Origin of the sequence: Microbacterium sp. NPDC056569 (assembly GCF_042793475.1) — a bacterium.
GTDB lineage: Bacteria > Actinomycetota > Actinomycetes > Actinomycetales > Microbacteriaceae > Microbacterium.
Genome location: NZ_JBHTUV010000003.1, coordinates 1 through 56,593 on the forward strand (window position 1 = coordinate 1; position 56,593 = coordinate 56,593).

53 protein-coding genes (1 of these 53 cut by a window edge) are annotated in these 56,593 nt (G+C 71.4%); 29 read left to right on the top strand and 24 right to left on the bottom strand.

The genetic code is table 11. The annotated features are described in order from the left end of the window. Nucleotides 1–140: 140 nt before the first annotated feature. Nucleotides 141–3,773, bottom strand: coding sequence for an HtaA domain-containing protein (locus tag ACFQ7C_RS04310; RefSeq protein ID WP_378898288.1), 3,633 nt, complete (start codon nt 3,771–3,773; stop codon nt 141–143). Nucleotides 3,774–3,918: 145 nt separating this feature from the next. Here ACFQ7C_RS04310 and ACFQ7C_RS04315 point away from each other — a divergent pair, with 145 nt between their 5' ends. The 3 genes from ACFQ7C_RS04315 to ACFQ7C_RS04325 are packed head-to-tail and all read left to right on the top strand — an operon-like array spanning nt 3,919 to nt 6,985. Next, nucleotides 3,919–5,070, top strand: coding sequence for a hemin ABC transporter substrate-binding protein (locus ACFQ7C_RS04315; protein WP_378898289.1), 1,152 nt, complete (start codon nt 3,919–3,921; stop codon nt 5,068–5,070). Then, complete coding sequence (locus ACFQ7C_RS04320; protein WP_378898290.1) at nt 5,067–6,167, top strand: FecCD family ABC transporter permease; 1,101 nt, start codon at nt 5,067–5,069, stop codon at nt 6,165–6,167. Before ACFQ7C_RS04315 ends, ACFQ7C_RS04320 begins: the two co-directional genes overlap by 4 nt. Beyond that, the gene (locus ACFQ7C_RS04325; protein WP_378898291.1) at nt 6,164–6,985 is read left to right on the top strand and encodes a heme ABC transporter ATP-binding protein; all 822 of its coding nucleotides are present in this window, start codon (nt 6,164–6,166) and stop codon (nt 6,983–6,985) included. The genes ACFQ7C_RS04320 and ACFQ7C_RS04325 overlap by 4 nt, the downstream gene beginning before the upstream one ends. A gap of 91 nt (nt 6,986–7,076) precedes the next feature. Here the strand turns inward: ACFQ7C_RS04325 and ACFQ7C_RS04330 are convergent, their stop codons facing one another. Then, nucleotides 7,077–7,445: a sterol carrier family protein gene (locus ACFQ7C_RS04330; RefSeq protein ID WP_378898292.1), complete on the bottom strand. Its 369-nt coding sequence runs from the start codon at nt 7,443–7,445 to the stop codon at nt 7,077–7,079. Between the two features lie 298 nt (nt 7,446–7,743). On the opposite strand from ACFQ7C_RS04330, the gene purD reads away from it, so the two are divergent. The 5 genes from purD to ACFQ7C_RS04355 all read left to right on the top strand — a co-directional run bounded on the left by purD (nt 7,744) and on the right by ACFQ7C_RS04355 (nt 12,042). Then, a complete protein-coding gene (gene purD / locus ACFQ7C_RS04335; RefSeq protein WP_378898293.1) occupies nt 7,744–9,018 on the top strand; it encodes a phosphoribosylamine--glycine ligase in 1,275 nt (424 codons plus the stop codon). Between the two features lie 3 nt (nt 9,019–9,021). Beyond that, nucleotides 9,022–9,411 (top strand): hypothetical protein, encoded by a 390-nt coding sequence (locus ACFQ7C_RS04340; RefSeq protein WP_378898294.1) that lies wholly within the window; start codon nt 9,022–9,024, stop codon nt 9,409–9,411. Nucleotides 9,412–9,495: 84 nt separating this feature from the next. Beyond that, nucleotides 9,496–10,197, top strand: a complete 702-nt coding sequence (locus tag ACFQ7C_RS04345; RefSeq protein WP_378898295.1) for a DUF2306 domain-containing protein — start codon at nt 9,496–9,498, stop codon at nt 10,195–10,197. 4 nt (nt 10,198–10,201) lie between these two features. Then, nucleotides 10,202–11,392, top strand: a complete 1,191-nt coding sequence (locus ACFQ7C_RS04350; protein WP_378898296.1) for a sensor histidine kinase — start codon at nt 10,202–10,204, stop codon at nt 11,390–11,392. Next, the gene (locus ACFQ7C_RS04355) at nt 11,389–12,042 is read left to right on the top strand and encodes a response regulator (RefSeq protein WP_378898297.1); all 654 of its coding nucleotides are present in this window, start codon (nt 11,389–11,391) and stop codon (nt 12,040–12,042) included. The genes ACFQ7C_RS04350 and ACFQ7C_RS04355 overlap by 4 nt, the downstream gene beginning before the upstream one ends. Before the next feature lie 6 nt (nt 12,043–12,048). Here the strand turns inward: ACFQ7C_RS04355 and ACFQ7C_RS04360 are convergent, their stop codons facing one another. From ACFQ7C_RS04360 to ACFQ7C_RS04370, 3 genes are all read right to left on the bottom strand, one after another. Then, nucleotides 12,049–12,792, bottom strand: coding sequence for a GAF and ANTAR domain-containing protein (locus ACFQ7C_RS04360; protein ID WP_378898298.1), 744 nt, complete (start codon nt 12,790–12,792; stop codon nt 12,049–12,051). A gap of 44 nt (nt 12,793–12,836) precedes the next feature. After that, nucleotides 12,837–13,937, bottom strand: a complete 1,101-nt coding sequence (locus ACFQ7C_RS04365; protein ID WP_378898299.1) for a fatty acid desaturase family protein — start codon at nt 13,935–13,937, stop codon at nt 12,837–12,839. 243 nt (nt 13,938–14,180) lie between these two features. Continuing rightward, nucleotides 14,181–14,339, bottom strand: a complete 159-nt coding sequence (locus tag ACFQ7C_RS04370; protein WP_169583593.1) for a hypothetical protein — start codon at nt 14,337–14,339, stop codon at nt 14,181–14,183. A 238-nt stretch (nt 14,340–14,577) separates the two neighbouring features. Between ACFQ7C_RS04370 and ACFQ7C_RS04375 the strand changes: the two genes are divergently transcribed. Both ACFQ7C_RS04375 and ACFQ7C_RS04380 read left to right on the top strand, forming a co-directional pair. Then, complete coding sequence (locus tag ACFQ7C_RS04375) at nt 14,578–14,931, top strand: hypothetical protein (RefSeq protein WP_378898300.1); 354 nt, start codon at nt 14,578–14,580, stop codon at nt 14,929–14,931. Nucleotides 14,932–14,995: 64 nt separating this feature from the next. Then, nucleotides 14,996–15,967, top strand: a complete 972-nt coding sequence (locus tag ACFQ7C_RS04380; protein ID WP_378898301.1) for a phosphoribosylaminoimidazolesuccinocarboxamide synthase — start codon at nt 14,996–14,998, stop codon at nt 15,965–15,967. Between the two features lie 25 nt (nt 15,968–15,992). Here ACFQ7C_RS04380 and ACFQ7C_RS04385 read toward each other — a convergent pair whose 3' ends face one another. After that, nucleotides 15,993–17,570 (bottom strand): hypothetical protein, encoded by a 1,578-nt coding sequence (locus ACFQ7C_RS04385; RefSeq protein ID WP_378898302.1) that lies wholly within the window; start codon nt 17,568–17,570, stop codon nt 15,993–15,995. Then, nucleotides 17,552–18,331, bottom strand: coding sequence for an ABC transporter ATP-binding protein (locus ACFQ7C_RS04390; protein ID WP_378898303.1), 780 nt, complete (start codon nt 18,329–18,331; stop codon nt 17,552–17,554). Before ACFQ7C_RS04390 ends, ACFQ7C_RS04385 begins: the two co-directional genes overlap by 19 nt. 167 nt (nt 18,332–18,498) lie before the next feature. Between ACFQ7C_RS04390 and ACFQ7C_RS04395 the strand changes: the two genes are divergently transcribed. Further along, nucleotides 18,499–19,845: a uracil-xanthine permease family protein gene (locus ACFQ7C_RS04395; RefSeq protein ID WP_378898304.1), complete on the top strand. Its 1,347-nt coding sequence runs from the start codon at nt 18,499–18,501 to the stop codon at nt 19,843–19,845. 163 nt (nt 19,846–20,008) lie between these two features. Next, entirely contained in the window at nt 20,009–20,848 is an 840-nt protein-coding gene (locus ACFQ7C_RS04400) for a VOC family protein (protein WP_378898592.1), read from the top strand. A 176-nt stretch (nt 20,849–21,024) separates the two neighbouring features. Here ACFQ7C_RS04400 and ACFQ7C_RS04405 read toward each other — a convergent pair whose 3' ends face one another. The 5 genes from ACFQ7C_RS04405 to ACFQ7C_RS04425 form a co-directional block, all read right to left on the bottom strand. Continuing rightward, entirely contained in the window at nt 21,025–22,065 is a 1,041-nt protein-coding gene (locus ACFQ7C_RS04405; protein ID WP_378898305.1) for a LacI family DNA-binding transcriptional regulator, read from the bottom strand. Nucleotides 22,066–22,120: 55 nt separating this feature from the next. Then, nucleotides 22,121–23,599, bottom strand: coding sequence for a glycoside hydrolase family 1 protein (locus tag ACFQ7C_RS04410; protein WP_378898306.1), 1,479 nt, complete (start codon nt 23,597–23,599; stop codon nt 22,121–22,123). A 65-nt stretch (nt 23,600–23,664) separates the two neighbouring features. After that, the gene (locus ACFQ7C_RS04415; protein ID WP_378898307.1) at nt 23,665–24,573 is read right to left on the bottom strand and encodes a carbohydrate ABC transporter permease; all 909 of its coding nucleotides are present in this window, start codon (nt 24,571–24,573) and stop codon (nt 23,665–23,667) included. Beyond that, entirely contained in the window at nt 24,570–25,601 is a 1,032-nt protein-coding gene (locus ACFQ7C_RS04420; RefSeq protein ID WP_378898308.1) for a carbohydrate ABC transporter permease, read from the bottom strand. Before ACFQ7C_RS04420 ends, ACFQ7C_RS04415 begins: the two co-directional genes overlap by 4 nt. A gap of 133 nt (nt 25,602–25,734) precedes the next feature. Continuing rightward, nucleotides 25,735–26,976: an ABC transporter substrate-binding protein gene (locus ACFQ7C_RS04425; RefSeq protein WP_378898309.1), complete on the bottom strand. Its 1,242-nt coding sequence runs from the start codon at nt 26,974–26,976 to the stop codon at nt 25,735–25,737. A gap of 345 nt (nt 26,977–27,321) precedes the next feature. On the opposite strand from ACFQ7C_RS04425, the gene purS reads away from it, so the two are divergent. After that, nucleotides 27,322–27,570, top strand: a complete 249-nt coding sequence (purS, locus tag ACFQ7C_RS04430; RefSeq protein WP_378898310.1) for a phosphoribosylformylglycinamidine synthase subunit PurS — start codon at nt 27,322–27,324, stop codon at nt 27,568–27,570. After that, nucleotides 27,567–28,274, top strand: coding sequence for a phosphoribosylformylglycinamidine synthase subunit PurQ (gene purQ, locus ACFQ7C_RS04435; RefSeq protein WP_378898311.1), 708 nt, complete (start codon nt 27,567–27,569; stop codon nt 28,272–28,274). The genes purS and purQ overlap by 4 nt, the downstream gene beginning before the upstream one ends. A gap of 43 nt (nt 28,275–28,317) precedes the next feature. On the opposite strand, the gene ACFQ7C_RS04440 is transcribed toward purQ, so the two are convergent. Further along, nucleotides 28,318–28,749, bottom strand: a complete 432-nt coding sequence (locus ACFQ7C_RS04440) for a DUF1761 domain-containing protein (RefSeq protein ID WP_378898312.1) — start codon at nt 28,747–28,749, stop codon at nt 28,318–28,320. A gap of 105 nt (nt 28,750–28,854) precedes the next feature. Between ACFQ7C_RS04440 and ACFQ7C_RS04445 the strand changes: the two genes are divergently transcribed. Continuing rightward, nucleotides 28,855–29,787 (top strand): 2-hydroxyacid dehydrogenase, encoded by a 933-nt coding sequence (locus ACFQ7C_RS04445; protein WP_378898313.1) that lies wholly within the window; start codon nt 28,855–28,857, stop codon nt 29,785–29,787. A gap of 70 nt (nt 29,788–29,857) precedes the next feature. Here ACFQ7C_RS04445 and ACFQ7C_RS04450 read toward each other — a convergent pair whose 3' ends face one another. Together ACFQ7C_RS04450 and ACFQ7C_RS04455 are read right to left on the bottom strand one after the other, a co-directional pair. After that, nucleotides 29,858–30,538, bottom strand: coding sequence for a response regulator (locus ACFQ7C_RS04450; protein WP_378898314.1), 681 nt, complete (start codon nt 30,536–30,538; stop codon nt 29,858–29,860). Next, nucleotides 30,535–31,731 (bottom strand): sensor histidine kinase, encoded by a 1,197-nt coding sequence (locus ACFQ7C_RS04455; RefSeq protein ID WP_378898315.1) that lies wholly within the window; start codon nt 31,729–31,731, stop codon nt 30,535–30,537. Before ACFQ7C_RS04455 ends, ACFQ7C_RS04450 begins: the two co-directional genes overlap by 4 nt. A 224-nt stretch (nt 31,732–31,955) precedes the next feature. Between ACFQ7C_RS04455 and ACFQ7C_RS04460 the strand changes: the two genes are divergently transcribed. Further along, nucleotides 31,956–32,576, top strand: coding sequence for a hypothetical protein (locus ACFQ7C_RS04460; RefSeq protein ID WP_378898316.1), 621 nt, complete (start codon nt 31,956–31,958; stop codon nt 32,574–32,576). Nucleotides 32,577–32,708: 132 nt separating this feature from the next. Beyond that, nucleotides 32,709–33,308, top strand: a complete 600-nt coding sequence (locus ACFQ7C_RS04465; protein ID WP_378898317.1) for a pyridoxamine 5'-phosphate oxidase family protein — start codon at nt 32,709–32,711, stop codon at nt 33,306–33,308. Nucleotides 33,309–33,318: 10 nt separating this feature from the next. Here ACFQ7C_RS04465 and ACFQ7C_RS04470 read toward each other — a convergent pair whose 3' ends face one another. Continuing rightward, nucleotides 33,319–33,837, bottom strand: a complete 519-nt coding sequence (locus ACFQ7C_RS04470; RefSeq protein WP_378898318.1) for an adenine phosphoribosyltransferase — start codon at nt 33,835–33,837, stop codon at nt 33,319–33,321. A gap of 74 nt (nt 33,838–33,911) precedes the next feature. On the opposite strand from ACFQ7C_RS04470, the gene ACFQ7C_RS04475 reads away from it, so the two are divergent. The 3 genes from ACFQ7C_RS04475 to ACFQ7C_RS04485 all read left to right on the top strand — a co-directional run bounded on the left by ACFQ7C_RS04475 (nt 33,912) and on the right by ACFQ7C_RS04485 (nt 38,074). After that, nucleotides 33,912–35,594, top strand: a complete 1,683-nt coding sequence (locus ACFQ7C_RS04475) for an alpha-amylase family glycosyl hydrolase (RefSeq protein WP_378898319.1) — start codon at nt 33,912–33,914, stop codon at nt 35,592–35,594. A gap of 65 nt (nt 35,595–35,659) precedes the next feature. Next, complete coding sequence (locus ACFQ7C_RS04480; protein WP_378898320.1) at nt 35,660–36,679, top strand: LacI family DNA-binding transcriptional regulator; 1,020 nt, start codon at nt 35,660–35,662, stop codon at nt 36,677–36,679. 168 nt (nt 36,680–36,847) lie between these two features. After that, nucleotides 36,848–38,074 carry an amidohydrolase gene (locus ACFQ7C_RS04485; RefSeq protein ID WP_378898321.1) on the top strand — a complete coding sequence of 409 codons (1,227 nt, stop codon included), beginning with the start codon at nt 36,848–36,850 and terminating at the stop codon, nt 38,072–38,074. A gap of 72 nt (nt 38,075–38,146) precedes the next feature. On the opposite strand, the gene ACFQ7C_RS04490 is transcribed toward ACFQ7C_RS04485, so the two are convergent. The 3 genes from ACFQ7C_RS04490 to ACFQ7C_RS04500 form a co-directional block, all read right to left on the bottom strand. After that, nucleotides 38,147–38,617, bottom strand: a complete 471-nt coding sequence (locus tag ACFQ7C_RS04490) for an SRPBCC family protein (protein WP_378898322.1) — start codon at nt 38,615–38,617, stop codon at nt 38,147–38,149. Nucleotides 38,618–38,622: 5 nt separating this feature from the next. After that, nucleotides 38,623–39,357, bottom strand: coding sequence for a hemerythrin domain-containing protein (locus ACFQ7C_RS04495; protein ID WP_378898323.1), 735 nt, complete (start codon nt 39,355–39,357; stop codon nt 38,623–38,625). Between the two features lie 122 nt (nt 39,358–39,479). Beyond that, nucleotides 39,480–40,580, bottom strand: coding sequence for a VanZ family protein (locus ACFQ7C_RS04500; RefSeq protein ID WP_378898324.1), 1,101 nt, complete (start codon nt 40,578–40,580; stop codon nt 39,480–39,482). Nucleotides 40,581–40,675: 95 nt separating this feature from the next. Between ACFQ7C_RS04500 and ACFQ7C_RS04505 the strand changes: the two genes are divergently transcribed. The 3 genes from ACFQ7C_RS04505 (at nt 40,676) to sufU (ending at nt 44,682) form a co-directional block, all read left to right on the top strand. Then, nucleotides 40,676–42,868: an APC family permease gene (locus ACFQ7C_RS04505; protein ID WP_378898325.1), complete on the top strand. Its 2,193-nt coding sequence runs from the start codon at nt 40,676–40,678 to the stop codon at nt 42,866–42,868. A gap of 63 nt (nt 42,869–42,931) precedes the next feature. Continuing rightward, complete coding sequence (locus ACFQ7C_RS04510) at nt 42,932–44,233, top strand: cysteine desulfurase (protein ID WP_378898326.1); 1,302 nt, start codon at nt 42,932–42,934, stop codon at nt 44,231–44,233. Further along, a complete protein-coding gene (sufU, locus tag ACFQ7C_RS04515) occupies nt 44,230–44,682 on the top strand; it encodes a Fe-S cluster assembly sulfur transfer protein SufU (RefSeq protein WP_378898327.1) in 453 nt (150 codons plus the stop codon). Before ACFQ7C_RS04510 ends, sufU begins: the two co-directional genes overlap by 4 nt. A gap of 43 nt (nt 44,683–44,725) precedes the next feature. On the opposite strand, the gene ACFQ7C_RS04520 is transcribed toward sufU, so the two are convergent. Next, the gene (locus ACFQ7C_RS04520; protein ID WP_378898328.1) at nt 44,726–45,595 is read right to left on the bottom strand and encodes a DUF4097 domain-containing protein; all 870 of its coding nucleotides are present in this window, start codon (nt 45,593–45,595) and stop codon (nt 44,726–44,728) included. After that, nucleotides 45,595–46,089, bottom strand: coding sequence for a toxin-antitoxin system HicB family antitoxin (locus ACFQ7C_RS04525; protein WP_378898329.1), 495 nt, complete (start codon nt 46,087–46,089; stop codon nt 45,595–45,597). The genes ACFQ7C_RS04520 and ACFQ7C_RS04525 overlap by 1 nt, the downstream gene beginning before the upstream one ends. A gap of 314 nt (nt 46,090–46,403) precedes the next feature. Here ACFQ7C_RS04525 and ACFQ7C_RS04530 point away from each other — a divergent pair, with 314 nt between their 5' ends. From ACFQ7C_RS04530 to ACFQ7C_RS04555, 6 genes are all read left to right on the top strand, one after another. Then, nucleotides 46,404–46,493 carry a potassium-transporting ATPase subunit F gene (locus tag ACFQ7C_RS04530; protein ID WP_378898330.1) on the top strand — a complete coding sequence of 30 codons (90 nt, stop codon included), beginning with the start codon at nt 46,404–46,406 and terminating at the stop codon, nt 46,491–46,493. Then, the gene (gene kdpA, locus ACFQ7C_RS04535; protein ID WP_378898331.1) at nt 46,493–48,175 is read left to right on the top strand and encodes a potassium-transporting ATPase subunit KdpA; all 1,683 of its coding nucleotides are present in this window, start codon (nt 46,493–46,495) and stop codon (nt 48,173–48,175) included. Before ACFQ7C_RS04530 ends, kdpA begins: the two co-directional genes overlap by 1 nt. A 3-nt stretch (nt 48,176–48,178) precedes the next feature. After that, nucleotides 48,179–50,383, top strand: coding sequence for a potassium-transporting ATPase subunit KdpB (kdpB, locus tag ACFQ7C_RS04540; RefSeq protein WP_378898332.1), 2,205 nt, complete (start codon nt 48,179–48,181; stop codon nt 50,381–50,383). An 18-nt stretch (nt 50,384–50,401) separates the two neighbouring features. Beyond that, nucleotides 50,402–51,013, top strand: coding sequence for a potassium-transporting ATPase subunit KdpC (gene kdpC / locus ACFQ7C_RS04545; protein WP_378898333.1), 612 nt, complete (start codon nt 50,402–50,404; stop codon nt 51,011–51,013). A gap of 420 nt (nt 51,014–51,433) precedes the next feature. Next, entirely contained in the window at nt 51,434–53,959 is a 2,526-nt protein-coding gene (locus tag ACFQ7C_RS04550; RefSeq protein ID WP_378898334.1) for a DUF4118 domain-containing protein, read from the top strand. After that, on the top strand, nt 53,956–54,639 hold the full coding sequence (locus tag ACFQ7C_RS04555) for a response regulator (protein ID WP_378898335.1): 684 nt from the start codon (nt 53,956–53,958) through the stop codon (nt 54,637–54,639). Before ACFQ7C_RS04550 ends, ACFQ7C_RS04555 begins: the two co-directional genes overlap by 4 nt. A 156-nt stretch (nt 54,640–54,795) precedes the next feature. Here the strand turns inward: ACFQ7C_RS04555 and ACFQ7C_RS04560 are convergent, their stop codons facing one another. The 3 genes from ACFQ7C_RS04560 to ACFQ7C_RS04570 all read right to left on the bottom strand — a co-directional run. Beyond that, nucleotides 54,796–55,698: a TerC family protein gene (locus ACFQ7C_RS04560; RefSeq protein ID WP_378898336.1), complete on the bottom strand. Its 903-nt coding sequence runs from the start codon at nt 55,696–55,698 to the stop codon at nt 54,796–54,798. A 69-nt stretch (nt 55,699–55,767) separates the two neighbouring features. Beyond that, on the bottom strand, nt 55,768–56,262 hold the full coding sequence (locus ACFQ7C_RS04565; RefSeq protein ID WP_378898337.1) for an SRPBCC domain-containing protein: 495 nt from the start codon (nt 56,260–56,262) through the stop codon (nt 55,768–55,770). A 30-nt stretch (nt 56,263–56,292) separates the two neighbouring features. Next, nucleotides 56,293–56,593, bottom strand: partial view of an SRPBCC domain-containing protein gene (locus tag ACFQ7C_RS04570; RefSeq protein WP_378898338.1) — the 3' portion only. It continues 680 nt past the right edge of the window; the window shows 301 of its 981 coding nt (coding positions 681–981); the start codon falls outside the window, past its right edge; its stop codon occupies nt 56,293–56,295.

Consider the following 56,593-nt stretch of genomic DNA (forward strand, 5'->3'; position numbering starts at 1 on the left):
ACGCCCCCCCACCCCGGGGCCGGGGGTCCCATCGGCCCCCACCCACCCGGGGGGGGGGGGGGGGCGCGGCGGGCGCGGGTGGGGGGGGCCCCCCCGCGCGCCCCCCGCGCGGGGGCCCCCGCCGGGGTGACAGCCGCTGGTCAGGCGGTCGTCTGGTCTCCGCCGCCGGCCGTCGCACGGCGGCGGGAGACCACGATCCAGACCACGGCGCCGATCCCGAGCGCCAGGGCGATCCCCCCGACCGCCCAGGGCCACAGGGGCGCCGTCGTCTGGTCGGCGGAGAGCGCCCCGGCCGAGGCCTCGGCCGACTCGGCGGCCGGCACCTCCTCGTCCTCGACGGGCGCCGCGGCGACCGCGCAGTCCGCGGTCACGGGGAGCACCGCCGACACCGGGTCGAGCTCGTCGCCCGCCGCGTAGGTGCCGAAGGCGGCGGCGCCGGCCTCGGTCAGGGTCGCGGGCAGCGCGTCGAGCACGAGCCCGTCGTCGGTCACCTCGAGGTCGGGCAGGGCGAACTCCGTGAACCGGATGCCCGCGGCCGTCACCGGCTCACCGTCCTGCGTCGTGCCGCTGACGTCGAACACCAGGTAGCCGGTGTCGCCCTCGAGCTCCACCCGGGCGTTCGACAGCGTCGTGTCGAGTGCGCCCTGGTGACCGGTGAAGCGGATGCTGCCGCCATAGGTGACGAGACCGGTGCGGGTCGCAGCATCCACTGCTCCCGTCCCCGTGCTCCAGACGAACTCGGGGTACTCGTACGCGACGCCGGTCAGCTCCCACCCGCCGCCCGCGATGCCCTCGATGTACGTGCGGAAGCTCTCCTTGAAGCCCCAGGCGAGGCTCGCGGCGTCGACGACGCAGCCGGTCGCGATCGCCGCGCGGGCGAGCGTGAAACGGATGCCGCGGTCCACGGACCCCTGGAACGTCAGCGTGTGCTCGCCGTCGGCGAGGGTCGCCGGCAGCGCACCGGTCCAGGTGGCGTTGCCCGAGGCATCCGCCGCCACCTCGCCGAGGAGCGTCGGCGTCGAGTACACGACGACCTGGATGCCCTCTTCGTTCGGGGTGAAGCCCGACGCGGTGACCGTCACCGGCTCGCCCTTCTGCAGCGCGGCGAGGGTGTCGTCGTCGAGGTCGATTCCCGTCGACGCCGGGGGCGCGGCCGGGATCGACGCTTTGCGCGTGGCCGAAGCTGGGGCCGCACTGGCGACCGTGCCCGTCGCGCCGGCCGGCGCCGCAGCCGCGACCCCGATGGTGAAGGTCACGGGGTCGAGCTGCGTCGAGTAGCCCTGGAACACCTGACCGACGCCCGATGCCGTGAGCGTCGCCGGCACCCGCGAGTACGTGACCGTGCCGTTCGCGGTGGCGCGGACCGCGGCCGACAGGTCGAGGTTCGCGAACGCGACCTGCGCGCCGCCGCTCGTGACGTACAGCGTCGCCGCGTCCGCCGAGGTGACACGCACCTGCGGGTTCGCGATCGTGACGTCGAGGACGCCGCCGTGACCGGTGAAGCGGACCGCCCCGCGGTACGAGATGGTCCCCGTGTGGGTCGCTGCGTCGTACGTGCTGCCGGTCGCCTGGCCGAACCGGAACAGGCCGCCGGAGCGCGTGGCTCCGGCCGTCACGGCGATGCTGCCCTTCGCCGTGTTCCCGGTGATGTAGCTCGCGAAGCTCGACGAGATCGCCCACGAGAGTGAACCGCCCTGCGTCGCCGCCGGCGGGGTCACCGGTGTGCCGGGGTCGATCGGAGGCTCCGGGCCGGTCGGCGGCGTCACGTCGGGGAAGAGTCTCGCCCAGTGGTCGGTGGTGAACGGCACGTCGCCGCGGGCGTAGATCGTGTCGGCACCCGGGTTGGAGTGCTGCTTCCACACGATCGCCTCGTACTGCTTCGTGCGGTCGAGCTTGGCTGCGGGGGCGACGAGGTCGACCGTGAACGCGCCGCCCGAGATCGGGCGCACGTACTGCACAGCCGCGAAGCCGTCGCCGGCCGTGACCGCAGACTCGGTGCCCTTCTCGATGATGGCGGCGTAGGCGCCGGTGGCATATCCGAGGTTCGACGCGACGACCTCGACGGTGGCGCCGGCGGTGGCCGAGGCATCCGTCACCGTCACGTCGACGGCCGGAATGGGCGTCGGGTCCGCGAAGGCGAGGGGGACGGCGAGCTCATTGACCGCCTGCACGACGCCGCCGGCACCGACGGTGAACACAGCGAGGGTCGCCCGTTCGAGACGCTTCGCCTCGAGGGTCGCCTCGTCGATCTCGACGGTCCAGGTGAAGTCGGCCGTGCCGTCGCCGTTGTCGGTCCACTGCAGGTACGGTGCCTGGGTCTGCACGCCCTGCACCCACACCGAGTACGCATTCGACCGGTCGCCCGAGACCGCGCCGGCAGAGGGGCGCCACGTCTCCTTGAGCCAGCCGATCTGCGCGTACACACCGGCGGGCTGTCCCGCCGTCGGTCCGTAGATCGCCTTGCCCGCGGTGCTGTAGCCGGTGCCGGTGATCGTGATGGTCTCGCCCTCGGGGTCGAGGCCCGTGGTCGTCGAGACCGCCAGCGCCGGCGACGGAGCGGGCTCGGCGAACGTGATCGGCGTGTACGTCTCGAACGCGGTGTACTTCGCGCCCGCTCCTGAGTAGGTGTAGACGCCGTAGTTTCCGGCGAGCAGCTCGGACGCCTCGCTGCGCGAAACGGTCAGCGTCGTCTCGAAGGTGCCGTCGGCGGCGATCGCGATCCCCCCGCGCGCCGCGCCGCCGATGGACGCGACGTCAGCCGCGTGCACACCCCACTTCGTGTCGGTACCCGGTCGCGCCGAGCTCGGCGCACCGGAAGACGGCGTCCAGACATCGAGGAACTTGCCGAAGACGATGTACGAGCCGCCGAACTTCCCGGCGAGCGGCTGCCGGGTGCCATCCGTTGCCGGGGGGTTCGGCACGAAGCCCCAACCCGTCACCGTGACAGTCTCGCCGTCCGGGTTCAGCCCCGTCGTCTTCGAGACCGTCACCGTGGGCGTCGGGGTCTCCGGCTCGGGATCGACGGGCGGCGCGGTGATCTCGTACGCCACGACGGCGGAGGTCGAACCCGTGAACGCCGTCGGATCGGCGGGCGTGAACACGGCCTTCAGCTGCGCGGTGCCGGCGGTCGCGATGCTCGCGGCGACGGTCGCGCCGACGGCGGCGGAGCCGAGCGGCGTCTCGCCGTGGAAGTACGAGACGGTTCCGGATGCTGCGGGCTCGACGCTCGCGCCGAGCGTGAAGTCCGCGCCGGCCAGGCTCGACGCGGCCGGGTCGACCGTCAGGGTCGTGGTCGTCGCGACCGCGGGGAGCGGCTCCCATGTGATGGCCGTCGTCGCGTTCTGGCTGGGATCGGTCATCCCCTGGCCGTGCGCCTTCGAGGCATAGATCGCGTACTGCGCGCCGTCGGCGAGGGCGGGAACGGTGACCTGCACGCTGAATGCGCCGTCGGTGGTCATCGGCGCGGTGCGACCGGCACCGGTCGAGCCGTCCGCGTTGCCCGGCGACACCCACACGACATCGCTCATCGCGCCACCGTAGAAGCCGCTGAGTCCGGCCGGGCCGACGCCGACGTACACGCCCGGAGCGACACCCGAGAAGCCGGAGCCGGTCACGGTGATCGTGCCGCCCGCTCGAGGGGCCTGCGTGGCCGAGACGGCGGGTCCGGCGGCGAACGCCGGGACGGCGGTGAGGGCTCCTGCCACGACGAGCAGGAAGGCGAGGAGCGCGGCGATGCTCGCGCGACTGCGATCCAGGAACGGCTGCGTATTCACGGGTGTCTCCGGCGCCGCGCACGCCGAGGCGCACCGGCGCTTCAGTGCGATTCGGGTTTGTTTGCTTAGGTTTGGCTAACCTAATATCGACTCGAACGTAGGGCACTCTCACAGCCGACGTCAAGCCTAAGGTAAGGCTCACCTAATGTTTTGCACTCTGCTCCCTCGCCGCGCTTCCGCGCGCTGTGCCGGCGGGATCGCGCTGCTCGTGGCGGCCGTCGCCCTTGCCGGCTGTGCCGCGCCGGCCGCCGATGCCGTCGACGTGGACTGCCCCGCAGCATCCGTTCCCCTGGCTTCGCTGGATCTCGCCGAGAACCCGCGCACCGCGACCGGACCCTCCACGGCGTGCCTGGCGTCGCACGCGATCGAGCCGATCGCGGCCGATGACGCGCCCGACCTGCCGGTGACCGTGACGGATGCCGAGGGCCGCGCGGTCGAGATCACCGATGTCAGCCGCATCCTGCCGGTCGACATCTCGGGCACGATCGCGGCGACCGTGTTCGGTCTGGGCCTCGGCGACGCGGTCGTCGGCCGCGACTCGTCGACCTCGTTCGACGGCACCGACGACCTGCCGGTCGTGACGAAGTCGGGGCACACGCTCAACGCCGAGGCGATCCTCGAGCTCGCGCCGACCGTGATGCTGACCGACACCTCGATCGGCCCCAAGGAGGTGCGCCAGCAGCTGCGCGACGCCGGCATCGCCGTCGTCGTGGTCTCCAGCGAGCGGCGCGCCGACACGGTCGCCGACCTGGTGTCGGAGATCGCCGGAGCGCTGGGCGTGCCCGGCCGCGGCGACGCGCTCGCAGAACGGCTCGACGCCGACGTCGTGGCGGCGAGCGCCGAGGTGTCGGAGATCGCGCCGGCGGCAGCATCCGATCGTCCTCGCATGCTGTTCCTCTACGTGCGAGGCAGCGCGAACGTCTACTACATCTTCGGCCGCGACTCGGGGGCGGACTCGCTCATCGAAGCGGTCGGCGGCGTCGACGTCGCGAGCGAGATCGGCTGGGAGGGCATGAAGCCCTTGACCGCCGAGGCCCTCGTCGCCGCGCAGCCCGACGTCGTCGTCATGATGACCGACGGGCTGGCGTCGGTGGGCGGAGTCGGCGGGCTGCTCGAGCGCATCCCGGCGCTGCAGCAGACGCCGGCGGGCGCACACCGCCGGGTGGTCGACATGGCGGATGCCGAGATCCTGAGCTTCGGGCCGCGCACGGCGGAGGTCATCCGCGCGCTGGCGCGTGCGGTGTACGCGCCGGCATCGACGGCGGGGGCGACCCCGGCCGCGGAGCCTGCGTCGTGACAGGCACGCTCGAGGCGGAGGCCGCCGCCGCGGAGGTCGTCACCGAGGTGCCGGCGACGCACCGCCGTCGCCGGTTCGTGCTCGTGGCGGCGGGGCTGTCGGCGGCGATCGGGGTCGTCGTCATCGTGTCGCTCGGACTCGGGCAGTACTGGCTCACCCCCGCGCAGGTGATCGGGGTGCTGCTGCAGTCGGTCGGGATCGACACGTCGTGGGCGCCGGAGGCGCCGACCGCGTCGGGCGTGATCCTCGACATCCGGCTCCCCCGCATCGTGCTGGGCCTGCTCGTCGGGGCGGCCCTCGCCGTGTCGGGCGTGCTCATGCAGGCGATCTTCGGCAACCCGCTCGCCGATGCCGCGGTGGTGGGCGTCTCGTCGGGCGCGGCGTTCGGCGCCGCCGCGAGCCTGACGTTCTCCCTCGCGGTGTTCGGCATGTGGACGACCCCGGCCTTCGCCTTCGTCGGCGGCCTCATCGCGGTGTTCTCGGTGTACCTGATCAGCCGCTCGGGCGGGCGCACCGAGGTCGTGACGCTGCTGCTCACCGGCATCGCGATCAACGCCATCGCGGGGGCGGGCCTGGCGTTCCTCACGTTCCTCGGCACGACCTCGACGCGCGAGCAGATCGTGTTCTGGCAGCTCGGCAGCCTCAACGGCGCGCTGTGGCGGAACATCGCGCTCGTCGCCCCGCTCGTCGCGATCGGCGTGGCCGCAGCGGCGTACGTCGCGCACCGCCTCGACCTCTTCGCCCTCGGCGAGCGCACCGCGCGACACCTCGGCGTGCGGGTCGAGCTGCTGAGGGTCGTGGTGATCGTGATGGTCGCGCTGCTCGTGTGCGCGGCCGTCGCGTTCGCCGGCATCATCGGCTTCGTCGGACTCGTCGTGCCGCATCTCATGCGCATGGCCATCGGACCCGCGCACCTGCCGCTCATGGTCACGAGCGCGCTCGGCGGCGCACTCCTGATCGCGGTCGCCGACCTCATCGCGCGCACGGCGGTGCCGCTCGCCGACCTGCCGATCGGCATGATCACGTCGCTCGTCGGCGGCCCCTTCTTCCTGTGGCTGCTGCTGCGCGCGCGCCGCAAGGCAGGGGGCTGGGGATGATCGTCACGGATGCTGCGCCCCCTGTCGCCGCCGTCGCCTCGGGGGCCGTGCGGCTCCGCGCCCGCGGCGTGACCGTGACGCCGCACGGGGCGGCGGGCCCGGTGCTGCGCGATGCGGCGATCGACGTCCGGGCGGGCGAGCTCCACGCCCTCGTCGGCCCGAACGGCGCGGGCAAGTCGACGCTCTTCGGCGTGCTCGCGGGCGACATCGCCCCGGACGCCGGCGACGTGAGCCTCGACGGGACGCCGCTCGGCAGCATCCGTCCGCGCCTTCTCGCCCAGCGGCGCGCGGTGCTGCTGCAGCAGAACGCGGTGTCGTTCCCCTTCACGGTGGAGCAGGTCGTGCGGATGGGCCGTGCGCCGTGGGCGCGCACCCCCGCCGAGGACGACGACGACGCGGCGGTGGCGCGCGCGCTCGAGGTGACCGACCTCGTGCCGCTCGCCGCGCGCGGGGTGACGTCGCTGTCGGGCGGCGAGCGCGCGCGGGCCGCCCTCGCGCGGGTGCTCGCGCAGGCGTGCGATGTGCTGCTGCTGGACGAGCCCACCGCGGCGCTCGACCTCAAGCATCAGGAGGATGTGCTGCGCATCGCGCGCGATCGTGCGCGCGAGGGCGCGGCGGTCGCGGTGGTCCTGCACGACCTCAATGCGGCTCTCGGCGTGGCCGACCGTGTGACGCTGCTCTCGCGGGGCCGGGTCGTGGCGTCGGGCACGCCGGCGGAAGTGCTCACGGCAGCGGCGATCGGGGAGGTCTACGGCCAGCGGGTCGACGTGTTCCCCCACCCGGTGTCGGGCGCCCCGGTGGTCATGCCCCGTCGCTGACGCCGGAATCGCGAAGGGGAGATTTCCGCACGCGATCCGTGCGTTTTTCTCCTTCGCGATTCCTGGACGCGGGGCGGGGCGCGTCGGGGGATCAGGGGCGCAGGGGCAGCAGGTCCGAGATGTCGGCGCGCGTGCCCGAGGCGCTGATGCGGCCCGCGGCGGCAGCATCCGTCCACTGCTCCGCGCCTGTGGCGAGGGCGATCCACGTGGCGGGATCCGTCTCGACGACGTTGGGCGGCGTGCCGCGCGTGTGCCGGGGGCCTTCGACCACCTGCACCGCGCCGAACGGCGGCACCCGCACCTCGACGGAGTTTCCCGGCGCCTTCTCGGCCAGCAGCTGCAGCAGATAGCGCACGGCCGTCGCGTTGTCGGTGCGAGCAGGCGGGACGGATGCCGCCGCCGCCGCCGCGACCGCGCTCAGGGCGGCGCGGCCATCGTCGGTCGAGATCTTGCGGGCCATCGTGCCAGGCTACGCCGCTGCCCGGTTCGCAACTCAGGATGGATGCCGCGCAGACCCCGTTCCGCGCTCGCCAGACCGCAACCTTCCTGAGTTACGAACATGGCGACGGGAGCAGGACGACCCGAAACGGCGGGAAGGGCCGCCGGTAGGCTCCCGCTCCCCGGTTCGCAACTCAGGATGGATGCCGCGCAGACCCCGTTCCGCGCTCGCCAGACCGCAACCTTCCTGAGTTACGAACATGGCGACGGGAGCAGGACGACCCGAAACAGCGGGAAGGGCCGCCGGTAGGCTGGAAGGCGTGAAGATCCTGGTTCTCGGCTCGGGCGCGCGGGAGCACGCCATCATCCTGGCGCTGCGGTCGGAGGAGGCCGAGCACGAGATCTTCGCCGCCCCCGGCAACGCCGGCATCGGGCAGGACGCACAGCTCGTCGCCCTCGATCAGAACGACCCCGTGGCGGTCAGCCAGTTCGCGATCGACCACGACATCGCCCTCGTCATCATCGGCCCGGAGGCCCCCCTGGTCGCCGGCGTCGCCGACGCGGTCCGCAAGCGCGGCATCCCGGTGTTCGGGCCGGGCAAGGCGGCCGCACAGCTCGAGGGGTCGAAGACCTTCGCGAAGCGCATCATGGAGGCCGCCGGGGTTCCGACGGGTCGCGCCGTGCGCGCGCACACGCGCGCCGAGGTCGCGTCCGCGTTCGACGAACTGGGTGCCCCGCACGTCGTCAAGGCCGACGGGCTCGCCGCAGGCAAGGGCGTCATCGTGACCTCCGACCGCGAGGCTGCCCTCGCACACGCCGACGAGTACCTGCCGTCGGGCGCCGTGCTCGTCGAGGAGTTCCTCTCGGGCCCCGAGGTGTCGCTCTTCTTCCTCAGCGACGGCGACCACGTGCTGCCGCTCAGCCCCGCCCAGGACTACAAGCGCCTGCTCGACGGCGACGAGGGCCCCAACACCGGCGGCATGGGCGCGTACTCCCCCCTGCCGTGGCTCGACGGCAAGTTCGGCAGCGAGCGCGAGTTCGTGGAGCTCGTCACGCGCGACATCGCCGAGCCCGTCATCCGTCAATTGGATGCTGAGGGCACACCGTTCATCGGACTCCTCTACGCCGGCCTCATCCTGACCGACGACGGCGTGAAGGTCATCGAGTTCAACGCGCGCTTCGGCGACCCCGAGACGCAGGTCGTGCTGCCCCGGCTCGTCGACCCGCTGTCGGAGCTGCTGCTGGCCGCAGCATCCGGTCATCTCGAGGATCTCCCCCTTCCGGCCTTCGCGAACGACGTCGCCGTGACGGTCGTGCTCGCGAGCGAGGGCTACCCGGCGTCGCCCGTGACCGGTCGCGCCCTCACGAACCTGCGCGAGGCCGAGGCTGTCGACGGGGTGCACCTCGCCCACGCCGCCACCGCCGAGACCGACGGCGGCCTCGTCGCGACGGGCGGCCGTGTGCTCAATGTCGTCGGCGTCGGCACCACGTTCGTCGAGGCGCGCGACCGCGCCTACCGCGCGCTGGGCGCGATCGGCCTCGAAGGCGGCCAGCACCGCACCGACATCGCCGCGCGCGTCGCCGAAGGGCTCTGACGCATGCGTCGGCGCGCAGCATCCGCTCTCGCCATCGCCCTCGTCCTCACCGGCGGAGCCGTGTCGGGGTGCTCGGCGAGCGTCGACATCGACGCTCCGGGCACCGAGCTGATGGACCAGGCGCACCAGGTCGCGAACGAGGCGCTCGTGGCCGCCGCGACCACGGGGCTGCAGGCGCTGCAGGCTGCGGGCGGCGTGACCGAGGATGCCGTGCGCGGCGTCCTCGAGAAGGCCGGTGCCGCCGACGTGGAGACGCGCGTCGCCGGTGACAGCCTGCTGTTCGGCGCCGGGGTCTCGGGCGGGTGCGTGTACGGCTCGGTCGGCGCCTCGGGCACCGTCTCGATCGACCTCGGTGGCGTGAACGCCGACGGCGGGTGCCTCCGCGAGGAGTGACCGAGCCGCCTCGGCCGATCGGACGAGACGTTTCGAGCCGGGCGGCCGAAGCGGCGCAGCATCCGTTCTCGCGAACATGGCGGCATGACAACCACCACCGCCCGCCCGAGGGTCGCGCGCCGCCGTACCGAATGTCTCGTGCCCGGCGGGCTCATCGCCCTGAGTCTCGTGCCGATCGTGGCCGGCTCGGCCCGTCTCACCCAGCTCACGACCGGGGCGACGGTCACGGCCGAGAACGCCCGGTTCTTCGACTCGCCGATCCCCGTCGTCGCGCACATCATCGGCTCGAGCGTCTTCCTCGTGCTCGGGGCGCTGCAGTTCGCGCCGTCGCTGCGGCGGCGGCGCTGGCACCGCATCGCGGGACGCGTCGTGGCGCCCGCGGGGCTGGTCTCGGCGCTGTCGGCCCTGTGGATGACCGTGTTCTACGACATCCCCTCCGCGGTCACGGGGCCTGGATTGCCCGCGATCCGGCTGCTGCTGGGCACCGCCATGGCCGGCGCCATCGTCTTCGCCTTCGTCGCGATCCGGCGCGGCGACGTGCGCACGCACAGCGCGTGGATGACGCGGGCCTACGCGATCGGCCTGGGCGCCGGCACGCAAGTCCTCGTGTTCCTCCCCTACACGCTTCTGGCCGGCACGCCCGCTCCCCTCACCTACACGGCGCTGATGACCGCGGGCTGGGTGATCAACCTCGTCGTCGCCGAGGTCCTCATCCGGCGGCGCGCTCGCGCAGGTCGCCGGCGCAGCGGCGCCCCGAGGGCGGCGACCGGTGCCCGCCTATCATGAGGGCATGACGAGCCCGGTCCGCGCGCTCTGGGACGCGCCCGCGGCCGTCCCGGCGCCGCCGCGGCGGGTGTGGCGCGACTGGGTGCTCGTCAGCGTGATCCCAGCGCTCGCGGTGGTCGAGGCATCCGTCCGCACCGATGTCCCGTGGCGCTGGCTCTGGGCCGTCGTGCTCACCGGGCTCGCTTCGACGTTGCTGTGGCGCCGCTCCCGCCCGTTCACGATGCTCGCGATCGCCTTCGCCGTCGGCACCACCGTCGGTCTCGCGACGGCGGGCGATCCGCAGCTCTACACGACGGCGTATTTTCTGATCCTCCTCTACGCGGTGTTCCGGTGGGGCTCCGGGCGCGCGATGCTCGGCGGCGGCGCGCTGGTCGTGATCGGGATGCTGCTCACGTTCCTCGCGACGCCGCCCGAGCCCGCCGACATCATCGGCGGCGTCGCCGTGGCGGTGACCACGAGCACGCTCGGCCTCGCCGTGCGCTGGCGGCGTCGGGCCCGCACCCGCGAGCTGGAGCAGGTGCGGCTGCTCGAGCGCGAGCAGCTCGCCCGCGACCTCCACGACACCGTCGCGCACCACGTCTCGGCGATCGCGATCCAGGCGCAGGCCGGCTCCGCCGTGGCGGCGACCGACCCGGGTGCGACGATGCAGGTTCTCCGCGCGATCGAGGCGGAGGCGACGCGGACGCTCCGCGAGATGCGCGCGATGGTGGGCGTGCTGCGTGCGCCCGACGATGCGCTCGCACCGACTCCGGGGCTCGCCGACATCCGTGCTCTCGAGCGGACGGTCCCCACGCCCCCTCCAGGCGCCGCTGGCGCGTCGCCCGGAGCCTCTGGGCGCGTGGCCCCAGCTGCGACCCCTGCCGTCGTCGTCCGCCTCGGTGGTGACCTCGACAGCGTGCCGCCGACCGTGGCCGCCGCGGTGTTCCGGATCGCGCAGGAGGCCGTGACGAACGCCCGCCGCCATGCTCGCGGTGCCACCCGGATAGAGGTGGGCGTCGATGTCGACGCCGATGGCGTGCGGCTCGAGGTGCGCGACGACGGCGGGGGCGCAGCATCCGTCGCCCCTCCCGGCTACGGGATCACCGGCATGCGCGAGCGCGCGGCGCTGCTGGGGGGGACGTGCGAGGCCGGCCCGGCTCCTGGCGGCGGCTGGGTGGTCGCCGCAACACTCCCCCGGGCAGGATGGACCCCATGAGCGTCCGTGTGCTCGTCGCCGACGACCAAGACCTGGTGCGGACCGGCCTGCGCATGATCCTCGACGCTCAGCCCGACATCGAGGTGGTCGGCGAGGCGGCCGACGGCGCGGAGGCGGTAGCCCTCGCCCGAAGCCTTCGGCCAGACGTGTGCCTGCTCGACATCCGGATGCCGGAGATGGACGGGCTCGCGGCGACCCGAGCCCTCGCCGGCCCGGACGTCGCCGACCCGATCCCGGTCGTGGTGATCACGACATTCGACCTCGACGAGTACGTGTACGAGGCACTGCGCTCGGGAGCCCGCGGGTTCCTCCTCAAGGACGCGGGCGCGGTGCTGCTCGCCGAGGCAGTGCGCGCGGCCGCGCGGGGCGACGCGCTCATCGACCCCAACGTCACGGTGCGGCTGATCCAGGCGTTCGCGGGTGAGACGCCGGAACCGGTCACCCCGCCCTCGAGCCCGCTCACCGAGCGGGAGGAGGCGGTGCTCGCGGGCGTCGCCCGCGGGCTCGGCAACAGCGAGATCGGCGACGAGCTTCACGTCTCACTCAGCACGGTGAAGACGCACCTCGCGAGCATCATGACCAAGCTCGGCGCCCGCAACCGCGTCGAGCTCGCGATCTGGGCCCACGAGCGCGGCCGCGGCCGGCGCTGAGCGCGCCTAATACGACGGTGTGCCCGGGCGACCGGAGCGTCCCTCGTCCGGCGACCCTGAGATGAGCTCGCGGGCGACCTCTGAGATCCGCGCCCGGCTCTCGCGAGCCCGGGTGCGGAGGCGGCGGAAGGCCTCGTCCATGTCGACGTTCTCCGCATGGGCGATCACCCCCTTCGCCTGCTCGATGACGACACGGCTGTCGAGCGCGCTCTGCAGCTGGTCTCGGGCCAGGGTCCGCTCCTTCAGGGTCTGCTCGTGGAGGATGCTGATCGTCGCGACGTCGGCGAGCCCTTGGGCGGCCTTGCGGTCCTCTTCCGACGCGGGCGCATCCCGATCGTAGAAGAGGTTGAGCGAGCCGAGTCGATCCTCGCGGAGCCGCATCGGCACCGCGAGCACCGACTCGTAGCCCAGCCGGCGCACGGAGGTCGCGAACTGCGGCCAGTGCGCGTAGATCGCCGCCCACCCGTGGACGGCCACGATCCCCCCGGAGCGGTACGCCTCGACGCACGGCCCCTCGTCGGCGGCGAGCTGCATGACGCTGATGAGATGGCTGCGCTCGCTCGACGCGGCCACCACCTCGAGCCGGTCGCCGGAACCGGTGAGGAGGATGCCGGCATCCGTCGCGGCGAGGATGTCCCGGCTCAGCTGCGAGAGCGTGCTGAGGAGGTCGACGACGTCGTACTCCGCGACGAGCGTGTCGGCCAGATTCACGAACGCGTCCACGAGCGCGCCCTCGCGACTCGGTTCCATCTCGTCGCGATTGTACGGCGACGCGACCACACCGCGACAGCGCCTCAGACGGCCTGGCGCTGCTGCAGCAGGGGGCACTCGAACGGGTCGCGCTCCCCGAGTCCGACGCGGTTGATGTAGCGCGCCACGATCCGGTACGACTCCCACAGCCCGGTCTCGGTATACCGGACGTCGTGCGCGACGCAGTACTCCCTGATCGTTCCGGACGCCTTCCTGAGATGGGGACGCGGCATCGACGGGAAGAGATGGTGCTCGATCTGATAGTTGAGCCCGCCCATGACGACATCGAGCAGGCGGGTGCCGCGGATGTTGCGGCTCATCAGCACCTGCCGTCGCAGGAAGTCGAGCCGGACGTCGGCGGGCACCAGCGGCATGCCCTTGTGGTTCGGCGCGAACGACAGCCCCATGTAGACGCCGAACAGCCCGAGCTGGACGGCAAGGAACACGAACGCGATGCCCGGCGAGAGCACGAAGAAGACCAGCGCGAGGTAGCCGGCGATCCGCACCGCCAGGAACCCGGCTTCGACCGGCCGCCGGCGCAACGGCTCGCGCGACACGACCCGGCGCACGCTCGAAGCATGGAGGGCGAGGCCCTCGAGCAGCAGGATCGGGAAGAAGAACATCCCCTGATGCGCCAGCACCCAGCCGACCAGGGGTCCGAAGCTCATGGCGCGTCGCGAGACCTGGTCGGGCGTGAACGACACGACGGGCAGCTCGATGTCGGGATCCGACCCGAGCTTGTTCGGATTGGCGTGATGACGGGTGTGCTTGTGCTGCCACCAGCCGTAGCTCATGCCCACGAGCAGGTTGCCGAGCACTGTCGCGGTCCAGTCGTTCCAGCGCCCCGACACGAAGATCTGCCGGTGCGCCGCATCGTGCCCGAGCATCGCGATCTGCGTGAAGAGGACCGCGAGGACCGCACCCGTGAACAGCTGCCACCACGTGTCGCCGATCAGGACGAACGCGGTGAGCGCCGCGGCGAGCGCGACGACCACGCCGACGAGCTTCGTCCAGTAGTAGCCGTAGCGGCGACGCATCAGCCCGCTCGATCCGATGATCTTCGCGAGCTCGGTGAAGTCGTTCGGGGCGCGGGTCGTGCGAGCGACAGCGATGCGGACGCCGTCACCGGTGAGTTGGTCGGTCATGTCCTCAGCCCCGATCCTCCGGCCGCACTCGAATGCGAACCGAGGATGTCGGGGTCCGGGACATCCCTGGGCTCAGGCTACGCCTCGGCGCACCGCTGCGCGCAGGCTGGTGGCAAGTTCTCAGGCGCGGGCACGGAAGACGGACGCCGGCGCGGCGGGCTGGGGGACGCGCTGCGCCGGCGTCCGGACGACGCCCCGGCACGGATGAGTGCCCGAACGTCCTCGGGACCCGAGCTGGGGGACTCAGGTCTGACGGCGGATGAAGCGCATCAGCCAGGCGATCACCGCGATGACGATGATGACGAGGCCGATCCACAGCAAGAACTTCGCTGCCTCGATGAACACGCCGAGCAGCAGCAGGACGATTCCGACGATGAGCAGGATCACTGCGAGTCCGGTCATGTCACCATGGTGGGCGGCGGCCGCGCCTCCGACCAACCTCTTGACACGCCGCCGAAACGGGGTTAGTCGGACGCCACCCCGGCATTGTCGGCTTGCCAGTGCGATCGTGGGCGTCGTGCGGTCGATGCCCGCCCCGGCACCGGCCTGCCGCGGCGGCCGGTGATCGGGCCGGTGGCCACCCGATTCGATGCGATGCGCACCCCTCGCGCTCTGTCGGTACGGCGTCGTACGGTGGGTCATGGCCGACAAGGGCGCCGCGCGCAGGGCGAAGTTCCCGGAGTCGTACGCGATCTTCGACCCGATCGTTGCGGAGTGGACCACCCGCCCCGACGTCTCGCTCGGCGTGATGTTCGGCTCCGAGGGGCTGAACGTGCGCGGCAAGGTGTTCGCGTTCGTGACCTTCGAGGGCGCGCTCATGGTGAAGCTCCCCGAGAGCCGTGTCGGCGAGCTGGCCGAGGCGGGCGAGGCCGAGCCCGCCGTCATGCGCGGCCGGCCGATGCGCGAGTGGGCGACCGCGAGGACGGATGCTGCGGACCGCTGGCCCGCACTCGTCGCCGAGGCGTTCGCGCACGTCGACGAGATCACGCCGTGAGCCCGTCCGACCCTTCGCGGCCCCGCCCCGAAATCCGCCCGGAGCCAGGCGGGATAATGGACGGGTGACGGCTCTCCCCACCCCCACGACCGAGCTCGCCGGCTGGCGCCACGCCTACTCCGGCAAGGTGCGCGACCTCTACGTCCCGGCGGACACGCCCGAGGGCGCCTCACCGGAGCGCATGCTTGTCGTCGCGAGCGACCGCGTCAGCGCGTTCGACCACGTGCTCTCGCCGGGAATCCCGGGCAAGGGCGAGCTGCTCACCACCCTCAGCCTCTGGTGGTTCGACCGGCTCGCCGGCGCCGACGGCGGCCGCAGCATCCCGAATCATCTCGCCGCCTCTCACGAGCTCACGCTCGGCGCCGACGGCCAGGCGAACACCGCCGACGACCTGAAGAGCCTGATTCCGGATGCGGTCACCGGCCGCGCGATGGTCGTGAAGAGCCTCGACATGCTGCCGATCGAGTGCGTCGTGCGCGGGTACCTCACGGGCTCGGGGTGGGCGGAGTACCGCGAGAACGGCACGGTGTGCGGCATCGCCCTGCCCGAAGGGCTGTCGAACGGCGACCGGCTGCCCGAGCCGATCTATACGCCGGCGTGGAAGGCTCCGATGGGCGAGCACGACGAGAACATCTCGTACGAGCGCACCGTCGAGCTCGTCGGCGCCGAGCGCGCCGCCGAGCTGCGGGATCTCTCGCTCGAGATCTACGCCCGCGCGGCCGCAACGGCCGAGGCTCACGGCGTGATCCTCGCCGACACGAAGTTCGAGTTCGGGCTCGACGCCAACGGCGTGCTGACCCTCGCCGACGAGGTGCTCACGAGCGACTCGTCGCGATACTGGGATGCTGCCGCCTGGGCCGCGGGCACGACGCCCGAGGAGCGCATGGCGAGCTTCGACAAGCAGATCGTGCGCGACTGGCTCGCGGCGAACTGGCCGGCTCCGCGCGAGGGCGAGCCGCCCGCGCTGCCCGCCGACATCGTCGCCCGCACCACCGCCCGCTACCGCGAGCTGCTGGAGCGCCTCACCGCCGCGTGACGCGAGGGCGCAGCATCCGGGTCCGTCACGCGTTCTTCATCGCCTTCAGCCGCGCGAGGAGCACCGGTCCGGTGCGATCGAGCATCTTCCCGCCGATCAGGACGCCGCCGACGAGCACCGCTGTGCCGAGCACGACGCCGATGGCGAAGGCGACCCAGCTCAGGGCCGGGTTCTGCATGAAGTAGCCGATGATCCCGACGATCACCGCGGGCGCGGAGAGCGCGAGCGCCACCAGCCAGATGCCGAAGAACGCCAGGCCCTGGAGGAACGTCGTGCCGGGGACGCGCTTGAACGGGTTGTCGCCCGACCCCGGCACCGGCACCACGAGCTGGGCCGAGGTGACGGCGCAGACGCCGTAGCAGGTGAAGAGGATCCCGAGCGCCATCCCGACGATGCCGGGCAGCTGCGTCCAGTCGCCCGCGAACGCGATCGGCAGGATCGCCGCCAGGAGCACCAGCGGCACCGCGACCGCGGCTGCAGCGAGGATGCGGCCGAGCCGGTCCGCATGCCCGCGCGCTCCGGTGATGAGCTCGGTGCCGAACGCCGTGCCGTCGTACGAGATGTCGGCGTACACCACGATGCCGATCACGAAGGCGATGATCGGAGCCGAGAACGCCAGCGCTACGAGCGGGTCGCCGTTGCGGGCGTAGAACCACAGGAGAACGGGCACGAGCGGCACGGCGATGAGCTGGCGCAGGTACCGCGGATCGCGCGTCCAGTACGTCAGCGCACGCGCGAAGATCGCGCCCGTCGCTCCGGTGGGCACGCGGCCGAACCACCCGATCGATCCCGCGCGCACGGCGGCCGCCGATGAGAGCCGCGGGCGGACGAGGGAGCGGGCGAGCGAGGCGCGCCAGAGCACCCAGAGTGCCGCGAGCGTGACGAGTGCGATCAGCAGTTTCGCCGCCGCCGCGGGCAGATCGCCCGCCGCGGCGTCGGCCGGCACCGCCCAGGCGGCGCCGAGCGGCGTCCAGCCGAGGAGCGGCACGAGCTCGGCGAGCGTGTCGGCGTTGATCGCGAGTCCGCCGGCGACGCCCGCGATGATGGGGCCGGCCAGGATGATCGGGATGAAGACGAGGATGCCCGCCACCTCCCGGAAGCGCCGACCGCCGCCGAAGCCGGAGGCGACCGTCGAGACGGCGCGCGAGGCGACGACCGCCGTGAGGACCGCCAGCGGCGTGCTCACCACCCACGCGATGATCGCGGCCGGCCAGTGCGCCCAGGTCGCGATCGTCGCGAGCGCGGCCGCGGCCGTGATGATGCCGGGGATGCCGCAGACGGCGGCGAGCGTCAACGCGACCATCATGCGCGAGGTCGACATGGGGAACACCACGAGGCGGTCCGGGTCGAGCGTCGTGTCGACGCCGAACGCCACGAGCGGGATGAGGGCCCACCCCAGGGTCACGAGCGAGCCGGCGCCGACGATGACGATCCCCGCGAGCCGCACGTCGCCGAACCCGAGCAGCACGAGCCCCGCGACGATGCCCAGGAGCACGACGGCTCCGTACAGCGCGCCGAGGATGAACCCGACCAGCTGCCACGGGCTGCGCGCGAGCTGATTGCCGAGGACGCGGAACCGCAGCCTCAGGAGCGTCGCAACCATTCCGGCCCCTCCGTGTGGCGGCGGCCGCCGACGAGTTCGACGAACCGGTCCTGCAGCGACTGCCCCGCTCGCACGTCGTCGACGGTGCCGGCGACGAGCAGACGGCCGGCGGCGACGATCGCGACGTGGTCGCACATGCGCTGGACGAGATCCATCGAGTGGCTCGAGACGATGACGGTGCCGCCGCCGGCCACGTAGCCGGCGAGGATGTCCTCGATGTTCGCCGCCGACACGGGGTCGACCGACTCGAACGGCTCGTCGAGCACGAGCAGCCGCGGCGCGTGGACGAGGGCGCACGCCAACGCGATCTTCTTGGTCATGCCCGCCGAGTAGTCGACGACCATCGTGCCCGCAGCATCCGTCATGTCCATCAGCGCGAGCAGCTCCGCCGTGCGCTGGACGATCTCGTCGTGCGGCAGGCCGAACAGCAGGCCGTTGTAGGTGACGAGCTGCTCGCCGGTGAGGCGGTCGAACAGCTTGACACCGTCGGCGAGGTTGCCGACCATGGCCTTCGCCGTCACGGGATCGCGCCACACGTCGACGCCGTGGACCATGGCCTGGCCGGCATCCGGCATGAGGAGCCCGGTCGCCATCGACAGGGTCGTGGTCTTGCCGGCGCCGTTCGGGCCGACCAGCCCGTAGAACGATCCCGCGGGCACGCGCAGGCTGATGTCGGCCACGGCCACCTTCTCACCGAACCGCTTGTGGAGCCCTCGCAGTTCGAGCGCGGCGGCGTCGCGCGCCGCATCGGTGGATGGCATCGGCGGGCTGGCTGGGTCGGTCACGTCTCTCCGTCGGTTCAGCGTCGAGGGTCCGGGCGCACGCCGGGCACGGTCCACCCTCTCGGATGCCGCGTGGCCGAGGCAACTCGCGGGCCTGCGCTCGCTATCGTGATGCTCGCACGATCACCCGAGCGCAAGGAGCGCGCATGCCTTTGTGGACCATTCACGGCAACGGCCGGACCGTCGAACCCGGGAAGGTGGTGAAGCCCGACGAGCGGCTGAACTGGCCCGCGACCGTCGCGATCGGCGCGCAGCACGTCATCGCCATGTTCGGCGCGACGTTCCTGGTGCCGGTGCTGACGGGCTTCCCGGTCTCGACCACGCTCCTCTTCTCGGGCATCGGGACGCTGCTGTTCCTGCTCATCACGAAGAACCGCCTGCCCAGCTACCTCGGCTCGTCGTTCGCGTTCATCGCGCCGGTGACGGCCGCCACCGCGTCGCAGGGCATGGGCTCGGCCCTGGCCGGCATCGTCGCCGTCGGCGTGCTGCTGGCCGCCGTCGGCTTCGTCGTGCAGTTCGCCGGCCTCGGCTGGATCGAGAAGCTCATGCCGCCGGTCGTCGCCGGCGCCATCGTCGCGCTCATCGGCTTCAACCTCGCGCCGGTCGCGTGGCAGAGCTTCCAGCAGGCGCCGATCACGGCGACCATCACGCTCGTGGCGGTCATCCTGGGCAGCGTGCTGTTCCGGGGCTTCCTCGGACGCATCTCGATCTTCCTCGGCGTGATCGTCGGCTACATCGTGGCGCTGCTGCGCGGCGAGGTGGACTTCACGGCGGTGAACGAACTCGTCGCGAACGGGCAGTGGGTCGGCCTGCCGACGTTCCAGTTCCCGACGTTCGGCGACCCCGGAACGTGGAGCGTCATCGCGATGTTCCTGCCGGTCGTGCTCGTGCTCATCGCCGAGAACGTCGGACACGTGCGCGGCGTCGCGACGATGACCGAGGCATCCGTCAACCAGTACACCGGCCGCGCGCTCATCGCCGACGGCGCCGCCACCGTGCTCGCGGGAACCTTCGGCGGCTCGGGCACGACGACCTACGGCGAGAACATCGGCGTCATGGCGGCGACGCGCGTCTACTCGACGGCCGCGTACTGGGTCGCGGGCGTCTTCGCGATCCTGCTGTCGCTGTCGCCCGTGGTCGGCGCGGTGTTCAACTCGATCCCGGCCGGCGTCCTCGGCGGCGTGACCACCGCGCTCTACGGCCTCATCGGCATCATCGGCATCAAGATCTGGGTCGACAACCGCGTGGACTTCTCGCGCCCCGTGAACCAGTACACCGCCGCCGTCTCGCTCGTCATCGCGATCGCCGGCTTCACCGTGGTGTGGGGCGACTTCCAGCTGGGCGCGATCGTCATCGGCGCCGCCGCGGCCCTGCTCATCTACCACGTGGGCAACGCCATCGCGCGCTGGCGCAAGACCGGCGCCGACGACGGCGGTCCGCTCCCGGCCGTCGGCCAGCTCGGCGGCGACCCGCAGGACTCGCCAGTCAAGTAGTCGCTCGGGTCGCAGCATCCGTCCCTCTCCCCTCCTTCGTTCGTTCGTTCACCGGCGGTGATGCGAAGACGAAGTGGGGGCGGGAATGGGATGCTGCGGCAAATGGTTGTAGCTACACGTGAATGAGATCGCGCACTCCGACCGCCTCGCCGCCGACACCTCGATGGGCGCCGTGACGCTCCTCGTCGGCGACCTCGACGGCATGACCGCGTTCTACCGCGACGTCATCACCCTCCAGGTGCTGGCGGCCGAGGGCGACGAGGTCGTGCTCGGCCGGGCGGGGCGGCCGATCGTCGTGCTGAAGCACGAGCCCGCACTGCGCCACGCGAGCCCCGGCGCCGCAGGTCTGTTCCACACCGCGATCCTGTTCGAGACGCAGGAAGCCCTTGCGGCGGCCCTGTACAGCGTCGCTCAGCGCGCGCCCCACACGTTCACCGGGTCGGCGGATCACCTCGTGAGCCAGGCCTTCTACCTCACCGATCCCGAGGGCAACGGGGTCGAGCTCTACTGGGACAGGGCTCGGACCGAGTGGTCGTGGACCCATGGCAGCGTCGAGATGGCGACCCTGTACCTCGACCCCAACACCTTCCTGCGGGAGCATCTGACCGAGCGGGCCGCGAGCGGCGGGACCGGGCGGGACGCAGCATCCGTCGGTCATGTGCACCTGTCCGTCGGCGACGTCGCGAGCGCCCGCGCCTTCTACGTGGACGCGCTCGGGTTCGACCAGACCGCGCAGCTCGGCAACCAGGCGCTGTTCGTCAGCGCCGGCGGCTACCACCACCACATGGCGATGAACGTGTGGAACTCGCGCGGCGCGGGACCGCGGATGCCGGCGCTCGGCCTCGGCCGCGTCGACCTCGCGCTGCCCGACGCCGATTCCTTGGGCGAACTCGCGGAGCGCCTGCGCCATCACGGCCTCGAGGTGCGCGACAACGGCCGCACGGTGGCGTTCGACGACCCGTGGCGCAACCTGCTGCACGCCACGGTTCCCGGCCGCGGCTGACGCGCGCCGGGTCGTCCCCGGCCCTGCTCACCTGTCGCAATGTGCCACCGCAGGCAGCACGTCGTGACAGGCGAGCAACCAGCGCTCGGACCCACGATGCTCAGCTGTCACGAGGTGTCGACACGACCAGCACCTCGCGACAGGTGAGCTTCACGAGCGATGGATCTGAACCGACGTCAGACGGAGTCGCGGACGACGAGCTCCGTCTCGAGGATCGTGACGTGACGCGGATGCCGCCCCGCGAGGAGGTCGAGCAGCACCGTGGCCATGCGCTCCCCCTGTGCGAACGACGGCTGGCGCATCGTCGTCAGCTGCGGGCTGACGGAGGTGGCCACCGGCGAGTCGTCGAAGCCGATGATGGCGACGTCCTCGGGGACCCGCAGCCCCTCGGCCGTGAGAACGGTCAGCACGCCGCGCGCCATGAGATCGCTGGCGACGAAGACGGCGTCGGGCCTGGCGCCGGTGGCGAGCACGCGGCGCATCGCGTCGGCGCCGCCGTCGGCGGTGAAGTTGCCGTCCTCGACCGCGATCTCGTCGAGGTCCCACGCGGCGAGCGCGTCGCGATACCCCTGCAGGCGGTCGACGCCGGCCGGCATGTCGCGCGGCCCGGTGATGGTCGCGATGCGGCGGCGGCCGCTCTCGATCAGGTAGACGGTGGCGTCGTAGGCCCCACGGACGTTGTCGACGTCGACGTAGTAGTCGCGGTCGCGTTCGCGCACGGGCCGGCCTCCGTAGACGACGGGGACGACGCTCGCGATGCGGTCGATGAACGTGTCGCTGGTGTGATGCGACACGACGATGGCGCCGTCGACCGCACCGCTGCGCACGTAGCTCGTCGTCTTGTCGCCCGGGTCGTCGCTCGCGATGAAGAGGTTGAGCACGTAGTCCGAGCGGCTGAGGCGCGAGTTGATGCCCGACACGATGGCCGCGAAGAAGGGGTCGCCGAAGAACCGGGTGGTGTCCTCGGGCACGATGAGCGCGATCGCGTGCGTCTTCTGGCTCGCCAGCGACCGGGCCGCGCGGTTGGGGACGTAATTGAGCTCGCTGATCGCGCGCGTCACCGATTCCAGCGCCTCGGGGCTGACGGCGGTGGAGCCGTTCACGACGCGCGACACCGTCGAGCGCGAGACCCCCGCCGCGGCGGCGACCTCCTCGATCGTCACGGCGTGCGCGCTGCCGGCTCCCCGCTGGGTGTGCCGCATGGCGTCGGTGCTCATTCCTGTCCCCTCCTTCCCGGATGCTACTGCGCCGCGCATGCCTCGCGCCGCAGTGCTACGGCGCGACGGTCGCCGCCCGCGCAGACTCCAGGTCGATCGCCCGGGCGCCGATGATGCGGCTGTACTCGAGCGCGCTGTCCTTGGGAGTGCGCTCCTGGGTGTCGTAGTCGACGCGCACGATGCCGAACCGCTTCTCGTAGCCCCACGCCCACTCGAAGTTGTCGAGGAGCGACCAGTAGAAGTAGCCGCGCACGTCGACGCCGGCCTCGGCCGCATCGAGGATCGCCCCGAGGTGCCCGCGCAGGAACTCGACGCGGTCGGCGTCGTGCACACGCTTCGCGTCGCCCTCGACGACGAGCTCGTCGTCGTAGGCGGCGCCGTTCTCAGTGACATACAGCACCGTGCCGGCCGGCTCCGCGTACTCGTCCCACACGCGCTCGAGCAGCGTGGTGAGCCCTTCGGGCTGCACCTCCCACTGCATCGGCGTGCGCGGCAGCCCGCGCTCGTGCCAGTGGATCCCCTCGTGCGAGGGGTACGGCGAGCGGCCCGGGCGGTCGGTCGGGGCGTCGCCGCCGATCGGCGGGTTCACCGGCTCGTGACCGCCGACGTACTCGCCGTGGTAGTAGTTCACACCGAGCGTGTCGATGGGTGTCGCGATCGTCTCGAGGTCACCCGGGCGCACCGCGGACTCCCACGCGGCGACGGCCGCAGCATCCACCTTCCGGATGTCCTCCACGATGTCGGCCGGGTACTGCGCGCGAAAGATCGGGTCGAGGAACCAGCGGTTGAACTGTCCGTCGATGCGGCGCGCCGCGTCGACGTCTGCCGGGTCGTTCTCGTCGACCGGCTCGGCGACCGTGAGGTTCAGCGTGATGCCGAGCTTGAGCGACCCGTCGCGGGCACGCAGCTCGCGCACGGCCTGGCCGTGGCCGAGCAGCAGGTGGTGAGCGGCGAGCACGCCCTCCTCGACGCTGTAGTGCCCCGGCGCGTGCAGGCCCGCGGTGTAGCTGAGGAACGACGAGCACCACGGCTCGTTGAGCGTCGTCCAGACGTTCACCCGGTCGCCGAGGGCGTCGTGCATCGTCAGCGCGTACTCGGTGAAGAGGTCCGCGGTGTCGCGGTTCGCCCAGCCGCCCTTCTCCTGGAGCGCCTGCGGAAGATCCCAGTGGTACAGCGTCAGCCAGGGCAGGATGTCGGCCCCGAGCAGCTCGTCGACCAGTCGCTTGTAGAAGTCGACGCCCTTCAGGTTGACCGCCCCGCCGTCGGGCCGCACCCGCGACCACGACGTCGAGAAGCGGTACGTCTGCAGACCCAGCTCCTTCATGAGCGCCACGTCATCGCCGTAGCGGTGGTAGTGGTCGCACGCCACGTCGCCGTTGTCGGCGTTGATGACGGCGCCGGGCACGCGGCAGAAGGCGTCCCAGATCGAGTCGCGGCGGCCGTCCTCGTGGGCGGCGCCCTCGATCTGGAAGGCGGCGGTCGCGGCGCCGAACAGGAAGTCCTGGGGGAAGTCGCGCGGGATCGCAGTCGTCATGAGGTCAATGATCCTCTCGGGGAACGTCGGTGTCAGGATGCCGAAGGCGTGGGTGGAGGGAGGGCCTAGCCCTTGACCGCGCCGGCCATGATGCCGCTCACCAGCTGCCTGCCCGTGAAGGCGAAGACGATGAGGAGCGGGATCGTGGCGAGGAGCACGCCGGCGAGCACGATCGAGTAGTCGACGAAGTAGTTCGACTGGAGCAGCGAGAGCGCCACGGGAAGCGTCGGGCTCTGCCGGTCGAGCACGATGAAGGGCCAGAAGAACTGGTTCCACGCCCCGACGAAGGTGAAGAGGAACAGCATGGCGGCCGCGGGACGCGCGGCGGGGACGCCGACGGTCCAGAACGTGCGGAGCATGTTGGCCCCGTCCACGCGCGCCGCCTCGATCAGCTCGTCCGGCACGGTCTGCGACAGGTACTGCGTCATCCAGAACACGCCGAACGCGCTCGTGAGCGCGGGGATGATGATCGCGCCGATCTGCCCGGTCCAGCCGAGGTCGGAGAACAGCAGATAGAGGGGCACGACGCCGAGCTGCATCGGCACCGCCATGGTCGCGACCACGAAGGCCAGCAGCCACTTGCCGCCCGGGAAGCGGAGCTTCGCGAAGGCCCAGCCGGCGAGGGTCGAGAAGATGACGACGGATGCGGCGATCACCGTGGAGCTGAAGATGGAGTTCCACAGCGCCAGCCAGAAGTTGACCGCCGGGTCGTTGATGACCTTGAGGGCGTTGTCGATGAAGTTGCCGCCGGGCAGCCACGACATGCTCGGGTCGTTGATGGTCGAGGCGTCGCCCGAGCCGATCAGGAACGACCAGTAGTAGGGGAAGATCGCCGAGACCACGACGACCCCGAGACCGACGTACACCCAGAACCCGGCGCGCACACCGCGGATCTTCGTGGTCCGCCGGCTGCGGCGCGCGTTGGGGAGGTTCTCCTCCACGACGGCGAGAGGCGGGGTGCTGATGGCGCTCACTGCTGGGCTCCCTTCCGGCCGCGGCGGCGGCGCTGGATGACTCCTCGGCCGCCCTCGTCGCGCACGAGGCGACGGGTGATGGCGAGGTTGATGAGGCCGATCGCCAGGATGATGATGAAGAGGATCCACGCCAGCGCCGCTGCCCGGCCGAAGTTGAACTCGCCCCAGCCGATGTTGTAGAGGTACAGCGTGATCGTCAGCCACTGGTTGGCGGCGCCGCCGCGACCGAAGGTGTCGAACATGCGCGGCTCGTCGAAGATCTGCAGGCCGCCGATCGTCGACGTGATGATGACGAAGATGAGGGTCGGCTTGAGCGACGGGAGCGTGATGCTCCAGAACTGGCGGAACGCGCCCGCGCCGTCGACGGTCGCCGCCTCGTAGTACTCGCGGGGCACGGCCTGCATCGCGGCGAGGAGGATCAGCGCGTTGTAGCCGGTCCAGCGGAAGTTGACCATCGTCGCGATCGCGATGTGGCTCCAGAACGGATCCTTGTGCCACATGATCGGCTCGAGGCCGATGCTGGTGAGGATGTTGTTCACGAGACCGTGGTTGTCACCGAACATGTTGCTGAAGATCAGCGCGACGGCAACGGGGGCCATGACGTACGGGAGCAGGACGCTCATGCGCCAGAACGTCTTGGACCGGATGTTCTTGTCGAGCATCGCCGCGATGAACATCGCGAGGATGAGCTGCGGCACGGACGAGAGCAGGAAGATGCTGAAGGTGTTGCGGAGGGCCGTCCAGAACTCGGCCTGCGACAGGATCCAGACGTACTGGTCGAAGCCGACGAAGGTGCCGGAGTTGCGGACCAGGTCCCACTCCTGGAACGAGATCACCGCCGTGTAGACGATCGGGAAGAGTCCGACGATCGCGAACAGGATGAAGAACGGCGAGATGTAGAGGTAGGGCGAGACCTTCAGGTCCCAGCGGCTCAGCTTGTGGGAGAAGGAGAGGACGCGCGGCTGGCGTTCCGGATCGGGCCGATCGGCCGGCCCGGGTGCCGTGGTGCGGGTGGCGGTCGTGGTCACCGGTGGCTCCGATTCGGGTGTCGAGGATGGGCATCGAGGCGGAGCGCGTGCGGGCCGGGGGGACCCGCACGCACTCCGCTTCTGCTGTCAGACCAGGTCCGCGAGAGCGGACGCGGTCGTCAGTGTCGGCCTATCAGAAGGCCTCGACCTCGGCGACGTACGTGTCCCACGACGTCTGCTGGTCCTCGACGCCGTCGAAGACTCGCGTGATGGCGTCCTGGAGCGCGGTGTTGTACTTGAAGTAGTCCGCGCTCTTGTACGGGGTGACGGTGATCGCCTCGGAGCGGTCCGCGAAGATCGTGCCCGTGGGCGCGTCGGCGAAGTACTCGTTGGTCGCGTCGGTGATCGACGGAGCGCTCTGCGCGTCGAGCGCGCTCGGGTAGGCGCCGACGTTCACGAACGTCTTCTCCTGCTGCTCCGGAGCCGTCAGCCAGTCGGCGAGGGCGAGGGCCGCCTCGACGTTCTTGCCGTTGGCCGGAACGGTCAGGTACGAGCCGCCCCAGTTGCCGCCGCCGTTCGGGAACGCGTTCGCGATCTCCCAGCCGGTGACCTCGGGCGCGTTGCCCGAGATGATGCCGAGCATCCACGGCGGGCACAGCATCGCGGCGAACTCACCGTTGGCCATCGACGCGTTCCAGTCGTCCGACCACTGGCCCGAGTAGGCCGAGTTCGGGATGCCGCGCTCGACCACGAGGTTGTACGCAGCCTCGAGGTCGGGGTTGTCGGTCGCGACGACCGTGCCGTCGGGCTCGTCGTAGGGGAACTCGATCTGGTTGACGATGCCCTGGAACGCGGAGTTCGCCGAGTCGAGCATCGGCTTGCCGGTCGCGGTCTTGTACTGGTCGGCCAGGTCGAAGAACGTGTCCCAGTCGCCGTCGATCGCCGAGGCGACGTCGTCGGGCGTCGAGGGCAGGCCGGCGGCGGCGAACAGGTCGGCGCGGTAGCAGACGGCCTGCGGGCCGATGTCGGTGCCGAAGCCGACGAGGCGGCCGTCGGCGTCGGTCGCCGCGGCTTCCTTCCACTCGACCCAGCGGCCCTTGGCGCTGTCGGGCACCTCGGCGAGCAGGTCGGAGTACTGCATGGCCTCGGCGAACCAGTCGACCTCGACCGCCTCGATGTCGGCGAGGCCTTCCTTGCCGAGCTTCGCGAAGTAGTTCGTGCGGGCGTCGTCGGTGATGGCGGCCTTGTTGTGGACGATCTTGATGTTCGGGTTCTCGTCCATGTACTCCTGGAGGAGCTCGTCGTCGTACCCGAAGTCGTTGAACGTGGCCAGGGTCAGCGTGATCTCGCCGTCTTCGCTGCCGGCGTCGTCGTTGCCGCCGCCGGCGCAGCCGGCGAGGACGATGGCCGAAGCCGAGAATGCGGCGATTGCCACAGCGCTTCTGCGGAAGGCGCGTGCGTTCACTGTCACTCCTTTGTGTTGTCAGGGTCGTGTGTGTTGCAGGACCGGCCCGGAGGGAACCGTGCCGTGGTGGTCGTGGGAGCGTTCCCATCGATCGAGACGCAACGCTATGGGATCGCTCCCACGAAGTCAAGGGAGCGCTCCCATGGATTGATCACGGTTGTGTCACGGGGGTTCGAGCGACCCGGAGAAACGCCGTGTGCACGGGCCCGTAGACTGGAGGGGACCCCTGCCCGCGACATCCGGCGTCTCGACTCGTCGCTTCGCTCGTCGCTCAACGACCGATAGCTGCGGCCTGCGGCCGCCAGGAGGATCTACATGCCCACCATCGTCGTCGACGTCATGCCCAAGGCCGAGCTTCTGGACCCGCAGGGGAAGGCCGTCTCCGGCGCATTCGCCCGCCTCGGCGTCTCCGACTTCAGCGGCGTCCGCATCGGCAAGCGATTCGAGCTCACCGTCGACGGCGAGGTCACCGACGAGGTGCTGGCCGAGGCCCGGCGCATCGCCGACGAGATCCTGTCGAACTCCGTGATCGAAGACGTCGTCGGCATCGAGGTCGTGGAATGACCGCCCGCATCGGGGTCATCACGTTCCCGGGCTCGCTCGACGACCGCGACGCGCAGCGCGCGATCGAGATCGCCGGCGGTGAGGCCGTCGCCCTGTGGCACGGGTCGCACGACCTCGACGGCGTCGACGCGCTGGTCCTGCCCGGTGGCTTCAGCTACGGCGACTACCTGCGCGCCGGAGCCATCGCGGCACTCGCGCCGATCATGGCGGAGGTGAAGGATGCCGCGGCCAAGGGCACGCCGATCCTCGGCATCTGCAACGGCTTCCAGATGCTCGTCGAGGCTCATCTGCTGCCGGGCGGCCTGATCCGCAACGCGCACCAGCAGTTCATCCGCCGCGACCAGAAGCTGCGGGTCGAGAACAACGACACCGCGTGGACGAGCGATTTCGCGACGGGCCAGGAGATCGTGATCCCGCTCAAGAACGCGGACGGCGGCTACATCGCGTCGGAGTCGGAGCTCGACCGCCTCGAGGGCGAGGGCCTCGTCGCCTTCCGCTACCTCGGTGTGAACCCGAACGGGTCGCTGCGCGACATCGCCGGGATCACCAACGAGCGCGGCAACGTGGTGGGCCTCATGCCCCACCCCGAGCACGCCGTCGAGCCCGGGTTCGGCCCCGACACCGCCGCCGCGATGCGGTCCGGCGTCGACGGCCTGTCGTTCTTCACGTCGGCCGTCGCGGCCGTGGTGGGCGCCGCGGCCTGAGCCGTTTCGCCTCACTTCGCCCGCTCGACGGCCGGGGGAAGGCCTACACCGTGCCGGCCGGCGGCCACACGCCGATGATGAGCGCCATCACGACGATCGTCACGAGCTCGTGCGCGATGTTGAGGACCGTCAGCGACGACGGCCGCCCCTCGAAGGCGTCGTGCGTGATGAAGCGGGCCGCCGTGAAGCCCGCCCACAGGATCACGCCGGTGAGCAGCGCCGACCACAGGTAGCTGCCGCCGTAGAAGTGCCAGGCGATCGACGAGGCGCCCGCGAGCACCCACGCGGTCACGAAGCTGACGATCACGGTGACCACGATCGGCACGACGGCGGTGGCGCCGGGCCGGTCCATGTCGACCTTCGCGAGCTTCGCCCACCGCGTGCCGAACACCTTCGGCGTGTACCAGATCGAGCCGACGACCATGCTCGACGCCGTCGCGATCAGGACCGCCCAGTAGTTGATCTCGGGAACCACGTCCGCCTCCTCCTGGGCGCCGCCACGGGCCGCGGCCGCCGCTGGACGCGAGCGTAGCGCCGCCCGGCGACACCGGTGCCGCACCGCGCCGGTAGCGTGGAGGGTGTGAGCAGAGGCATCCGGAATCTCGTCGTCAGCGTCCCCACCGAGCAGCTCGCCGCGGATCTCGGCGCCCTGCCCGACGGTGTCGAGCTGGTGGTGTGGCCGATGGATGCTGCGGCCCCCCGCGACCGCTTCGACATCGTGGTGCCGCCGTACATGTCGATGGCGCGTGTGCTCGAGCGTCTCGAGGGCGTGGAGGTCGGCCTCGTGCAGGGCCAGTCGATCGGCTACGACGGCGTCGCCGACATCCTGCCGGAGGGCCTGGTGTTCGCGAACGCGGCGTCGGTGCACGAGACCTCGACCGCCGAGCTCGCGGTGGGCCTCGCCATCGCGGCGCAGCGGCACATCGACGCGTTCGCCGTCGACACCGCCGCCGGCCGCTGGGCGCCCGTGTTCGCGCAGAGCCTCGCCGACCGCCGCGTGATGCTGCTCGGCTACGGCGGCGTGGGCAAGGCCGTCGCGGCGCGGCTCGAGCCGTTCGAGGTCGATCTGACCCCGGTCGCGTCGCGCGCCCGCGACGAGGACGGCGTCGCGGTGCACGGCATCGACGAGCTGCCGGACCTGCTCCCCCACGCCGAGATCGTGATCCTCACCCTTCCCGGCGGCGAGGCCACGCAGGGCCTCGTCGACGACGCGTTCCTGTCGGCACTGCCCGACGGCGCGCTCATCGTGAACGTCGGCCGCGGCACACTCGTCGACACCGACGCGCTCGTCGACCACGTGCGCCGCGGACGCATCCGCGCCGCGCTCGACGTCACCGACCCCGAGCCGCTCCCCGAGGGCCACGCGCTGTGGGGCCTTCCCGGCGTGCTCATCTCGCCGCACGTCGGCGGCGCGTCGAGTGCGATGCGGCCGCGAGTCGCGAAGCTCGTGCGAACGCAGATCGAGCGCCTCGCCGCCGGCGAGCCCCCGCTCAACATCGTGCTCGGCGGCTGACCCGCGCCGGCTGCGGCGACCCGTCGGCAACGGCTCCGCGCCGGCGACTGCAGCAGTCGCGTGAGCGGACTCAGTCGCCCGCGTCCCCCGGTCTCACGAGGCCGGTCTCGTAGGCCGCGACGACCGCCTGCACGCGGTCGCGCACGCCGAGCTTCGCCAGCAGCCGTGTGACGTGGGCCTTGACCGTCGCCTCGCTGAGGTAGAGCTCCTGCCCGATCTCGAGGTTCGAGCGCCCGCGCGCGATGCTCAGCCAGATCTCCTGCTCGCGGGGCGTCAGGTCGGCGGGCGGCCGCGCGTCGGGCGGCGGAGCGCCGAGGTAGCGCTCGATGAGGCGACGCGTGACGCCCGGTGCGAGCAGCGCCTCACCGGCTGCGACCGTGCGCACGGCGTCGACGAGCCGCTCGGGCGGCGCATCCTTCAGCAGGAAGCCCGACGCCCCCGCAGCCAGCGCGCGGTAGACGTACTCGTCGAGGTCGAAGGTCGTGAGCACGAGCACACGCGGCGCGCCGGGCTCGGCCGCGATCACGCCGGTCGCCTCGATGCCGTCCATGCCGGGCATCCGGATGTCCATCAGCACGATGTCGGGCGCGAGCGCGCGCACTGCGGCGACGGCTTCCTGCCCGTTCGCCGCCTCGCCGACGACGTCGAGGTCGGCCGCCTCGAGAAGGCCCCTGATGCCGGATCGCACGAGCGCGTGGTCGTCCGCGACGAGCACGCGAATCGCGGCCGGCCCGGTTTCGCCGACGCTCACGACGACTCCCCCACCGGGATCGTCGCCCGCACGAGCCAGCCTCCCTGCGGCGTCGGCCCGGACTCGAGCGCGCCGCCGTAGAGACGCGCGCGCTCGCGCATGCCCGGGATCCCGCGACCGCTTCCCCGCGCCGCGACCGGAGCGGCCGTCCGCGCGGGGCCGTTCTCCACCCGCACCTCGAGCTCGCGCCCCGAGGAGCCCACCGACACCGCGACGTCAGCGCGCGGGGCGTGCTTGCGCACGTTCGTCAGCGACTCCTGCACGATGCGGTAGACGGCGAGCGCCGGACCGTCGGCGAGGCCGGCGGTCGCAGCATCCACCGCCACGGTGCAGCGATGACCGGCCGCCTCCGTCTCGGCGATGAGGTCTGGGAGGGCGGACAGACCGGGCTGCGGGGCGTACGAGGCCTCGTCCTCGCGGAGCACCTCGAGCAGGTGCCGCATCTCGTCGAGCGCGCCCTGCGCGGTCTTCCGGGTGAGCTGCAGGTGTGTGCGCGCACGGACAGGATCGCGCTCGACGAACTGCTCGGCGGCCGCGGCCTGCAGCGCCACGATCGACAGCGAGTGGGCGACGATGTCGTGCAGTTCGCGGGCGATGCGACGGCGCTCGGATGCTGCGGCCTCGGCGGCGCGCTGCTCCGAGCTGTCGCGGGTGCTCTGCAGCGACAGCGCGCGATGGCGCACGATGCGTCCGGCGGCCCACGTCGAACCGACGAAGAAGACCAGGAACAGGGTGCCGGCCGTCTCGATGCCCACGGCCCCGAAGTAGCCGAGGAGGTGCGCGGTCAGCATTGCGGCGATCGGCACCAGCCCCAGCAGAGCCGCGAGCGGCCACGGCCGGATCCGCTCGGCGACGGTGAACGTCGCCACCAGCAGGCTCGGGAAGGGGTTGAACGTGGCGTCGGGTCCGGCCAGCGCCGCGTGCAGCACGAGGGCACCGGCGACGACCAGCATCACCGTCGCGGGGAGCCGGCGGCGCACAGCGAGCGGCAGCGAGATCGCGAACGCGAAGCCCAGCTGCGCGAGCGGGTGGGCCGAGGGCACCAGGAGCGCCTCGAGCACCGCCCAGACGGCGATCGCCCCGGCGATGGCGAGATCCAGCGGGGAGGTCCAGGCGCGCCACCCCGCCGCGACGCCCGCGGCGCGCGTCGCCGAGGGAGAGGGCACCGGCGCAGGCGCGGGCTGGATGATCACGCTCCGATGCTAGGGGCGCACGCAGCCGCAGCCGTAGCGACGAAGGTCGACATCCGCGCCGACGAGAGTCGAGCCGGCGACGACCGCGCGTCGCCAGGGGATCGCGCCGGACGGCGTGCGCACGGGCGACCTGCGGGCGATGCCGGCCCGTGGGCGCCGTCAATAGCTTCGTCTCGTCGCACCGGAACCCCGGGCTGCGCAACGACTCGACAGAAAGGCCGGCCATGGCTGCCGTCACCACACCCGTCCCCGCGACCTCCTCGGTCGCTCCGAACACCTATCCCCGCGACGGCCGCCTCATCGGCCGGGTGAGCAGCCGTCTCGCGGGCGCCGCCGCGCTGACCGCCGGCATCCTGTCGATCGCCGTCGGCACGCTGCAGTTCCTGTTCCCGCAGGACGAGGACCCCGCGATCGACCCGCGCACGCGGCTCATCCTCGTGATGTTCACGCTGAGCCTGTGGGCGTTCGCCGTGCTCTTCCTGGGCCTCGCCCGGTACGCGCGCTCGAGCTGGGGCGCGTTCGTCGCCGCGACCGGCACGGTGCTCCTGACGCTCGGAACAGTCACGAGCGCGGCGAACGGGATCGACCTGGAGTTCTTCCCGATCGTCGCGATGGCCGCCAACGCACTGTGGCTCATCGGTGTGGTCGGCCTCACCGTCTCGCTCGTGCGCGCACAGCAGATGAGCCTGTGGCTCGTGCTGCCTCTGCCGCTCGTGCAGGTGTTCCTGCTGTTCTTCTCGCAGATGGGCGGCGGCGTGCCCGCGGGCCTGTTCGTGTCGGCACTCGGCGTCGTCCTGCTCGCGGGTGGGGCGCAGTCCCGCGCCCGCCGTCGCGCGGGCCGCTGAACGTAGCGCGAGTGGGTGGGGCGGAGGGCCGGGGCGGACGCCTCGGCCTTCCGCCGCGCCCCGCGCGGACCGCGACCCCCTTCTCTTCTCCGCCGCTCTGCGGTAGACCGGAAGGACGGACAGTGGTGCGCGATGAACGATTCCCCGAGTGATGCCCCGAGTGCAGACCCGCCGGCGAAGGTGGAGCGGCTTCCCGCTTCGGCGTGCTGGGAGTACCTGCAGACAGCCGAGCTCGGCCGGCTCGCGGTCGACAACGCCGACGGCGCCCCCGACATCTTCCCGGTCAACTACGTCGCCCACGAGGGCGCCCTGTACATCCGCACGGCCCGCGACGCGAAGCTGCTCCATATCGCTCAGCACCCGATGGTGGCGTTCGAGGTCGACGGCGCGACGGACGACGACCACTACTGGAGCGTCGTGATCCGCGGCCGTGCCGAACGGGTCACCCACGACGACGAGATCCGCGACAGCGGGATCCGCCGGCTCGTCTCGTGGAGCCCGACCGCAAAGTTCTTCGTGATCAAGGTCTTGGCGAACACCGTGACGGGCCGGCGCTTCCCCCAGCATGCGGGCCGCAAGGACCCCCTGATGGCGTTCGAGGGCGACGCGACGCTCCCGGCGACGCCCGAGCCGCCGCGGCAGCCCCGCGCCGAGCGCCCGGCGCCCATCCCGCATTTCACGCCGCGCACCGGCGCCAACCCCGTCGTGCCCGAGGGGGGACCGGATCGCTGATGCCGCGACGTCAGGCGGTGAAGACCGTGTGAACGTCGCCGACGACCTCGCGGCCGCCGAGCGCGGTCAGCTCCATCAGCACCGCGGTGCCCACCACCGCACCGCCCAGCGTCTCGACGAGCTCGTGCGCCGCGACGAGCGTGCCGCCGGTGGCGAGCACGTCGTCGACCAGCAGCACGCGGGTGCCCCGGGCGATGTCGTCGTGCGCCTCGATCGTGGCGGTGCCGTACTCGAGCGAGTAGGTGACGGATGCTGCGGGCACAGGCAGCTTGCCCGCCTTGCGGATCGGCACCAGACCCACGCCGGCCTCCATCGCGACGGCGCCGGCCAGCAGGAACCCGCGCGCCTCGACCCCGGCGACGACGTCGAACGACCCCTCGAACGGGGCGATCATCGCGTGGATGACGGTGCGGAGGGCCGAGGCATCCGCCAGCAGAGGCGTGATGTCGCGGAACAGCACGCCCGGTTCGGGGTAGTCGGGGATCGTGCGGATGAGGGATTCGGCGCGCGTGAGGGCTTCGGAGAGCACCCGCCAACCCTACGCCCGGCCCCTGTGCGTCATTCGTTACGAGGGAGTGTAAGCGCTTGCAGTACACTGGCCGGATGACCTCCGCAGAGACCATCGAGCGCACGGACGCGTTCCTCACCACCGTCGGCGGCGAGTGGTGGCGTACCGCCGTCATCTACCAGATCTACCCCCGCTCCTTCGCGGACGCGTCGGGCGACGGCATCGGCGACCTCCCGGGCATCACGTCGCACCTCGACGACCTCGCGCACCTCGGCATCGACGCGATCTGGCTGAGCCCGTTCCAGCGCTCGCCCCAGAAGGACGCCGGCTACGACGTCAGCGACTACTGCGATGTCGACCCGCTCTTCGGCACCCTGGCCGACTTCGACGACATGCTGGCCGCCGCGCATGAGCGCAGCATCCGTGTCATCGTCGATCTCGTCCCGAACCACTCGTCCGACCAGCACGAGTGGTTCCAGCAGGCCCTCGCCGCGGCGCCGCACAGCGCCGAGCGCGCGCGCTACATGTTCCGCGACGGCAAGGGCCGCAGCGGCGAACTGCCCCCGAACAACTGGGAGTCCGTCTTCGGCGGACCGGCATGGACGCGCGTCGTCGAGGCCGACGGCGAGCCCGGTCAGTGGTACCTGCACCTCTTCGACTCGTCGCAGCCCGACTTCGACTGGTCGAACGAGGAGGTGCGCGAGGAGTTCCGTCGCATCCTGCGCTTCTGGCTCGACCGCGGCGTGGACGGCTTCCGCGTCGACGTCGCCCACGGCCTGGTGAAGGCCGAAGGGCTCCCGGACTACATTCCGGACCCCGAGGCCGGCTCGATGGGCGGCGAGGCGGAGAACGTCCCGTACTGGGGTCAGGACGCCGTGCACGAGGTGTACCGCGACTGGCGCAAGATCCTCGAGGAGTACCGGGGCGACCGCGCCCTCGCCGCCGAGGCGTGGCTGCCCACCGCGGCGCGCACGGCCGAGTGGGTGCGCCACGACGAGATGCACCAGGCGTTCAACTTCCCGTACCTCGAGACGAAGTGGAACGCCGCCGACCTCCGCGCGGTCATCGACGTGTCGCTCGACGCGTTCCCGGGCGTCGGCGCGCCCTCGACGTGGGTCCTCTCGAACCACGACGTCGTGCGCCACGCGTCGCGTCTCGCGCTCACGGCCGAGAACCCGCAGGGTCACGGCATCGGCCCGGACTCCCCCGGTCAGCCGATCCGCGAGGTCGGACTCGCTCGCGCCCGGGCGGCCACGACGCTCATGCTCGCCCTCCCGGGCTCCGCTTACCTCTACCAGGGCGAGGAGCTCGGCCTGCCCGAGGTCATCGACATCCCGGGCGAGGCCCGTCAGGATCCGACGTGGTTCCGCACGAACGGCGAGCGCTACGGCCGCGACGGCTGCCGCGTGCCGATCCCGTGGAACGCGGATGCCCCGGCCTACGGCTTCAACGACACCGGTGCCTCGTGGCTGCCCCAGCCCGCAGAGTGGGCCACGCTCGCCCGCGACGCGCAGTCCGGCGTCGAGGGCTCGACGCTCGAGCTGTACCGCGCGCTCCTCGCGGCGCGCCGGGAACGGGCGCTCGGTGCGGGTTCGCTGGAATGGATCGACGGATACGGAACGGATGCTGTCGCATTCCGCAACGGGAATGTCACCGTCATCGCGAACACGGGTTCCACGCCGATCGCGCTTCCGAGCGGTATCGTGATCGCGTCGAGCGGTCCGGTCATCGACGGGGAGCTCCCGGGCGACACGACGGTCTGGCTCGAGACGGCCTGACACCCGGCAGGGGTCTGGCGCCGCGACGCGCCCGGGCCCTCCTACCCAGAGAGAGCGGTGACGACGTGGTCAGCATCGACGAGGTCGCCCGCGCGGCGGGCGTCTCGACCGCGACCGTCTCGCGCGCGCTGAGCGGGCGCGGCCACGTCTCGGCGGGGGCGAAGGCGAAGGTCGAGGAGGCCGCCAAGAGCCTCGGCTACGTCGTGTCGGCCTCGGCCTCGAGCCTCGCGTCCGGGCGGACCCGCAACATCGGCGTGCTGGTGCCGTTCCTCGATCGCTGGTTCTTCTCCACTGTGCTGAGCGGCATCGCGTCGGCGCTGATGCGCCGCGGCTACGACATCACCCTGTACAGCCTCACCGCCGACCGCGGCGAGCGCCACGACGTCTTCGACACGTTCCTGCGGCGCCAGCGCGTGGACGGCGTCATCGCGATCTCGCTCGAGCTCGGCCAGGAGGAGACCGAGCGGCTCGTCGAGCTCGACCTGCCGGTGATCGCGATCGGCGGCCCCAATCCGCTGCTCACCACCCTCACTGTCGACGACGTCGCGGTCGCACGGCTGGCCACCGAGCACCTGCTCGCTCTCGGCCACCGCCGGATCGCGCACATCGGCGCGAGTCCCGAGTTCGACATCGACTTCCACATCCCCACGCAGCGCCGGCAGGGGTTCGAGCAGGCGCTGGCCGACGCCGGCATCGAGGTCAGTCCGTCGCTGTTCGAGCCCGCCGACTTCACGATCGAGGGCGGGTTCCGCGCCGCGAAGCAGCTGCTGGGCAAGCCCGGCAGCCGGCCGACCGCGATCTTCGCGGCGTCCGACGAGATGGCGATCGGGGCGCTCCTCGCCGCGCGCGAGCTCGGCTACCGGGTCCCCGAAGACCTCTCGGTCATCGGCATCGACGGTCACGAGCTGGGCGAGTTCTTCCGCCTCACCACGGTCGACCAGTTCCCTCTCGGCCAGGGCGAGCGCGCCGCCGACGCCATCCTCGAGGCGCTGGAATCCACGGATGCGGAGACGCCGGTCCATCGGCCCGGTGAGCTGCCCTTCGAGCTCATCGTGAGGGGCTCCACCGCCCGCCTCCCCCAGTAATCCGCTTCCCTCTCCCGTCCTGCTCACCTGTCACGTACCGCCGCCCGCCCAGACACAACGCGACAGGGGAGCTGTGTCCCGCGTTCTGCTCACCTGTCACGAAGGCCTGCCCACGGCGGCACATCGTGACAGGGGAGCTGAGATCGCAGGCCGGTTAGGCTCGACCGCATGACCCTCGACCTCGAAGCGATCTACGTCGATCTGCACCGGCATCCGGAGCTGTCCTTCCAGGAGACGCGCACGGCGGGGGTGATCGCGCAGCACCTCACCGGCCTCGGCATCGAGTTCGAGGAGGGGATCGGCAAGACCGGCGTCGCCGGCGTGATCCGCAACGGCGAGGGTCCGGTCGTCTGGCTGCGCGCCGACATGGACGCGTTGCCGGTGCCCGAGCAGACGGGGCTCGAGTACGCGAGCACGGCGCGCGGCACCGACCCGGCGGGCAACGAGGTTCCGGTCATGCACGCGTGCGGGCATGACATGCATGTGACCGCGCTCCTCGGCGCCCTCGAGCGCCTGGTCGCGACGAAGGACGAGTGGGCCGGCACCATCGTCGCCGTCTTCCAGCCCGCCGAGGAGTACGGTGCCGGCTCGCAGGCGATGATCGCCGACGGCGTGCTCGACCGGTTCCCGAAGCCCGACATCGTGCTCGGCCAGCACGTCACCCCGCTCCCCGCGGGAACCATCGGGGTGCGAAGCGGCACCCAGATGGCGGCGTCCGACGGCATCACCGTCACCCTGCTGGGCCGCGGCGGCCACGGCTCGCGTCCGCAGGCGACGATCGACCCGGTCGTCATGGCCGCGGCCACCGTCATGCGCCTGCAGACGATCGTGTCGCGCGAGGTCGACCCCCGCGACGTCGCGGTCGTGACCGTCGGCTCGATCCACGCCGGCCTCAAGAACAACATCATCCCGGCCGAGGCGAAACTCGAGCTGAGCCTGCGCTACCCCGACGACGAGGCCCGCGCCCGCGTGCTCGAGAAGGTCGAGCGCATCGTGCGCGCCGAGGCGCAGGCCTCGGGCGCCGAGGAGCCCCCGGTCATCGTCACCGACCACACGCTTCCGCCGACGATCAACGACGTGCACGCGACGGCTCGCCTCGTCCTCGCCTTCGACGCGGCGTTCGGCGAGGGCACCGTCATCGACCCCGGCATGTTCACCGGCAGCGAGGACGTCTCGTGGTTCGCCCGTGAGGCCGGCGTGCCGCTGGTCTTCTGGTTCTGGGGCGGGGTCGACCCGACCGCGTTCGCCGAGGCGACCGCCGCCGGCACGGTCGAGCGCGATATCCCGACCAACCACTCACCGTTCTTCGCTCCCGTGCTGCAGCCCACGCTGAGCCGCGGCGTCGAGGCGCTCGTGGTCGCTGCGCGCGAGTTCCTCGCCCAGTCGACGCAGTAGTCGGCAGACGGATGCTGCGGGCCGCAGCATCCGTCCCGCCCGGCGTCCTCGGTGGGCGGGGCTCAGACGGGTTCAGCGGGGTTCGGTGATCGCTCCCGCCCGGGCGTCTTCGGCGTCGAGCAGTCGCTGGAGGCCGACGAAGTCCCGCATCAGGATCCGCGCGAGCACGAACGTCGGCAGCAGGGCGACCAGGCGCAGCCACCCCGCGACGTCGCCGCCGTAGTCGGCGTGCACACGCGTCCCGCCGCCCTCGGCGGAGCACGCGTACTCCACCCGCGAGTTCCACGGCGAGGTCGAATGCCAGACGACGCGCTGGTCGGGCTCGACGACTTCCAGCTCGTCCCAGAACCGAACGCGGAACGGACCGATGATGCGGTCGACGGCGGCCCACCGGCTGCCCACGATCGTGGGGCCGTCGCCGATGCGCTCCCTCACCTCGACCGCGGGCGCCCACGCGGGCCAGGTTCCGGGGTCGGCGAAGTACGGGAAGACGCGGGCGGGCGGATGGTCGAGGTGGACGTCGAGCGTCACTTGTCGCCACATGCCCGTCACCCCATCGCCGGCACGGGGCGGTCCGGGTAGAGCTCGCGCATCGCCCTGTCGTACTGCCGCTTCATGAGCAGCAGGTACAGCAGCCGGATCGGGGCGGGGACGTTCGCGCGCAACCATTCGTCGCGCTCGCCCTCGGGCACGCTCGCGAGCAGCAGGCCGAGCTGGAGCGCCATGATGTCCTTGCCCAGCTCCTTGCGGTGGGCCATGAGCTCCGCGCGGGTGTGCTCCTCCATCCAGTCCCACTCCTGCTGGGACAGGACCGCACCGGCCACCGGCAGGATGTCGTCCTCCTCCTGCCCGAGATGCACGTCGAGGGTGTCGCGCAGATGCTCGATGTCGCCGGCGAACGCATCACGGAGGGCGGGGTCCGCAGTGGCGAGCCAGGGGTCGAGCTGCGGCTCGATCCTGGCGAGGTGGGAGGCGACCTCCGCATGCTGCGCCCGCATCTGGTCGACGTGCAGCGCGCATCCGGGATCGCGCGCGACCAGCTTGTCCCACAGTGCGACGTCTTCGGTGTGGTGATGCATGTGCAGCGCGTAGAAGTCGAGATGCGCGTACCGGCCGACGACCGCGGCGCGTGCGACGTCGCCCGGGGGAACCCCGCGGACGAGCTCGGGCAGCTCGCGGTACAGCCAGCGGAAGATCCTGTGCACGAGGATCAGCCCCGACGTGTCGCAGCCCGGCTGCTGCCCTTCCGGCATGGATCCCGACGAAGGCAGTCTGGTCGCCATATCGCACCCCCGATCTCCGCAGCGCGTCGAACGGCGACGGCCCCAGGCGGTGATCAGCCGGATTCTACTCCCGGGCCGTGGGCCACCGCAGTGCCTGTCCGCGTCGCCGCGCGGCGCCGGGCTCAGCGACCGGGGGCCGAGGCCGAGCCCGGGGGCGCAGCATCCGGTTCCTCCAGTTCCCGCGCGTCGGTGAGACGCTGGCCCGAGGCGAGGCCGGGGAGGCCGCGGCACCCGTCGGTCGTGAACACCAGCAGGATCGACACCGCCGCGAACACCGAGGCCACGAAGGTCCAGGCGCCGGGGAGCGCGTTCAGCACGAGGTAGCCGCCGATGCCCGTGATGAAGCGGAGGAAGCGCGCGAGCCCGACCGGGAGCGGCCCACCGGTGAAGCGGAGCTGCACGGCGTGGTCGCCGACCGTGCCGCCGGTGCCGAGCGTGACGACGAGCCAGACGACGATCGGCACGCCCGAGCCGACGAGGCTCGCCGCCGACCCGTCGCGCACCGCCGCCTCCGCGCCGAGCAGGTACAGCACGAGCTGCACCGCCACCACGACGGTGAGGCTGAGCACCCAGGCGGCGAGCGCGTCGCAGAGCATTCCGAGCAGGCGCCGGCCGCGGGTGACCGGCTGCGGCCGGTCGGCGTCGGCCAGGCGCGGCGACCCGCGGTAGCGCCGCGGCACGGCGAGCGCGAGCAGCGAGCCGAGCACCGCGCCCAGGGTGTTGGTGAGCAGATCGTCGACGTCGAACACGCGGTAGGCGCAGGGGTAGAGGCCCCACACGCCGGTGAGCTGCGTGACCTCGACGAAGCCCGACAGGGCGGCACCCACGACGAGGGCCGTGACCACGCCGCGGCCTCCGAGCACGCGGAGGAAGAAGCCGAGCGGCACGAACAGCAGGACGTTCAGCAGCAGCTGCAGCACGGCGGGGTCGGTCGCGGCAGCGCCGCCCCGGCGCACGATGGCGCCGCGGACGTCGTCGGCGATCGCGGTCACGTCGATGTTCACCCCCGCGCACGTGATCGTGTCGGGGTCGGGCAGGGGCAGGAGCGTGTACGTCCAGATCGCCATCACATAGACGAGCGCGGCGCCCCAGAGCACGAATCGGCCGACGCCGAACCCACCGCGCCGACGGTAGCTGAGCGCCACGAAGGGGACGAAGAGCAGCACCCCCACGACCAGCCCGAGGGTGATCGCGAGCACACCCAGGATGATCTGCTCGTCCACGGTACGAGTGTCCCAGAGCGGCACCCGTATGGATTCCGTGAGGATGGTGGCCTGGATGCGTCCTCACGCTCTCCTCGCGAGTAGCGTTACCGGCCGTGACGAACGAAAGCCGCGAGCAGTCGGTGGATGAGGCGCCCATCGCCAAGCGCCTGATCCTCGGCGATCCGCTCGCGTCGACCGACTCGGACGAGCACCTGCTTCCGAAGAAGAGGGCGCTGCCGATCTTCGCCTCCGACGCGCTGTCGTCGGTCGCGTACGCCCCGCAGGAGCTGCTGCTCATCCTGCTGACCGGTGGCCTTGCCTTCCTCGCGTTCGCTCCGTGGGTCGCCGCCGCGGTCATCGTGCTCTTGACCGTCGTGGTCATCAGCTACCGCCAGCTCATCAAGGCGTATCCGTCGGGCGGCGGCGACTACGAGGTCGCGCGCAAGAACCTCGGCGAGATCCCCGGGGTGATCGTGGCGTCCGCACTCCTCGTCGACTACGTGCTCACCGTGGCCGTTTCGGTCGCGTCCGGCGTCGACAACATCATCTCGGCGCTGCCGGCGCTCAACCCGTGGCGCGTCGAGCTCGCGGTGGGTTTCGTCATCCTCATCGTCGTCGTCAACCTGCGCGGTGTGCGCGAGGCGTCGAGCGCCTTCGCGATCCCCACCTACATCTTCATCGGGTCGGTCGGAGTGATGATCGTCGTCGGCCTGTTCCAGATCGTGACGGGCAACCCGCCGGTCGCCTCCAGCGCGCAGTACGGGGTCGAGACGCAGAGCCTCACTCAGGCCGCGGTCATCCTGCTGGTGCTGCGCGCGTTCTCGAGCGGGTGTTCCGCGCTCACGGGCGTCGAGGCCGTCTCGAACGGCGTGCAGGCGTTCCGCCAGCCGAAGGTGCGCAACGCCCAGTCCACCCTCGCCATGATGGGCGGGATCGCGATCGTCCTCTTCGCGGGACTCACGGCGATCGCACTCGTCTCCGGCGTCCACTACGCCGAGAACCCCTGCGACCTCATCGGCTTCGACTGCTCCCACCCGCAGCCGAGCCTCATGGCCCAGGTGTCGTCGGCCGTGTTCGGCATGAACTCGATCCCGTTCTTCATCATCCAGGCGGCGACCGCGGTGGTGCTGCTGCTCGCCGCCAATACGGCGTTCAACGGGTTCCCGCTGCTCGGGTCGGTGCTCGCGCGCGACGGCTACGCGCCGAAGGCGCTCAACACCCGCGGGGACCGCCTCGTGTACTCCAACGGCATGATCATCCTGGGACTCGTCGCCATCGGCGTGCTGATCGTGTACCAGGCGAACCTCACGAATCTGATCCAGCTGTACATCATCGGCGTGTTCGTCTCGTTCACGATCGGCCAGATCGGCATGATCCGGCATTGGCTGCGGGGAATCCGCGGCATCCGAGAACTCCCTGCCGAGGCGCGCCACAGCGCCTCCGCCCGCAGCGAGCTGTTCGGGCTGCGGAAGGGACTCGTGATCAATTCGCTCGGCGCCACGATGACGGCATCCGTGCTCATCATCGTGACGATCACGAAGTTCACGCACGGCGCGTGGCTCGTCTTCCTGGCGATCCCGGTCCTGTCGTTCCTCATGGTGGGCGTGCACCGGTACTACCGCGACGTCGACCACGAGATCGCGATGGACGACCACATCCACTTCGGCTCGACGGGCGATGTCGCCCTCATCCTCGTCAACAAGCTGCAGAAGCCTGTCGTGAAGGCCGTCGACTACGCCCTCGCCGCCAAGCATGACAAGACCTTCGCGGTGCACGTCTCGGTGACCAAGGAGGATGCAGCCGCCCTAGAGGCCGAATGGCGGGAGCACCGGATGCCGATCCCGCTCAAGATCATCGAGTCGCCGTACCGCATGTATGCGAGCCCGATCGCCGAGTTCGTCAGGAAGTACCGCGAGGAGCACGGGTCGTCGGTGGTCACCGTCTACCTGCCGCAGTACATCGTCGGCCATTGGTGGGAGTCGATCCTGCACAACCGGCGCGCGCGCCGCATCGCGCAGCAGCTCATGCTCGTGCACGGCGTCTCGATCACGCTCGTGCCCTGGCTTCTGGATTCCTCCGAGCTCATCTACGGTCGCCGCTCGCGCGCGCTCCCCGGCGATGACCGCGCCGGACGCGCCACCGCCCCCGAGGTGCATCGTGTCGGCCGGCGCGCCATCCGGCCGGCGGGTCCGCCCGCGCCCTCTTCCTCGTCCAATCCGCCCGTTCTCGCCGAGTCCACCCGCGGTGGGCGCTCTGAACCGGGTGGTCTCGACGAGAAGGGGTGGTCTGGGCAGACCGACAGCTGAACCCGGGCGCGGGGTGCCGGGCGCGGCCGCCCCGGGTGGCGGCATCCGGCATACCCTTGAAAGGTGAGCTCTCCCGCACCCGCACCCTCGTCGACCGCGCCACTGGACGCCGCCGCGCTGCGCGACGACTTCCCGATCCTCGGGCAGCGCGTGAATGGCGAGCGGCTCGTGTACCTCGACTCGGGCGCGACGAGCCAGAAGCCGCGGGCGGTCATCGACGCCGAGGTCGACTTCCTCACGCGGGCGAACTCCGCCGTGCACCGCGGGGCCCACACCCTCGCCGCCGAGGCCACCGAGCTCTTCGAGGACGCCCGTGCCGCGGTCGCCGGGTTCGTCGGCGCACCCACCGAGCAGCTCGTGTGGACGAGCGGCGCGACCGCCGGGCTCAACCTCGTCGCGTACGCGATCGGCAACGCCTCGGTCGGGCGTGGCGCCCCCGCCAGCGCGCGCTTCGCTCTGCAGCCCGGCGACGAGATCGTCATCACCGAGTCCGAGCACCACGCGAATCTCATCCCCTGGCAGGAGCTCGCCGCCCGCACCGGCGCGGTGCTGCGCCACATCCCGGTCCGCGATGACGGGACGCTGGACACGGATGCTGCCGCCACCGTCATCGGCGAGCGCACGCGCATCGTCGCGTTCACGCACGTGTCGAACGTGCTGGGCATCGTCAACCCCGTCGACGAGCTCGTCGCGCTCGCGCAGGCGGTCGGCGCGGTGACGGTGCTCGACGCATGCCAGTCCGCGCCGCACCTGCCGCTCGACCTCCCCGCGCTCGGCGTCGACCTCGCCGTGTTCTCCGGGCACAAGATGCTCGGGCCCTACGGCGTCGGAGGCCTCTACGGCCGCGCCGACGTGCTCGAGGCACTGCCGCCGTTCCTCACCGGCGGCTCGATGATCACCACCGTCACCCTCGACGAGGCGTCCTACCTCCCGCCGCCGCAGCGCTTCGAGGCGGGCACGCAGCCGGTGTCGCAGGCGATCGGCCTCGCCGCCGCCGTCCGCTACCTGGACGGCGTCGGCATGGACGCGGTGCACGCGCACGAGAAGTCGCTCGAGGCCCGCATGGGCGAGGGGCTGCGCGCGATCCCCGGCGTGCGCCTGCTCGGCGACGCACCCGGCGCCGAGCGTGTGGGGCTCTGGGCGTTCGACATCGACGGCGTGCACGCGCACGACGTCGGCCAGTTCCTCGACGCCCGCGGCGTGGCCGTGCGAGTCGGGCACCACTGCGCGCAGCCGCTGCACCGCCGCTTCGGGCTGACGGCCTCGGTGCGCGCGTCGTCGTCGCTGTACAACACCGCCGACGACGTCGATGTGTTCCTCGACGCGCTGTCGGGCGTCCGCGCGTTCTTCGGGGCCGGCGCATGAGCGGCCTCGAATCGCTCTATCAGGAGCTCATCCTCGATCACTCCAAGCGCCCGCACGGCAAGGGCCTCGGCGCCGAGGAGGGACGCGTGGCCACCTCCTACCAGCGCAATCCGATCTGCGGCGACGAGATCACCCTGCGCGTGTGCCTGTCCGATGACGGCACGACCGTCGACGAGGTCACGTGGGACGGCGCCGGCTGCTCCATCTCGCAGGCGTCGGCGTCGATGCTCGCCGCGCTGATCGAGGAGGAGGAGCGGATGCCGCGGGCCGAGGCATCCGAGCTCATCGAGGGCTTCCGCGAAGCGCTGCGCTCCCGCGGCGAGATCGCCCTCGACGAAGAGGTCTTCGGCGACGCCGCGGCGCTCTCGGGAGTCTCGAAGTTCACGGCGCGCGTGAAGTGCGCGATGCTCGCGTGGGTCGCCTTCGAGGACGCCACCGCCCGCGCGTGAACGTTCCCGGTCGCCGAGCCTTTCGAAGCGCCCTTCGACAGGCTCAGGGGCCCTCCTCCCCGCCGGCGACGGGATGCGTGCGGTGCACGGTGATGTCGCCGTACCCGGCACGGGCGTAGAGCTCCACCGACGCCTCGCCCTCGACGGGGCCCGCGGCCGCGGAGAGCTCGTTGCGCACGACCCCGTGGCGGCTCGACGCGTCGAGCCATGCCGCCGTGCCGGAGCGGATGCCGAGGTCCACGGCGCCGTAGGAGGCCTCGACCCGCGCGGTGCCGCCGTTGAGGTCGCCGATGCGCACCGGCCCGTACGCGGAGCGCACCGTGAGGGCCGGGCCGGGGTCACCGACGTGCACGACGCCGCTCGACGTCGCGATGTCGGCGACGCCCGAGACCGAGCCGACGTCGATGCCCGCGTCCGATCCCTTGAGACGCAGCGCCCCGTCGACGATGCCGATGCGCGCGCGGCCGGACTTGATGTCCACGTCGGCGTCCCCGCGCACATGCTCGACGCGCAGCTCGCCGTGCCCGAGACCCAGGTCGGCGCGGCCGGTGCGCTCGAGGGTCGCGTCGCCGTAGTCCAGTGCGATGCGCGCCGTGCCCACGGCACCGGCGACGCGGATCGAGCCGTACTTGAGCGCGAGAGAGACGTCCGAGCCGGTGGGGACGCGCACCGACACGTCGACCGAATCGCCCGAGCCGAAGAGGTTGAACCGCACCGGGCCGACGATGCGCAGATCGGACCCCGCCTGCGTCACGCGCACGGCATCGGCGGCGCTCCGGTCGCCCGCGCGGTGCGGGTTCGCTGCGGCGACGTCGACCGCCAGGTCGCGCCGGTGCTCGGCGACGACGTCGATCCGCCCCATCTGCAGCTCGATGCGCACCGCGGCCGGGCCCGACACCGGGAAGGACGGCATCAGCGCACCCAGCCCGTGTAGGCGGAGCTCGAACCGCGCGCCGCCGGGGGCGCGGGTTCGACGGCCGCCGCCACCGCGCGCACGAGCCAGGTGTTCAGCGAGAGACCCTCAGCGGCGGCCGCGGCCTCGGCCCGCGCTTTCAGCGAGTCCGGGAGACGCAGGGTGGTGCGCGCGGTGGCGTCGTCGGGATCATCGGATGCTGCGACCGTGAGCGCGACCGGCCCACTGGGGTTGGCGCCGGCCTCTGCGGCCGGCTCGGGATCGGGACGCGCGACGACGAAGTCGACCTCCCGCCCGCGCAGTCGCAGGTCGACGGACCCGGGCGCGAGCTCGCGCGTGATCTCACCCGCCGCCTCGGACAGCGCCTCGAGGATCGCGAGCCGCGCCGCCGGCTCGAGCGCCGCCGCGAGGCGAGCCGCCACCTCGGCGGTGTCGGGGCCGCCGGCTGCCGCGAGCTGACGCTGAAGCTCCTCGACGTGCGTGGCGATCTGCATGACGTCAGAGTGACATCAAGGTGGTGTCATGTCAACGTTCGTCGAGCGAGCGAGGAACGAGCGAGACGACACACCCCGGACCGGCGAGCAACACCGGCCCGCGCCACCGCACGCGTCAGGGACCCGTGAGCGTCGGGCGGGACGGCGTTCGGATTCCGTGAGGATCGGGAAAGCGGGATCCGTCCCGGAGTTGCATCGAGTCCGCACCTGAACCGCACCTCTCCAGGAGACCCCGTGCTCGATGTCATCTACCTCGCTCTGACGCTCGCTCTGTTCGCGCTCGTCGGACTCGTCGCCCGGGCGGTGGAGAAGCTGTGATCGTCTTCTCCCTGCTCGGCGCCGTCCTCGGCCTCGCCGCGATCGTCTACCTCGTCGTCGCGCTCGTGAAGCCGGAGAAGTTCTGATGGATGCCGCCACCGTGTGGGCCGGCATCCTGCAGATCGCGACGGTCGTCCTGATCCTCGCGCTGTTGTACCGGCCTCTGGGCGACTGGATCGCCCGCACCTACACCGCCGAGAAGGACCGGCGCGTGGAGCGCGGCATGTACCGCCTCGTCGGCGTCGACCCGAGCTCGGAGCAGACGTGGCAGGCGTACCTGCGCGGCGTGCTGGCGTTCTCGGCCGTCGGCGTGCTGTTCGTCTACGCGCTGCAGCGGTTCCAGGCGGTACTGCCGTACTCGCTGGGCCTGTCCGCCGTGCCGGAGGGCCTCGCGTTCAACACCGCGGTGTCGTTCGTGACCAACACCAACTGGCAGTCGTACTCCCCCGAGCTGACGATGGGCTACACCGTGCAGCTCGCCGGCCTCGCGGTCCAGAACTTCGTGTCGGCGGCCGTCGGCATCGCCGTCGCGGTCGCCCTCGTGCGCGGATTCGCGCGTCGCGGATCCGCGACGATCGGCAACTTCTGGGTCGATCTCACCCGCGGTCTCACGCGGCTGCTGCTGCCGCTCGCCGTCGTCTCGGCGATCGCGCTCGTGATCGCGGGCGTCGTGCAGAACTTCAGCGGGTTCGTCGATGTCGGCACCGTCGCGGGCGGCACGCAGTCGATCCCCGGCGGACCGGTCGCGTCGCAGGAGGCCATCAAGCTACTGGGCACCAACGGCGGCGGCGTCTTCAACGCGAACTCGGCGCACCCGTTCGAGAATCCGACGCCGTGGTCGAACGTGCTCGAGATCCTCTTGATCCTCGCGATCCCGGTCGCACTTCCTCGGGCGTTCGGCCGGATGGTGGGCGACGATCGACAGGGCTACGCGATCCTCGCCGTCATGAGCACGATCGCCGTCGCGTCGATCACCGCGGTGACGTGGCTGGAGTCGCTCGGGCTCGGCACCGCGCCGCAGCTCGCCGGCGCCGCGATGGAGGGCAAGGAGGTGCGCTACGGCATCTGGGGCTCGACCCTCTTCGCCGGCGCGACCACGCTCACCAGCACCGGAGCCGTCAACTCGATGCACGACTCGTACACGGCGCTGGGCGGCATGATCCCGATGGTCAACATGATGCTCGGCGAGGTCGCCCCCGGCGGCGTCGGCTCCGGCCTCTACGGCATGCTCGTGCTCGCCGTCATCGCGGTGTTCGTCGGCGGACTGCTGGTCGGCCGCACCCCCGAGTACCTCGGCAAGAAGATCGGGCCGACCCAGATCAAGCTCGCGAGCCTCTACATCCTGGTGACCCCCGCGCTCGTGCTCGCGGGCACGGCGCTGAGCTTCGGCATCCCGGCGATCCGCTCCGACATGGAGGCGACGTCCATCTGGAATCCCGGCGTCCACGGCCTCGGCGAGGTGCTCTACGCCCTCACCTCGGCCGCCAACAACAACGGCTCGGCCTTCGCCGGACTCACCGCGAACACCCCATGGCTCAACACGGCCCTGGGTGTCGCGATGCTGCTCGGCCGGTTCCTCCCGATCGTGCTGGTGCTCGCCCTGGCCGGTTCGCTCGCTGCTCAGACGCCCGTGCCCTCGACGGCCGGCACTCTGCCCACCCACCGACCGCAGTTCGTCGGCCTCCTCGCCGTCGTCGCGGTCGTCATCACCGCACTCACCTACTTCCCCGTTCTCACGCTGGGTCCCCTGGCGGAAGGGCTCGTCTGATCCATGTCCACTGACGTTTCGTCTCGCTCCGCACGCTCAACGACCGGGGAGGTCCAGCCGACCGCTCGCCTCGTCGCCCGCAGCGCCTCGCCGAACCCTCCGAAGCCGTCGTCCCGCGCGTTCAGCGCGGCCCAGCTCTGGGCGGCTGTCCCCGGTGCACTGCGCAAGCTCAACCCCGCGGCCCTCTGGCGCAACCCGGTCATGTTCCTGGTGTGGGTGGGCGCCGCCCTCACCACCGTGATCGCGATCGCCGAGCCGTTCCTCGGCGGTCCCGAGGACTCCGGCGGCACCCCCGTGCCGTTCGGCTTCACGTGGGGCATCGCGGTCTGGTTGTGGCTCACCGTGCTGTTCGCGAACCTCGCCGAATCGGTGGCCGAAGGCCGCGGCAAGGCCCAGGCCGCGTCGCTGCGCAAGACCCGCACCTCGGCGATGGCGCGTCGCGTCACCTCCTATGACGGAGTCACGGATGCTGCCGCCGACCGCTCCGAGACGGTCGAGGTCGCCTCGTCCGAGCTCACGCTCGGCGACGTCGTGATCGTGTCGGCGGGCGAGCTGATCCCGGGCGACGGCGACATCGTCGCGGGCATCGCGACCGTCGACGAATCGGCGATCACGGGAGAGTCGGCGCCGGTCGTGCGCGAGTCGGGCGGAGACCGCTCGGCCGTCACCGGCGGCACGCGCGTGCTCTCGGACCGCATCGTCGTGCTCATCACCTCGAAGCCCGGCGAGACGTTCGTCGACCGCATGATCGCGCTCGTCGAGGGTGCCGCCCGCCAGAAGACGCCCAACGAGATCGCGCTGAACATCCTGCTCGCGAGCCTGTCGATCGTCTTCGTCATCGTCGTCCTCACCCTCAACCCCATCGCGTCGTACGCCGCGTCGCCCGTGAGCATCCCCGTGCTGATCGCACTGCTCGTCTGCCTGATCCCGACGACGATCGGGGCTCTGCTGTCGGCCATCGGCATCGCCGGCATGGACCGCCTCGTGCAGCGCAACGTGCTCGCGCTGTCGGGCCGTGCCGTCGAGGCGGCGGGCGACGTCACGACGCTCCTCCTCGACAAGACCGGCACGATCACCTACGGCAACCGCCAGGCCTCGGACTTCGTCGCGATGCCGGGCGTCGGCGACGACGAGCTCGCCCGAGCCGCCGCACTGTCATCGCTCGCCGACCCCACCCCCGAGGGCGTCTCGGTCGTCGAGCTGGCGGCAGCCCGCAGCATCCGTGTCACCGAACCCGCCGGCTCCGTCGTCGTGCCCTTCACGGCCCAGACGCGCATGAGCGGCGTCGACCTCGCGGACGGCACGCAGGTGCGCAAGGGCGCCGGGTCCGCCGTGATCGCGTGGCTCGCAGCATCCGGATCCGACGTCCCCACCGCGACGCGCGCACACCTGACCGACGAGACGGACGCCATCGCGCAGTCGGGCGGCACCCCGCTCGTGGTCGCCGCGCTCGATCCGGCCGGCGAGGGCCGCGTGCTCGGTGTCATCCACCTCAAGGACATCGTCAAGGACGGCCTGCGCGAACGGTTCGACGAGCTGCGCGCGATGGGCATCCGCACGGTCATGATCACGGGCGACAACCCGCTCACGGCCGCGGCGATCGCGAAGGAGGCGGGCGTTGACGACTACCTCGCCGAGGCGACCCCGGAGGACAAGCTCGCGCTGATTCGCAAGGAGCAGGACGGCGGCAACCTCGTCGCGATGACCGGCGACGGCACCAACGACGCCCCCGCACTCGCGCAGGCCGACGTCGGCGTCGCGATGAACACCGGCACGTCGGCCGCCAAGGAGGCCGGCAACATGGTAGACCTCGACTCCGACCCGACGAAGCTCATCGACATCGTGCGCATCGGCAAGCAGCTGCTGATCACGCGCGGCGCGCTCACCACCTTCTCGCTGGCCAACGACATCGCGAAGTACTTCGCGATCATCCCCGCGATGTTCATGGGGGTCTTCCCCGGCCTCGCGGCCCTGAACGTCATGCAGCTCTCGTCGCCGGCGTCGGCGGTCACGAGCGCGATCATCTTCAACGCGGTGATCATCGTGATCCTCATCCCGCTCGCGCTGCGGGGCGTGAGGTACCGCGCGGCGAGCGCGTCGCAGATCCTCAGCCGCAACCTGCTCGTGTACGGGCTCGGCGGCGTGGTCGCCCCCTTCATCGGCATCAAGCTCATCGACCTCGTCGTGAGCCTCATCCCCGGCTTCTGACCCCCTCCGGAGACGCACATGTCCACCACCCGCTCGACCGTCCGCACCACCGGCGTCGCCGTCCGCGCGATGCTCGTCCTCACCCTCGTCCTCGGCGTCGGCTACACGATGCTCGTCACCGGCATCGGCCAGCTCGCCCTCCCCTGGCAGGCCAACGGCTCGCTCGTGCAGAACGCGAGCGGCGACACCGTCGGGTCGGCCCTCATCGGGCAGTCCTTCACGGATGCCTCGGGCGCGGCGCTTCCGCAGTACTTCCAGTCGCGTCCCTCCGCAGCCGGCGACGGGTACGACGGCGGGGCGTCGAGCGGCTCGAACCTCGGCCCCGAGAACCCCGACCTCGCGTCGGCCATCGCGGAGCGCAAGGCCGCGATCGCCGAGCTCGAGGGCGTGGACCCGTCGCAGGTGCCCGCCGATGCGGTGACCGCATCGGGCTCGGGACTCGACCCGCACATCAGCCCCGCGTACGCGCTGCTCCAGGTGCCCCGTGTCGCTGCGGCACGGGGGCTCTCCGAGTCCGAGGTGCGCGCCGTCGTCGAGTCGCACCTCCAGCAGCGCGACCTCGGCTACCTCGGCGAGCCGCGCGTGAACGTCGTCGAGCTCAACCTCGCCCTCGACGCCCTCAGGTCTTGACCGTGCCCAGGGCTGCAGCATCCGTCCCCCTCCTGCTCACCTGTCGCAGAACCCAGCCCCGCCCGCTCACCTGTCGCGAAGTGCTGGCCCTGGCGACACATCGGGACAGGCGAGCAGGAAGACCCACGGTCGCAGAACCCGGCCCCGCCGCTCACCTGTCGCAAAGTGCCGGCCCTGGCGACACATCAGGACAGGCGAGCAGGAAGACCCACGGCCGCAGAACCCGGCCCCGCCCGCACACCTGTCGCAAAGTGCCGGCCCTGGCGACACATCAGGACAGGCGAGCAGGAAGACCCACGGTCGCAGAACCCGGCCCCGCCCGCACACCTGTCGCGAAGTGCTGGGCCTGGCGACACATCGGGACAGGGGAGCAGAAATGGGCGCGCGCCGCGGGCCATTGCGGAGACATAGGGTGAGCACGTGAAGCGGGGCAAGCTGCGGGTGCTGCTCGGCGCGGCGCCCGGCGTCGGCAAGACGTACGAGATGCTCGAAGAGGGGCGCCGCCTCGCCGACGACGGGCGCGACGTCGTGATCGCCGTGGTCGAGACGCACGGGCGCGCCGCCACCGCCGCGCTCATGGGCGGGCTGCCCGCCGTGCCCCGCACGGTGGTGTCGCACCGCGGCGTCGAGCTCAGCGACATGGACCTCGAGGGCGTGCTCGAGCGCAGCCCGGAGATCGCCCTCGTCGACGAGCTGGCCCATACGAACGCCCCGGGCCTGAGGCACCCGAAGCGCTGGCAGGACGTCGCCGACCTGCTCGACGCCGGCATCGACGTCATCACGACGGTGAACGTCCAGCACATCGAGTCGCTCGGCGGTGTCGTCGAGCAGATCACGGGCGTCGCACAGCGCGAGACGGTTCCGGATGCCGTCGTGCGCGACGCCGACCAGATCGAGGTCGTCGACCTCTCGCCGCAGTCGCTGCGCGACCGCCTCTCAGCCGGGCTCGTCTACCCGGCGGAGCGGATCGACGCGGCGCTCTCGAACTACTTCCGGCTCGGCAACCTCACGGCCCTCCGCGAACTCGCACTGCTGTGGCTCGCCGACGAGGTCGACAGCGCCCTGAAGTCCTACCGGGCGGAGCACGGGATCGAGGGCGCGTGGCAGGCGCGGGAGCGCGTGGTCATCGCCCTCACCGGCGGCTCCGAGGGCGAGACCCTCCTGCGCCGAGGCGCCCGCATCGCGGCGCGCTCCGCCGGCGGCGAGCTGCTGGCGGTGCACGTGTCGAGCCAGGACGGCCTGCGCTCGGGCGACCCCGGAGCCCTCGCCGCGCAGCGTGCGCTCGTCGAATCCCTCGGCGGCACCTACCACCAGGTCGTCGGCGACGACATCCCGCGCGCGCTCGTGGAGTTCGCCCGCTCGGTGAACGCGACGCAGCTCGTCATCGGCGTGAGCCGTCGCGGGCGCCTCGCGACGCTCTTCACCGGCCCCGGCATCGGGGCGACGGTGATCCGCGAGTCGGGCGACATCGACGTGCACATCGTCACGCACGACGCGGCGGGCGATCGGTTCCCTCTGCCGCGCGTGACCGGGGGCGCACTGAGCGTGCGCCGACGGGTGCTCGGGTTCGCGCTCGCGCTCATCGGCGGACCGCTCCTGACCTGGCTGCTGGTGTCGATCCGCAGTGAGGAGACCATCACCAGCGACGTGCTCGCCTACCAGCTGCTCGTGGTGCTCGTCTCGCTCGTCGGCGGCATCTGGCCTGCGGTCTTCGCGGCCGTGATGTCGGGAGTGACCCTCAACTACTTCTTCGTGGCGCCCTATTACACGGTGTCCGTCGCCGATCCGCGCAACGTGTGGGCGCTCATCCTCTACGTCGTGATCGCCGTGCTCGTGAGCTTCATCGTCGACCGCGCCGCGCGTGCGGCGCGGTCCGCCCGGCGCGCCGAGGCCGAGGCCGAGCTGCTCGCGAACGTCGCAGGGAGCGTGCTGCGGGGCGAATCCGCCGTTCCCGCGCTCATCAGCCGCACGCGCGAATCGCTCGGGCTCGCGGGCGTGCGCCTCGTCGACGCCGACGGCACGGTCGTCGCGACCGACGGCGAACCCGTGCGCGACGGCCGGTACGAGGCCGTCACGGTCGCGCGCCGCAACGGCGGCCCGCCGGCGATGCTCGAACTGCACGGCCATGTCCTCGACGCCTCCGAGCGCCGGCTCATCGACGCCGTGGCGGCCCAGCTCTCCGCCGCCCTCGAGCACACCGACCTCACCGCCACCGCGCGGCAGGCCGGAGCGCTGGCCGAGACCGACCAGGTGCGCAGCGCGCTGCTGTCGGCGGTGAGTCACGACCTGCGCCGCCCGCTCGCGGCCGCGGTCGCCGCCGTCGGCGGTCTCCGGGCGGCCGAGCCCAACCTGTCGCGCGCGGACCGGCAGGAGCTGATCGCGACGGCCGACGAGTCGCTCACGACGCTGTCGGCCCTCGTCACCGACCTGCTCGACGTCAGCCGCGTGCAGGCGGGCGTGCTCGCGGTGTCGCTGCAGCCCGTCGACAGTGCCGGCGTCGTGCTGGCCGCGCTCGACGAGCTCGGCGGCGGTCCGGACCGCTTCGAGCTCGCCCTCGATCCCGATCTCCCCCTCGTCGAGGCCGACCCGGTGCTGCTGCAGCGGGTGCTCGTGAACGTGCTCGCGAATGCCGCGCGGCACTCGCCGGCGGGTTCGCGCGTGCGCGTCGCGACGAGCCGCCTCGGCGGCACCGCCGAGATCCGCGTCGTCGACCACGGCACCGGAGTCTCCCCCGAGCGCCGCGACGACATGTTCGTGCCGTTCCAGCGGCTGGGCGACACCGACAACACAGCCGGCCTCGGGCTGGGACTCGCCCTGTCGAAGGGGTTCACCGAGGGCATGGGCGGTACGCTCGCCCCCGAAGACACCCCCGGAGGAGGCCTGACGATGGTCATCGCGCTGCCGGTTGCGGATGCGATCGCCGCCGACGAGAGGTCGCTCCCATGAAGGTGCTGATCGCCGACGACGATCCTCAGCTCGTCCGGGCGCTGCGCATCACCCTCGCCGCGCACGGCTACGAGGTCATCGCCGCACCCGACGGCGCCGCGGCGATCGCCCTCGCCGCCAAGGAGCATCCCGACATCGTGATGGTGGACCTCGGGATGCCGCGCCTCGACGGCGTGCAGGTCATCGAGGCGCTGCGGGGCTGGACCACGGCTCCGATCATCGTCGTCTCGGGCCGCACCGGCTCCGCCGACAAGGTCGAGTCGCTGGACGCCGGCGCCGACGACTACGTCACGAAGCCGTTCCAGATCGACGAGCTGCTCGCACGGCTCCGAGCCCTCTCGCGACGCGTGACCGCAGCATCCGGAGCCCCCGTCGTCACGTTCGGCGACGTCGTCGTGGATCTGTCGACGAAGACTGTGACGCGTTCCGGCGAGCGCGTGCACCTGACGCCGACGGAGTGGAAGATCCTCGAGTTCCTCGCGCGCAACCCCGGTTCGCTCGTGACGCGGCAGGCGCTGCTCAAAGACATCTGGGGCACCGAGCAGGTCGCCGACACCGGCTACCTGCGGCTCTACATGTCACAGCTGCGCAAGAAGCTCGAGTCCGACCCGGGCAGCCCCGCGCACCTGCTCACCGAATCGGGCATGGGCTACCGCCTCCTCGCCGACACCGCCGCCTGAGCCGCCGCTCCGCGGGGTGCGATACGCGCCGCCGCCGTGCGGCAGGCGACATTCGGAGACGGATGCTGCGACCCGCCGCATCCGCCCCCGCCCGAGAAACCCCGATCCGGTCGAGAAACCACGCAGCGCGTCGTTTGCCCGCGCGTTCCCGGTTTCTCAGCCGAGGCCCTGGCGCTCCTCGCCGGCCGACGGGGCGGCGTCGCCCGCCACGGGCTTCGACGACAGGCCCACCGAACCCGCGCCGGGGTCCTTCGACAGCGCGGCGGCGACGGCGACCGACTCGTCGACGTCGGGGTACTGCGGGCGCAGCTGCACGGGGGTGCGGCGGCGCTGCTCGCGCTTGGCCTTCGAGGCCGCGGCCCACAGGTTGAGGGCCTCGACGAAGATCGCGAAGGCCATCGGGCCGTAGATGAACGCCTTGTCGATGTGGAATCCGAAGCCCTCGGCGATGAGGAAGACGCCGATGAGGAGGAGGAACGACAGCGCCAGCATCTTCACCGTGGGGTGCTTGTTGACGAACGCGAAGATGAAGCGCGACGCGAAGAGCATGATGCCGAACGACAGCACGACGACGGTGATGATGACGACGAGGTTCGTGGTCATGCCGACGGCGGTGATGACCGAGTCGAGCGAGAACACCAGGTCGAGCACCAGGATCTGCGCGATCACCGAGCCGAAGGTGACAGCCTTGCGTCCGCCCCCGCCGTGCTCCTCCTCGGCGCCCTCGAGCTTGTGGTGGATCTCCGTCACCGCTTTGTAGACGAGGAACAGTCCACCGGCGATGAGGATGATGTCCTTCCACGAGAAGCCCAGCTCGCCGATGAAGAACACCTCCTCCTTCAGCGTGATGATCCAGCCGGCGAAGAGCACGAGCACGACGCGCATGAGCATCGCCAGCGTGAGGCCGAGGTTGCGGGCCTTGGCCTGCTGCTCCTTGGGGAGCTTGGACGCGAGGATCGAGATGAAGATGACGTTGTCGACGCCGAGCACGACCTCGAGGACGAACAGCGTCAGGAACACGGCGATCAGATCGGGCGTGAAAGCGAAGGAGAAGTCCACGGGTACAGAATACGGACGAAGATCCGGATGCCGCGGGCCGCAGCATCCGGATCACCGATGTGGTATCTGTCAGGCGCGGGTCTCGATCAGGCGCGCCATCTTGTCGAGGCACTGCTCGAGGCCTCCGCGCGACATGTCGCGCGCTTCGACGGTCAGGTACCCGTGCTCGACCATGTCGAGGCGGGTGCGCCCGTCGCCGAGGTCTGTGAGCGTCACCTCGTGGCGGCTGTCCTCCGTCGTCGCGCCGGGCACGCCTGCCTCCGCCGGCGTGATCACGTTCCCGTTCTCGTCGCAGAAGCGCATGAGGTAGCGCAGCGTGGTCGGGGCCTCGACCTCGGTGATGTCCCACCGGTTGTGGTAGTCGGCGCCACCCCATTCCGCCGGTGCCCGCATCGTGACGAGGATCGCGCCGCCGACCCGGATGTCAGCGTCTGCGCGCGGGCACGTGAACCCTTCCGGTCCCCACCACTCCCGCAGGTCCGACGGCGTGGTCCAGGCGGCCCACACCCGCTCGATCGGCGCATCGAAGTCGCGGGTCACCACGACGTCGAATCTCGGCGCCATCGCTTCCTCCGCATCCATCGGCCCGCCGGCTCACACGCCCGCGAGCACGCCCTCGAGGCGGCCGTAGCTGGCCTCCATGCCGTCGGTCATGCCGGTGGCGAGGACGATGTCGCGCGTCTCCTTGTCGGGGTACTCGATGAGGAGCGTGATGAGTGTGGCGCCGTCCTCCTCGTACAGGCTCAGGTCGTTGAGCGTCGACGGGTAGTCGGTGCCCGTCATGTGCTCGGTGGTGACGGCGCGGCGCGGCGCCTCGGAGAGCACGGTCTCGCCGTCGAACCCGAAGGTCTCGCCCTCGGTGTCCCCGACGGGCTCCCACTCGTAGCGATATTTG

Coding starts and splice junctions, on each gene's coding strand:
- ACFQ7C_RS04315 (WP_378898289.1), top strand. CDS start 3,919: ATGTTTTGCACTCTGCTCCCTCGCCGCGCTTCCGCGCGCTGTGCCGGC.
- ACFQ7C_RS04325 (WP_378898291.1), top strand. CDS start 6,164: ATGATCGTCACGGATGCTGCGCCCCCTGTCGCCGCCGTCGCCTCGGGG.
- ACFQ7C_RS04330 (WP_378898292.1), bottom strand. CDS start 7,445: ATGGCCCGCAAGATCTCGACCGACGATGGCCGCGCCGCCCTGAGCGCG.
- ACFQ7C_RS04340 (WP_378898294.1), top strand. CDS start 9,022: ATGCGTCGGCGCGCAGCATCCGCTCTCGCCATCGCCCTCGTCCTCACC.
- ACFQ7C_RS04345 (WP_378898295.1), top strand. CDS start 9,496: ATGACAACCACCACCGCCCGCCCGAGGGTCGCGCGCCGCCGTACCGAA.
- ACFQ7C_RS04350 (WP_378898296.1), top strand. CDS start 10,202: ATGACGAGCCCGGTCCGCGCGCTCTGGGACGCGCCCGCGGCCGTCCCG.
- ACFQ7C_RS04355 (WP_378898297.1), top strand. CDS start 11,389: ATGAGCGTCCGTGTGCTCGTCGCCGACGACCAAGACCTGGTGCGGACC.
- ACFQ7C_RS04360 (WP_378898298.1), bottom strand. CDS start 12,792: ATGGAACCGAGTCGCGAGGGCGCGCTCGTGGACGCGTTCGTGAATCTG.
- ACFQ7C_RS04365 (WP_378898299.1), bottom strand. CDS start 13,937: ATGACCGACCAACTCACCGGTGACGGCGTCCGCATCGCTGTCGCTCGC.
- ACFQ7C_RS04370 (WP_169583593.1), bottom strand. CDS start 14,339: ATGACCGGACTCGCAGTGATCCTGCTCATCGTCGGAATCGTCCTGCTG.
- ACFQ7C_RS04375 (WP_378898300.1), top strand. CDS start 14,578: ATGGCCGACAAGGGCGCCGCGCGCAGGGCGAAGTTCCCGGAGTCGTAC.
- ACFQ7C_RS04385 (WP_378898302.1), bottom strand. CDS start 17,570: ATGGTTGCGACGCTCCTGAGGCTGCGGTTCCGCGTCCTCGGCAATCAG.
- ACFQ7C_RS04390 (WP_378898303.1), bottom strand. CDS start 18,331: ATGCCATCCACCGATGCGGCGCGCGACGCCGCCGCGCTCGAACTGCGA.
- ACFQ7C_RS04395 (WP_378898304.1), top strand. CDS start 18,499: ATGCCTTTGTGGACCATTCACGGCAACGGCCGGACCGTCGAACCCGGG.
- ACFQ7C_RS04400 (WP_378898592.1), top strand. CDS start 20,009: ATGGGCGCCGTGACGCTCCTCGTCGGCGACCTCGACGGCATGACCGCG.
- ACFQ7C_RS04405 (WP_378898305.1), bottom strand. CDS start 22,065: ATGAGCACCGACGCCATGCGGCACACCCAGCGGGGAGCCGGCAGCGCG.
- ACFQ7C_RS04410 (WP_378898306.1), bottom strand. CDS start 23,599: ATGACGACTGCGATCCCGCGCGACTTCCCCCAGGACTTCCTGTTCGGC.
- purS (WP_378898310.1), top strand. CDS start 27,322: ATGCCCACCATCGTCGTCGACGTCATGCCCAAGGCCGAGCTTCTGGAC.
- purQ (WP_378898311.1), top strand. CDS start 27,567: ATGACCGCCCGCATCGGGGTCATCACGTTCCCGGGCTCGCTCGACGAC.
- ACFQ7C_RS04460 (WP_378898316.1), top strand. CDS start 31,956: ATGGCTGCCGTCACCACACCCGTCCCCGCGACCTCCTCGGTCGCTCCG.
- ACFQ7C_RS04465 (WP_378898317.1), top strand. CDS start 32,709: ATGAACGATTCCCCGAGTGATGCCCCGAGTGCAGACCCGCCGGCGAAG.
- ACFQ7C_RS04475 (WP_378898319.1), top strand. CDS start 33,912: ATGACCTCCGCAGAGACCATCGAGCGCACGGACGCGTTCCTCACCACC.
- ACFQ7C_RS04485 (WP_378898321.1), top strand. CDS start 36,848: ATGACCCTCGACCTCGAAGCGATCTACGTCGATCTGCACCGGCATCCG.
- ACFQ7C_RS04490 (WP_378898322.1), bottom strand. CDS start 38,617: ATGTGGCGACAAGTGACGCTCGACGTCCACCTCGACCATCCGCCCGCC.
- ACFQ7C_RS04495 (WP_378898323.1), bottom strand. CDS start 39,357: ATGGCGACCAGACTGCCTTCGTCGGGATCCATGCCGGAAGGGCAGCAG.
- sufU (WP_378898327.1), top strand. CDS start 44,230: ATGAGCGGCCTCGAATCGCTCTATCAGGAGCTCATCCTCGATCACTCC.
- ACFQ7C_RS04520 (WP_378898328.1), bottom strand. CDS start 45,595: ATGCCGTCCTTCCCGGTGTCGGGCCCGGCCGCGGTGCGCATCGAGCTG.
- ACFQ7C_RS04525 (WP_378898329.1), bottom strand. CDS start 46,089: ATGCAGATCGCCACGCACGTCGAGGAGCTTCAGCGTCAGCTCGCGGCA.
- kdpA (WP_378898331.1), top strand. CDS start 46,493: ATGGATGCCGCCACCGTGTGGGCCGGCATCCTGCAGATCGCGACGGTC.
- kdpB (WP_378898332.1), top strand. CDS start 48,179: ATGTCCACTGACGTTTCGTCTCGCTCCGCACGCTCAACGACCGGGGAG.
- kdpC (WP_378898333.1), top strand. CDS start 50,402: ATGTCCACCACCCGCTCGACCGTCCGCACCACCGGCGTCGCCGTCCGC.
- ACFQ7C_RS04555 (WP_378898335.1), top strand. CDS start 53,956: ATGAAGGTGCTGATCGCCGACGACGATCCTCAGCTCGTCCGGGCGCTG.
- ACFQ7C_RS04565 (WP_378898337.1), bottom strand. CDS start 56,262: ATGGCGCCGAGATTCGACGTCGTGGTGACCCGCGACTTCGATGCGCCG.